Source organism: Longimonas sp., from assembly GCF_040409695.1.
Taxonomy (GTDB): domain Bacteria; phylum Bacteroidota; class Rhodothermia; order Rhodothermales; family Salinibacteraceae; genus Longimonas.
On the sequence record NZ_JARWGJ010000063.1, the window covers coordinates 1 to 43,733 of the forward strand.

Below are 43,733 nucleotides of genomic sequence, written 5' to 3' on the forward strand. Positions count from 1 at the left end.
GGTTTATTCTGCTTAGAAGGCACAAGATTGCACCCCACGAGCACTCGTTCGCTCCGCTCACAGCGCCACGTCGCTGGCGCTCCTCGCAATGACATACTCTAAGATTCTTATATGGGCCTACTTAATCTGGGCTCCGGTCAACCCTGCTGAGCTGGGAAAGTCGAGAACCATATCCCCGGTGCAAACCAGGTCCCAGACAAGCTCTCGGGGAAAGACCTTGTCTGAGGCTTTATCCGAACAAAGAGTGCCCAAGATAGCGTCCCTCCCCTCCACAAACAAAGGCTTTGTTGCGCTCACTGCTGTGCCCGCGCCTATCTGACCGCCTCAGAGGAGACCTCTAAAGGAGATGTGGAGTGCTCATCCGATACAGGTTGAGGCTCGTCATTTGCCAGGGCCACATACCGGCCCATGAACGTGAACGCACATTCGCCGGCCGCTTCGATCTTACACTTCAGGTCGAGGCGAGCACGTCCCCAGCGATCGAGCATGTCTTGAAAGCGATCGAGAGCATCTTCGTCGGGACGTTCACAGACGACCGAGATGTTCTCGCAGACTGGTTTCAGGTACTCGATGTCGCTCTCCTGAATGATCACCTCAACCTGCTGCTTCATGTTGTCGACGAGCTGATGCATCATGGCCCATCCAGTCAGAGTGGCCAGCATGCTCAGGCTTCCGCCGAAAGCTGTGCCCATGTGGTTAGCATTCGGCTTGAGCGGGGCCGATGCGCACAGGCGCCCGTCTTCTTCGGGCTTGAGAGAGAAATGCAGGTGCTCCGTAATCGGCATCTCCTGCACAATGAGCTGCTCCAGGTGCTCCAGCGCCTGTTCAGTCATAGAGGTACGCAACATAGTGTGGTGCGGGGGTCGTTAGCTTGCGTGATACAATATCCAGACATATAGTTACAACAGAACAGCTATACGCCTCAGTTGATCACACGTTCTTTGTACGAAAAAAGAAATGAGATGTTGTAGCATCAGTCTAATTTGTAACAAGACCAGATGCGCGTACGCCGAAAACAGTGGCGCATTCCGTGTAAGGAGCTATGTTGCAATACATGAAACACATGAACCATGCCGTAGCAGCGTGGCTTGTTAGACTGTGCGGTAGTAAACAACCTTATCCATTTTCTTCTTATACATCCCCTTTCTGGGGGCGCAGCAGCACCTCTTCCATGACGGTGCGATCAGAGAGTTTATACGCCTGCACGACTGTTTCAGCAATGTCAGAAGCAGGCATCAGGCGCTCCGCCTCGATGTCGGCACCGTCCCAGGTAGGAGTGAGCGTAGCTCCAGGAATGACTGTCGTAACGCGAATCCCCTCGTTCTTGGTCTCTTCGCGAACAACGCGCGCCAGTCCGCGCAGTCCGTGCTTTCCTGCACAGTAGCCGGCATTGCCTGGATAAGCTTGAATAGAGGCAACAGACGCAGTATAGAAAACGTGTCCGGCACCTGCGTCGCGCATGAGTGGGAGGAATGCCTTCGTCACCACAAAAGCGGATGTCAGGTTCACGTCGATCTGCGCACGAAAGCCGTCGGCTGTCAGTTCGTCGAGTGGAGCGTAGGTGAATGCCCCTGCGTTGTTGATAAGTACGTCGGGAGCCCCCCACATGTCGACTACGCGCTCAGCCATTATGGAGACGGCGTCGTCGTTGGTCACGTCAGCAGGGCAGACCATTGTGGATGCGCCACGCTCCTGGCAGGCATCGGCTACGGCTTCGAGCTTGTCGACTGTACGCGCAACCAGCGCGACCTTGGCATTGTCGTACGCATCCGAAAAGGCAAGCGCAATAGCACGCCCGATACCCTGGCTGGCTCCTGTAATAACGACAGTCATGCAGGTAGAAGGGAAGTTGCGAGAGATAATTCGTGTGAGGCAGCGTACTGAGAGGCCAACCGGCCTTGATCAACGTGCATCGGTGTTCGGGGCAGAACGTTATGTCACCAGAAGTTTAACAGGGGTTGTTACTGTGTTAGTCGCGTATGAGCCGCATGAGTTCATCGCGCGTGCTGTGGTTGCGGAAAGCACCGCTTACGGCGCTGGTCTTGGTTGAGGAGTTCTGCTTCTCCACGCCCCGCATCATCATGCACAGGTGTTGCGCTTCAATGACCACAGCGGTACCCTTCGGCTGAAGAACCTCATCGATAGCGTCACGAATCTGCAGCGTAAGGCGTTCCTGCACCTGCAAGCGTCGCGCAAAGACCTCTACCGTACGCGGAATCTTGCTGAGCCCGACAATATGCCCATCGGGGATGTATGCCACGTGGGCCTTTCCGAAGAAAGGAAGCATGTGGTGCTCACAAAGCGAGTAGAGTTCAATGTCTTTTACGAGGATGATCTCGTTGTAAGACTCCTCAAACATGGCCTGACGTAAGATCGCCTTTGGATCTTGCGCGTAGCCCTGCATCAGAAACTGATACGCTTTGGCAACCCGCTCGGGAGTCTTGACAAGTCCCTCACGGTCTGCGTCTTCGCCCAGTTGTTCGATGATGTTCTCTATGTTATCGGCGACGGACTGCGTGGTTTGCGCGTCGTACAGGTCGCGGCGCTCATAATGGGTGGGGTAGTCGGAATCAGGCGCCCCGTTCTCAGCAAAGGTGTCGGAAAGTATCTTCTTTTCAGCCATGGGTAAACAGCAAAACAGACAAAAAAAGCGACGGCAGGAAGCCTATTCCCCGCGATATTCAGCGTAGTTGCGCGGCGTTTCGTACAGGCGCACGCAGTGCAGCCGTCCGCTCGGCAGAGCGTCGGCAAGCTCATTCCAGATGGCGATTACGAAGTTTTCAGTCGACGGAATGACACCATCCATAAAGTCGACATCGAGGTTAAGGTTTTTGTGGTCCACCTTATCGACCACCCGTTCGTGAATGATGGACTTCAGTACGCCCAGATCAATCAGGTATCCTGTTTCCGGGTCCGGTTCGCCAGCAACCGTCACTTCCAGTTCGTAGTTGTGACCGTGCCAGTTCGGGTGGTTACACGGGCCATACATCTCTTCATTCCACGCCTCTGACTTATCGGGGTTGTGGAGGCGATGCGCAGCATTAAAGTGTGTTTTTCGCGTTACATAGACCGTAGGCATAAACCCCAGTGAACTATAGTGAAACAGAGATTCGGTAAACGTGAAAGGAGGCAACCCGTGTATTACACAGACGCATGGATGCGCTACAGGTTGGGAAGCCCTGCCAAACTTTGTTCTGACAAAAAGCATTCAGGACCCAATCAGACCGGATAAGAAAGAGCATGTTCATCGGGCCACCGAAGCGTTACAGTTCTTCATGGCGATGTGCTCGTTGACTGGCGCGCAAGAGGTAGCGTAGATATTATCACAGATCCGTTATTTTTGGCGCGTGCGTGTCGGCGAGCTGTGTTGTACCGTACAGAACAGACATTCTATGCGATAGGTTGTGCGACATGCTAAATGATCGAATGTACAGGCCCGGCGTGCCCGTAACTGCGTAAGGACGGCGTTGCGTAAGGGCGGTGCGCCTTGCATCCAATAGCCTTTAATCCAGAGAGAGACATCGTATGAGCGACGAGCCAACCATCTTCCAGAAAATTATAGAGGGCGAGGTACCTGCAGACATCGTCTATGAGGACGAGCAATGCATCGCCTTCTACGATGTAAACCCGCAGGCGCCGACGCACATTCTCGTGATTCCGCGCAAGCCCATACCTACTATTGACGATGTTGAGCCAGACGATGAGGCGCTCATTGGGCATCTGTTTCGCGTGGCAAGCAAGGTCGCACACGATGAGGGACTTGATAACGGATATCGCACCGTTATAAACTGCGGCGACGACGGACAGCAGACTGTCTATCACCTGCATGTACATGTGCTCGGGGGGCGTGAGCTTCAGTGGCCTCCCGGATGATTCGGTGGGTTCTTTTGTATCAAGCGTTTTAAGTGTGTGCCACACGTCGCAATTTGCATTGTAAACGGACCGCAAACGGACCGCAAACGAACTGTTGAGCGTCGTGCTCCAGCGCTACAGGCCTTGTGGCCTCGTAGCAGAGGGCACGGCGGTATTCCTCCCAACCAAGATACCCAAGTATCCGTGATCACCTTAGGAGTAACCGGTGGCATCGGTAGTGGAAAGACCACCGTCTGCCAAATGCTCGACGACCTTGGCGCCCGCGTTTTCTATGCGGATGAGGTGGCCAAGTCCATCATGCGAGAAGACGCCGATGCCCGAGCGCTAATTCGAGATACGTTTGGCAGCACCAGCTACGATGAGCAGGGACAGCTGAACCGTTCGTATCTGGCTGCACAGGTGTTCAGCGACCCCGATAAGCTGGAGAAGCTAAACGCTATCGTGCACCCGCTGGTATTTGACGCCTTTGAGGAGGCCAAAGAACAGGCGCGTGCCGATGATGTAGAGCTGCTTGTGCACGAAGCTGCGCTCCTCTTCGAAGCCGGTGCCGATGCTCACGTAGACCATACAGTCGTGGTCGCCGCGCCCAGTGAACTGCGCATCGCGCGCGTCGTTAACCGCGACGAGACCACCGAGCAGGCTGTTCGCGATCGCATGCAGCACCAGCTGCCGCAAGACGAGCTATGCGAACGTGCCGATTTTGTAATTCAAAACAACGCGGACCGAGAAGCCCTCAAGGCTCAAGTCGTGGATCTTCATAAGCGACTGACCACCGAAGTTGCGGCATAGTAGCGAAAGCACATGGTGGCGTTCCGTTTGGGCGGTGGGGTACGGCCAGCCGGCAATAGATTACCAGCCCCACTTCTTTAGCGCCGAAACTTTCCGTGAATTGGATAGTGCAGGAATCCCTTTCGGCTTTTGGGCATTGACTTTAGATAGCAAGCAGATGTATGCTGTGCGTCATAAATAATCGGGTCTATAGCTCAGTTGGTTAGAGCGCTACGTTGACATCGTAGAGGTCAGTGGTTCGAATCCACTTAGACCCACCGTCTCTCATCTGTATACTACTGTATACCGCGAGCCATCTGGGAAAACGCGTGCCCTTGCGTCACAAAGGGGCGTCGGCATTCCCTGAATGTGCTCGTTGTCCTTCAAGCGCTTTGTCCCTCATAGGCGGAGCGCTTTTCTTGTATCCCCCTGAATCTGTTCGCTCTTATGGCTGACATCTCTACCGATCGAGACACCATCACCATCACGCTGCCCGACGGGTCGACACGTACGTACGATTCAGGTGTTACGGGGCGTGAGATTGCGGAAAGCATAGGGGCGGGGCTTGCCCGTGCGGCACTGGCGATTACGGTAAACGGTGAGGTGCAAGACTTGAGCCAGCCCATTACGAGGTCTGCCGAGATTGCTATCCTGACCTGGGACGACGATCAGGGCAAAGAAACGTTCTGGCATTCCTCGGCGCACCTCATGGCCGAGGCGCTTCAGGAGCTGTACCCGGGCGTAAAGTTCACGATTGGTCCGCCCATTGAGCGTGGCTTTTACTACGACGTAGACCTGGGCGACGAAACCCTGTCGGCCGACGACCTGGAGGCGGTTGAGGCGAAGATGAAAGAACTTGCTAAGCGTGATGCCACGTATGAGCGCCGCGAAGTGTCTAAGGAGGAAGCGCTTAGTTATTATGAGGAGCAGGGCAATGAGTACAAGGTAGAGCTCATTGAAGAGCTCAATGATGGCGAGATCACGTTTTACGAGCAGGGCAACTTCACCGACCTGTGCCGCGGGCCGCATATTCCTTCTACAGGGCGGATCAAGTACCCTAAGCTGCTTTCCGTGGCTGGAGCGTACTGGCGAGGCGACGAGTCGAACCCACAGCTCACGCGCATCTACGGCATCAGCTTCCCCAAGAAAAAGATGCTTGATGCGTTTCTGGAGCAGCGCCGTCTGGCCAAAGAACGCGACCACCGTAAGCTTGGCAGAGAGCTCGGACTGTTCACCTTCAACGCAGATGTGGTCGGTCCCGGGCTGCCGATGTGGCTACCTAAGGGAGCCACGCTTCGTGAGACGCTCTCCAACCTGCTGAAAGACGAACAGCTGAAGCGGGGATATGAGCCGGTTGTGTCGCCGCATATCGGACGACTGAAGCTCTACCGTACGAGCGGGCACTACCCGTACTACAAAGAGAGCCAGTTCCCGCCGATGATCTTCAACGAAGAGGGCGACGAAGAAGACGGCTACCTGCTTAAGCCGATGAACTGTCCGCACCATGTCATGATGTACAAGCATGATATGCACTCGTATCGCGACTTGCCGGTGCGATTCGCGGAGTTTGGCACGGTATACCGCAACGAACAGAGCGGCGAGCTCGGGGGACTCACGCGCGTGCGCGGCTTCACGCAAGACGATGCGCACATCTTCTGTACGCCCGACCAGGTAAAGGCGGAGTTCAAAGATGTGATCGACCTTACGCTCAAGGTGCTCGGAGCGCTCGACTTTACCGAGTTTACCGCGCAGATTTCACTGCGTGACTCCGAGAATACCGATAAGTATGTAGGCGATGATGCGCTTTGGTCGCAAGCCGAACAGGCGATTCGTGAGGCGGCTGAAGAGATGAACCTTGACACAATTGAAAAAACCGGCGAGGCCGCATTCTACGGCCCCAAGCTTGACTTCATGGTAGAAGACGCCCTTGGGCGTGAATGGCAGCTGGGTACAATTCAGGTTGACTACAACCTGCCAGAGCGGTTCGACCTTACCTACGTCGACGCCAACGACGAGCGTAAGCGGCCGGTCATGATTCACCGTGCCCCGTTTGGGTCGTTAGAGCGCTTCATTGGCGTGTTGATCGAACACTGTGGCGGCAACTTCCCCGCGTGGCTTGCACCGGTACAAGCCGTGATCATCCCCGTGGGAGCCGACTTCAACGACTATGCCCACCAGGTAGCAGCACAACTTCGGGAGGCCGACCTGCGCGTCGACGTTGACGACAGCGACGATACCGTCGGGTACAAAATCCGCGAAGCCGAAACGCAGAAAATTCCATATATGCTTGTTGTCGGAGGGCGCGAAGAAGAAGCGGGAACGGTTGCCGTGCGTGCCCACGGCGATGGGCAGCAAGAGGTTATCTCTGTAGATGCGTTCATCGAGCAGATGGATGCTGAAATGCGGGCGGCATGGTCGTGAAGTAGGTATGAGGTCGCGTTGTTAGAGGGGGTGAAAAGCACACCTGGTAAAAACCGATACATGGAAGCTGCAACGGAACCCACCGTCGCTACGGTGCGTGCAGATATATCACCGAATCGTACTTATATTCCTCAACAAACCTCCTGATTTACTATCGCTAAAGCTGATAAAGTTCGCGTAAACGGAGAGATCCGCGCCGGCACTGTACGCGTCGTTGAACCAGAAGGCGATCACGAGATCATGGATCTCGAAGACGCCCTGGATCGCGCCCGCGACCATGACCTTGATCTCGTTGAAATTGCTCCGGATGCCGAGCCGCCCGTATGCAAGATCATTGACTACGGCAAGTACCGCTACAAGCAGCAGAAGCAAGAGAAGCGGCAGCGGAAGCGGTCGAAGTCGATGCAGATGAAGGAGCTTCGGTTCCGACCACGCACCGACGATCACGATTATGAGTTCAAAAAGAACCACGCCCGTGATTTCCTGAACGATGGTAACAAGGTAAAGGCGTACGTGCAGTTTCGAGGCCGAGACATTATCTACAAGGATCAGGGAATGGATCTGCTTCGTCGTCTCATTGAAGATGTGCAAGACCTGGCACGGATCGATCAGGCGCCCCAGATGGAAGGGCGGCGTATGACCACGATACTCGCGCCTCACAAGAAGAAAAAGTAAGGCGTTTTCCCACACGGGGTTCACGTACAGCCCTCCTGTACACAGGCACCCACGCCGTAGCGCCACGGAATTGTGCCCTAACATACGGCATAGTCTGCACGATCGGCGTGATGCACGCGCTGGATGTGGAGACTCCATCATTTTTGCGGAGGCCCAACCCAAATGAGCACCCTGGCGTGGAACGCACGTCGGGGTGTCTCCATTGATGCATGTCCGTTCTGTGCGGGGCTTGTATCTCCGCCATGCGGCGATCTACATCACACGCCCTCTTTGGAATCGATAGTTTTGATATTATGCCTAAGATGAAATCGCACAGCGGCGCACGCAAGCGCTTCAAGAAAACTGGCAGCGGCAAAGTAAAGCGCAAGAAAGCAGGCCGCCGCCACATCCTGACGAAGAAGTCGCCGAAGACCAAGCGTCAGCTGCGTAAAGACACGACCGTCGACGAAACGCAGGAGAAGCGCATCAAGCAGATGATTAACTCGTAACCGGAGCACGCTGCACTGCGCAGCTGCTCACCGCAACAGACACTCCGCCTGATGAGCGTTTGCAGTCAGGTATGCCTCGTGGACTCCGTGAGGTGCAGGTCCTGTCGTTGTTTCTACCTTCTATCCGTTAACGACCTTCCACCATGCCACGCGCAACAAACAAGCCGCAGACCCGGCGCCGTCGCAAGAAAATTTTGAATATGGCCAAAGGCTACTGGGGCCGTCGGAGCAAAACATACAGCTCCGCCAAGCACTCGGTAGAAAAGGCACTGCAGTATGCCTATCGCGATCGTCGGCAGCGCAAGCGTAACTTCCGCAAGCTCTGGATTACGCGCATCAATGCCGCTGCCCGTAAGCAGGGCGTAAGCTACTCGCGGTTCATGGGGGCTTATCGCAAAGCCGATCTCGATATGAACCGTAAGGTGCTTGCCGACTTGGCCGTGCACGATCCCGAGGCCTTTTCGCAGGTTGTTGATCATGTGATGGAGCAGGCGTAACTGCTGAAAGGGCACTGCCCGTAGCCCTTGTGCTCCATAGCATGACCAAAATCCCGCCGCTGCTGCTCTCAGCAGGCCTGGCGGGATTTTCTATGTTGCCGTGTTTGTCCTTTCGGGATCTCCAAACAGAGCCGCACGGCGTACCCTCCTTAATGCTCCTGCCCAACGCTGCTCGTGCAGGTAGCATCCGCGTAGACCTACTCTTGTTGTTCCGTTTCTCATGGCCGACCCGATTGCTGCCCTCCGCGCTGAGCTTGAAGCTGAAACTATTACCAGCGAGGAGGAAGCCGAAGCCTTCCGCATCAAGTACTTAGGGCGCAACCAGGGGCGCATCCCCGACCTGTTTGGTCAGATTGGCGAGCAGCCTCCCGAGGAGCGCCCCGACTTTGGGCGGCGCCTCAACGCGCTTAAGACGGATGCGCAGGCGAAGCTCGACGCGGCGCATGAACGCTTGGCCCAAGAAGCCTCAGGCGACACCGGCACCGATCTTGATCTTACGCTGCCCGGTCGCCGTCAGCACCAGGGCTCGCTGCATCCGCTTACGCAGACGCTTGAAGAGATCCTCCATATTCTGGAGCGGATGGGCTTTGCTACCTACGAGGGGCCCGAGGTCGAAACCGACTGGCATAACTTCGCCGCGCTTAACTTCCCGCCCGACCACCCGGCGCGCGACATGCAAGACACCTTCTTCGTGAAGGATGCTCCGGTCGATACCCCCACGTTGCTGCGGACGCACACCTCGCCTGGTCAGATTCGTGTGTTGCAGGCCACTGAGCCGCCGGTGCGCGTTATGGTGCCCGGCCGCGTCTATCGCAACGAGGCGATTTCGTACAAGTCGTTCTGCCTGTTCCATCAGGTTGAGCTGCTCTATGTGGATGCGAACGTCTCAATGGCCGACCTGAAGCAGGTGCTCTATCAGCTGGCCCAGGCGCTCTTTGGCGCCGACGTACGCCTGCGCTTCCGTCCGAGCTACTTCCCATTCACCGAGCCCAGTGCCGAGGTCGATATCTGGTGGGCCGACCCCAGCCATGAGGAGGGCGGGCGCTGGCTTGAGATCCTTGGCTGTGGTATGGTGCACCCCAATGTGCTGCGTGCCGTTGACGTTGACCCCGAGCAGTATAGCGGCTATGCCGTCGGGATGGGCGTAGAACGCATGACAATGCTTAAGCATGGGATCGACGACATCCGGGTGTTCTATGAGAACGATCTGCGCTTCCTGCAGCAGTTTTAGTATGCCAGCAGCCCGCGCTTCGCATCCCCCCTGACTCTTTTTCCGCACAACGCTTTCTCGCTTCATGGATTGCTCCATTCAGTGGCTGCGCTCGTACGCCGCTCCGCAAGCCGACGCCCATGCCATTGCCGACCTGCTCACCATGGCTGGGCTTGAGGTAGACGGCATCACGCATCACGGACAGCCGCTCGACGGGGTCGTGGTTGGCCTCATTGAGGCGGTGCGCTCACATCCGAATGCCGACCGGCTGGTGCTCTGCGATGTGAACATGGGCGCCGAAGAGCCGGTGCAGATCGTCTGTGGTGCCCCCAATGTGGAAACCGGCCAGCGCGTGCCGGTGGCGCCCACAGGCACTACCCTGGAGCTACCTGCTGAAAAGGGAAGCGACGAACGCCAGTCCATTACGCTCGACGCCCGAAAGATCCGCGGCCAGCAGTCCAACGGCATGATCTGCTCCGCGCACGAGCTGGGGCTGACCAGCGACGCAGCCGGTATCATGGTGTTGGATGACGATGCGCCTGTCGGAATGCCGTTCGTGGACTATCTGCGTGCGCACAAGGCAACGCCTACCGACACGGTGCTCGACATTGACCTGACCCCCAACCGGTCCGACGCGGCCAGTCATCTGGGCATCGCCCGCGACTTGTCGGCGCTAACCGGTGCCCCGCTGCACCGGCCGGCTGTGGAGATGCCCGAAGAGGGTGGCGCCGTTTCCGAGCGGTTCAGCGTGTCGATCGGCGACGCTGAAGCATGCCCGCGCTACGTTGCGCTGTGCGTAGAGGACGTTACAGTAGGTCCGTCGCCGCTCTGGCTGCAGCAGCGCCTGGAGCGCATCGGGCTTCGCCCGCGCAACGTAATCGTAGACATCACGAACTTCGTGCTGCACGAGTGCGGCCAGCCGCTCCATGCGTTCGATGCCGACACGCTACGTGGCAACACCATCCACGTAGACACCGCCGATGCCGAAACCACATTCACCACGCTCGACGACCAGGAGCGCACCTGTGCGGCAGGAACGCTCTTCATTCGGGATGCGGAGCGTCCGGTAGCTATCGCCGGCGTTATGGGCGGGGCCGACACCGAAGTGACCGAAGAGACGACCACGGTGCTTATTGAGAGCGCGTACTTCGATCCCTCGCAGATTCGCCGCACGGCCAAAGCGCTGGCGCTGCAGACCGACTCGTCGTATCGCTTTGAGCGCGGGGTAGACCGCGACGGACAGGTATGGGCGGCGGCTCGCGCTGCAGAGCTCATGGTGCGGCTTGCCGGCGGCACACGCGTTAGCGGCATGATCGACGCGCATCCGCGTCTGCCTGAGCCGCGCACGGCTACGTTGCGTCCGGAGCGGGCCAACGCGCTGCTGGGCACCGCCCTTACGCGTGATGACATGCGCCGTCGTCTCGAATCAATCGGCATTTCGGTAGATGCGAAGGGCAATGCGCTTCGGTGCACGCTTCCCACGTGGCGCCCAGATCTTACGATAGAGGAAGACCTGATCGAAGAGATTGCGCGCCTGCATGGCTACGACCGCATCCCGCGTCCTGAACACATCCAGATACCTGCTACGGTTGCAGAAGACAGCGCCGAGCGAACCCGTCGCACGGAGGTCCGCCGCCTGCTGCGTGGATACGGGTTCCGCGAGATCTACACCAACAGCATGCTCCCGCTCGATGTAGCCGAGCAGTTCAACCCTGGCGACACGCCCGTCGTTGAGACACGCAACCCCATCTCGCGAGAGATGGCTGCGCTGCGTCCGCGGCTACTTCCCGGCGCGCTCAGCGTGCTTCAGCACAACCGCAACCACGGGCAAGACGCCATACGCCTGTTTGAGCTTGGCCGTGTGATGCGCCGCGCTACAGCCGACGAAACCCCGATGGTGCCTGGCGTGCGTGAGCACGAGTCGCTGCTGATTGCCGCGACCGGAGCGCAGGCTCCGCTGCACTGGGATCGCGCCACGCGCAACACCGATGTGTACGATCTGAAAGGCACCGTAGCCGATCTGCTCGACGCGCTCAACGTTCCGGCTGTGCAGTTCGCGCCGGCTACAGACACGCCAAGCTACGTAGCTTACGCGCTTGACATTGCTGCTGACGGCGCTCCGCTGGGCACGCTCGCCTGCATCCACCCCGACACCGCCGACCACTACGACCTGGCCGATGCGGTGCTGGTGGCTGAACTGCAGTGGCCTGCGGTTGTGCGTGCGCTTGCCGAGCGCACAGGCTACACGCCGATGCCCCGTGTACCCGTGGTAGAGCGCGACCTCGCAGTGCTGGTAGATGCCGACGCTTCCGTTGGGCCTCTCCTTGATACGGCCCGTGAAGCGGGTGCACCCCTCGTGAAGCATGTCGACCTGTTCGACCTGTACCAGGGAGAAGGAATTCCGGACGACAAGCAGAGTGTGGCCCTGTCGATGCAGCTGGCATCGGACCGGACGCTCACCGACGCCGAAATTGACACGTGCATGCGCCGCATTCGGGAGGCGCTTAGCAACGAGCATGGCGCTACGTTACGGGAGCAATAAAAGCGTCGGCACATCCACGAGCGCCGGGCGTACTCTTCGTGGTTCGTGCTATTACCACTATTACCCAATTATGTCGCACGAGGCAATAGCTCCGCGCATGTAGACGTTACTTGCACATGCGATGATCATTTGCTATGGTAGAAAGATAAGAAAATAATATAGCGTACTTCTTTGCTAAGTGCATCCTATCTTTATGGCTGCCAACGCTGACTCATCTGAACAGAACGACGCGTGGCCTGCCGATTCCGCGGCGATGCTGAATGAGCTGTCGGATGCGGTGCGCCCCTCCGTAGAGATGCTTGTTGCCCAGATAGATGCGGCCACCGAGCATATCGCGGCGCTTGAATCCGAAAACGAAGAGCTCCGCACCCGGGTACAGGCGCTTGAAGATAAAATTGCTGAACAGCCCGATGTGCCCGCCAACAGCCTTGTGTTTGCGCTGGAAGATGCCGATGCCGACGCACTGAAGCAGGAGCTGGAACGCTACATTCAGACGATAGACACGCTGCTGGACGATCTTCCGCCTCCGCCCGATTCAGATGTCGGCGACACGTCTCTTGCATAGCCCCCTCTGGTTATGGCTACCAACGATATGAAACCGATTCGCGTGCACATCTTGGGCCGAGAGTATGCCCTGCGGGTGCGAGAGGGCGAAGAAGAAACGACCCGTAACCTGGCTTCTCAGGTAAACGCCCGTATGAAGGCGTTCCAGAAAGAGCATCCGGAGCAGGCGGAGTTTACAACGTCGGTTATCACCGCTCTTGCCATGGCCGAGGAGCTAAACGATCTCCGGGCGGCACTCGCAGAGCGTGAGCGCGAACTTGAGCAGCAAGAGCAAGCCCACGCACGTGAGCGAGAAGTGCATGCACAGAACGAAGAAGCACTCGTTCAAGCAATCACACAGCTCTCAGAGCGTCTGGCTGATGCGCTGCCTACAGAGGTAGAGGCGCCCGATTCTGAGCCTGCAATGCAGGAAAAAAGCAAAAGAGAGGGGGCATACGGCCTAACAGATGAAGATGGAAAAGCCGGTGTCGATGATACGGAAGACCCCGGCACAACATCTTCCGATGGGAGCGAGCATGAAACCGAAAGCTCTAATGATGACCAATCCACGGAAGGTCGTGAAGCGGCTACGCCACCGCCTACCAGAGAAGGCTACGAGAGTAGTTTTTCGCCGATGTCTGACGGTCACATAGACGCTGACACGCCTCATCCTGAACCAGCTATCGAGCCGGATAGCGATTCCTCGGAATCTGCAGACCGCGACGAGTCACGCAGATAGAATTACATTGCAAGCGTTACATGCTGCTCTTGCAACATAGCACACGAAGGGTCGCCCGAAAAATCTGCGCACGTTGCTCTCGTCGACGAGCGAACCAGAACGGCACCACGTCGCGTGCTTCGAGCGTCCTCAGATGCGACTCATTACCACACTGTCAACTCTTAACGAGGCGCTAAAAGCATCATAATGGAGCAGCCTCCGTTTCTGTGGTGTTCGTCAGTTTCGTTCCTTTGACGTCAACGCGTCTCTTATGACCAAAACGCTCGATACGGCGCCCCCACAAGATCCTGTCATTGCCAATGCTTCGCCCGAGGCACGAAAGAAGGCGCGCACCCACATCGTAGTGCGTGGCGCGCGACAGCACAACCTGAAAGACATCGACCTGGATGTGCCGCGCGAAACCCTTACAGTGATTACGGGGCCGTCGGGATCCGGGAAATCGAGCCTTGCCTTCGATACGATCTACGCCGAGGGCCAGCGGCGTTACGTAGAGAGCCTTAGCGCCTACGCCCGGCAGTTCCTGGAGCGCATGGATAAGCCCGATGCCGATCTGATTACAGGGCTTGCGCCGGCTATTGCGATTGAGCAGAAAACCACGGCGAACAACCCCCGCTCCACTGTTGCTACCCAGACCGAGGTGTATGATCATCTGCGGCTGTTGTACGCGCGCATCGGCACGACCATTTCGCCGGTGAGCGGGCGGCCCGTCACCAAAGATACGCCGCGGAGTGTGGCGCTTTCGATCGAAGAGGAGCTGGACGATGGCGTGCGCTACTACCTGTGCTGTCCGGTGCCCGACCGCAACCGTGCGCTGCGCGACGAGCTCAAGAGCCTGCGCGAGCGCGGGTTCTTCCGCATTTTGCTGTTGCCTACCGAAAAACAGGCCAAGCGTGGCAAGCGCCCCGATGTGCTCGATCTCAATGAAACGCCCCCAAGCAAGGTCAACAACTACGGCAGCAAGCGGCTGCTGGTGCTCATCGACCGGCTTAAGGTGAAGCAGGGCGACGCCGCTACCCGCACCCGGGTGGCCGAATCGGTCGAGCAGGCCTTCAATGTAGGCGAAGGGCGCTGTGTCGTGCAGGTGGCCCGCCGCCGTAGCGACGACGCCAGCGGGCCGGCTCCGCAGCTCCATTTCAGTGCCCGCTTCGAGCGTGATGGCATGGAGTTCGAAGAGCCTACACCGCTCATGTTTAGCTTTAACAGTCCGGTGGGGGCGTGCCCGGAGTGCCAGGGATTCGGACGCGTGCCCGGACTCGACCCGGATCTGATTGTGCCCAACAAAGGGCTCTCGATTCGCGAAGGCGCGCTGGCGCCGTTCCGCACCGATAAGTGGAGCAAGCACTTCCGTAAGCTCATTCGGGTGGCCGCCGAAACAGGGATCGATATCGACTGTCCGTACCGCGAGCTCGACGACTGGGAGCTCGACATTATCTGGGAGGGCAAAGACCAGTACATCGGACTGAACGGCTTTTTTGAGTTTCTGGACGAGCGCTCGTATAAGACGCACTACCGCATCTTTCGAGCGCGCTTCCGGGGCTACTCTACGTGTCCGGAGTGCAACGGCTACCGCCTGCGCGAGGATGCGTACTACGTCAAGATCAACGACCGGCACATCGGAGAGGTATGTGCCATGACGACCCGCGAGGCGCTCGACTTCTTTCAAGATATCGAACTCTCGGACTACGAAGAAGAGGTCGCTGGGCGCGTGCTCGAAGAGCTGCGCACCCGCACGGAATACCTAGTCGATGTAGGGCTTGACTACCTCACGTTCGACCGGCTGGCCCAGACGCTCAGCGGGGGCGAAAGCCAGCGCATCAACCTGTCAACCTCGCTTGGGTCCTCGCTTGTGGGCTCGCTCTACGTGCTCGACGAACCGACCATCGGGCTGCACCCGCGTGATAACGACCGGCTTGTGGGCATCTTGCAGCGCCTGCGCGACCTGGGCAACACTGTGCTGGTAGTTGAGCACGACCCGGTTACGATGGAGGCAGCTGATCATCTCATTGACATGGGGCCGGCCTCTGGACAGTTTGGCGGCGAGGTGGTGTTTCAGGGGACGTACGACGAGGTGCTCGACGATGCAGACTCGCTTACTGGCAAGTATCTAAGCGGGCGCACGGCCATCCCGGTGCCTGAAGAACGGCGCACGCCCGAATCCGACCGAAAACTGGTTGTGACGAACGCGCGGCAGCACAACCTGAACCACATCGATGTTGAGATTCCGCTCGATAGCATTGTGTGCGTGACGGGCGTGTCGGGCTCGGGTAAGTCGACGCTCATACAGCAGACGCTCTACGAGGGACTGCACCGCCTCAAGGGAGGGAGCGGCGATGGTACGGTCGGCGCGCACGACGACATTCGTGGCCATACGTTTGTCGATGGCGTTGAGATGGTCGACCAGCAGCCCATCGGGCGCACCCCACGGTCGAATCCAGCCACGTATACGAAAGCATTCGACGGCATCCGTAAGCTGTTTTCCGAAACGCGGCAGGCGCAGATTCACGGCTATGAGCCGGGCTTCTTCAGCTTTAACGTAGCGGGTGGACGCTGTGAGGCATGCAAGGGCGAGGGCGTCGTTAAGGTGGAGATGCAGTTTCTGGCCGATATCTACCTGGAGTGTGAGGCGTGTAACGGACGGCGCTACAAGCAGGAGGTGCTGAACGTGACGTACAACGGCAAGAACATCGCCGAGGTGCTGGAAATGACCGTCGACGAGGCCGCCGACTTCTTTGAAGGCGAGCGGGCAGTGACGAACAAGCTGGAGGTGCTGCAAGACATCGGGCTCGGCTATCTGTCGCTCGGGCAGCCCTCCACCACGCTCTCCGGCGGCGAGGCGCAGCGCATCAAGCTGGCCTCGCACCTGAGTGGGCGTCATACCGATCGCATGCTCTATATCTTCGATGAGCCCACGACCGGACTCCACTTTGACGACATCCGCAAGCTCCTAAACGCCTTCGACCAGCTGGTTGAGCACGGGCATTCGGTGGTCATTGTAGAGCACAATCTGGATGTCATCAAGTACGCTGATCACATCATTGACCTGGGTCCCGATGGGGGCACAGGCGGCGGCGAAGTTGTCGTAACCGGCACGCCCGAAGATGTCGCCGCGCATCCCACCAGCCATACCGGGCGGTTTCTAAAGACAGCTTTGTAGAGCCCCTGTGCTCCGAGAAACTCGGCGAGTGAGATTGGCTTCTGCCTTAGACCTGCAAGCATGGGCCAGGAGGGAGGCGGGGAGGCGGGCTGTGGATCGCTGTGTTGGGTGGCGGCGGGCTGTGGATCGCTGTGTTGGGTGGCGGCATTGAACGGGTGATAATCCGTTTGCATCCCTCTACACACAGCACGCGTGCTCATGAACACAGCCTCGCACGGGCCCTCGGCGTCCGACCTGGCGTCGCTTCTCGGGACTGACATTGACAATCTTTCGCTGTATCACCGCGCGCTTACGCACCGGTCGTGCCTGCGTGAGGCAGACAACCCGTTTGATGTATCGAACGAGCGGTTGGAGTACGTGGGCGATGCGTTCTTAGATCTGCTGGTTGGTGTGGCACTCTATACGCACTTTCCGGACGAGGATGAGGGGTTCCTTTCGCGGATGCGTGCACGTCTGGTAAGCGGCCGCTCACTCGCCCAAGCTGCGCGCCGGTGCAATCTGGGGAGCTACTTGCTGCTGAGTCGCAACGCCGAGCGCAACAACGGACGATCTAACCCGAGCATTTTGGCCGATGCCTTTGAAGCAATCACGGGCGCGCTCTACCTGGATCGGGGCCACGAGGCTGCGGCCCGGTTTGCCCGTTACTACCTGTTGGATGCGGTCGACCTCGACGCGCTTGTGCACAAGAATCGCAACTACAAGAGCCTGCTGCAAGAGCATCTGCAGGGCGAAGGGCGCCCGCTGCCCACGTACACGGTTGTTGACCGCACCGGGCCTGATCACAACTACACGTTTACTGTCGAGGCCCTTGTCGAAGGGGAGGTCCTCGGGCGGGGCACCGCACCGGCCAAGAAAGAAGCCGAGCAGCGTGCGGCCCGTGAAGCAGTTCAAGCACTTAAAAACGAGTAGTATACCCGTAACGATGTTGGTGGGTCGTAAACGATCAACTGCGCTGTACGTCCATTCATAGCAACTTACTATACAGCCTCTACCCACCAACACTGCTCGCTTATGTCATGCACAATAGGCGTTCCGCGCCCGTTTGCCGACAATGAAACCCGTGCGGCTCTTACTCCGCAGGTTGTGGAGCAGTTGATAGATGCGCACGGGGTAGAGGTGACCGTGGCATCGGGACTGGGCGCGCATGCGCACTATTCCGATGATGCATACGCATCGGCCGGTGCCACGATTGGCGACGACGACAAGGCGTTTGCCGCTGATCTCGTGCTGGTGCTGTCTCCTCCCCCTCCTGAACGCCGCCGCCGTATCGGCAGCGACCAGACCATTCTTGGGTTACTGCAGCCCCTCGATAGCCCTGAGGCACTGGGTGATATCGCCGACCAGGGGGCTACTGCGCTGCCCATGGAGCTGGTGCCTCGCATCTCGCGGGCCCAGTCGATGGATGTGCTCTCTGCGATGAGCTCGTTGGCGGGCTACCGGGCCACGCTGGAAGCTGCACTGCGCCTTCCCAAGTTCTTCCCCCTCATGAGCACCGCGGCTGGCACTATTCGTCCGGCCAGTGTGCTGGTAGTCGGGGCCGGCGTGGCCGGACTACAGGCTATTGCCACGGCAAAGCGCCTGGGTGCTAAAGTGCGAGGCTACGACATTCGCGACGCCACGCGCGAGGAAATCGAAAGCCTTGGCGCCTCATTCGTAAATCTGGAGCTCGACACGTCGCTCTCTGAAGGAGACGATGGCTACGCGAAGGAGCTTGAACAGGCCAAGCAAGAACGGCAGCCTGAACTACTACGTCCACACATCGCCAAGTCGGACGTTGTGATTACGACTGCGCTTATTCCGGGACGCCCCGCCCCGCTCGTGATCAACGAAGCAGCCGTAGAAGACATGGCGCCCGGGTCCGTTATCGTGGACCTGGCCGCCCCAAACGGAGGCAACTGCGCGCTCACCGAGCCCGGCACTACGATTACCGAGCATAACGTGCACATCATGGGTCCAACCAATCTACCGGCTACGATGCCCGTGCATGCCAGCGACCTGTTTGCAAACACCGTGCGATCTCTGCTCGACTACCTGCTCGACGACGAAGGCGGCCTTGCCCTCAACTTCGACGACGAAGTGACCGATGCAATGTGTGCTGTACACCAGGGCACGATCCGAAACGAGCGCGTGCGCACCATGCTTTCCGATTTGCCTGATGCCTGACGTCTTGCTGCCCCCCTGTTAATGCGCTGTTAATGTCCTGCTGATGCTTCGCTAATTCCACATCCGCTATGATAGAAAACCTGATCATCTTCGTGCTGGCCGCTCTGCTTGGTACTGAAGTGCTGACTAAGGTACCGCAGACCCTTCACACACCGCTTATGTCGGGGGCCAACGCCATCAGCGGGATCACCATTGTAGGGGCCATCATTGCGGCTGGAATGAGCGATGCATGGTGGGCTACTGCGCTCGGCTTCGGCGCTCTGGTCGTAGCCACAATCAACGTAGTCGGAGGCTTTCTCGTCACCGACCGCATGCTACGCATGTTTGGTCGCAAGAAAACGCCCCCCTCTTCCGCCGATGCCTCCGCGTCCTCATAACGCCCCTGCCTGAAAATGCCTATTCTTGAACTTGCGTACTTGCTTTCGGCTGTGCTGTTTGTGCTTGGACTGAAGCGCATGCAGACGCCGCCCACGGCCCGCAGCGGAAACGCGCTGGCCGCACTGGGCATGTTCACCGCGGTGGTGGCCACGCTCTTCATTCACGATATTCTGTCGTGGCCGCTTCTGCTGGCCGGTGTCGTGATCGGGGGCGCTATCGGAGCGCTCCTTGCGTTCCGCACGCCCATGACCTCGATGCCTGAACTGGTGGCGGTGTTTAACGGATTCGGAGGGGCAGCTTCCGCATTTGTGGCAGGCGCTGAGCTTGCCCAGTACCTGCAAGGGAGCCGTCTGGTGGATACGAGCGCCTACTCGCCTACGCTGGCGCTGGTCATCGGGCTGAGTCTGCTTATCGGCATGGTCACGTTCACCGGCAGTCTGGTTGCCTTTGGGAAACTGCAGGGCATTCTGTCGGGCAATCCCATTACCTTTCCGGGCGTCCAATTCGTGACCGCACTGCTCTTGCTGGGCGGCATTGCCGGTGTTGCCTTCCTGCTTATCGGGGCGCCTGACCTTGCCACCGACCCCGACATTACGCTGTACGCAGGTATCGGAATCGCTGTAGCGGCGGCTCTCATGGGGCTTTTCCTCGTCTTTCCGATTGGAGGGGCTGATATGCCCGTGGTGGTGGCGCTGCTCAACTCGTACTCCGGACTCGCAGCTGCCGCTACCGGGTTCGTTCTCGATAACACCGCGCTCATTGTAAGCGGCACGCTGGTAGGCGCTGCCGGGTTCATGCTCACCATGCAGATGTGCGATGCAATGAACCGTTCCCTGGCTAACGTTATGCTGGGTGGATTCGGGGGTGATGGCGCCACGAGCGATGCGCTCGACATTCCCGAAGGCAAGAGCGTGCAAGAGACAAGTCCGCAAGATCTGGCGATTCTTGCCACCTATGCCGAGCGCGTCATCATCGTGCCAGGCTACGGACTCGCTGTGGCGCAGGCCCAGCATGCCGTACGTGAACTGGCCGACCGGCTTCAGGCAAAGGGCGTAGACGTGCGCTACGCAATTCATCCGGTTGCAGGGCGCATGCCGGGCCACATGAATGTGCTGCTGGCTGAAGCGGATGTGCCGTACGAACAGCTTTACGAGATGGACGAGATCAACAGCGCGTTCTCCTCAACCGATGTAGCGCTCGTCATCGGCGCCAACGACGTGGTGAACCCGGCAGCGCGCGAGGCGTCGGGCAGCCCGATCGCTGGGATGCCGATCCTGAACGTAGACGAGGCCGAGACGGTCGTCGTCATCAAACGCAGCCTGAGTCCCGGCTACTCAGGTGTGCCCAATAGCCTGTTCTATCAGGACAACACCCGTATGCTCTTTGCGGATGCGAAAGAAGCCGTTGGTGAGACAACGGAAGCGGTGAAGGGGCTGTAGTAAGGAGCGCGTAAGGAGCGGTCGTGCGCTGTTAACGATGACAATAGCAGACGTTAGCGGCCCCATCTGTTCTGCGTAGCGTCTGTCTGCCAACCGAGGAGGCTCTTGCCTGGCTCACCATGGCGACACGTTGAAGAGGGGAAAGGACCGTACGAAACCGACCCACTCTTCAAGCCTCAATCACCCTACTGCTGCTCTATTGCATCGGCGTCGGCGTACTGATCATATCAGGCAGGTCGTTGGCATTGTCGTTTTTGGAGCGGACGCAGGCAGCGATGAGATTCGCCTTCGAGAAGTCGCCGCCGGTGAACCAGCGCAGGATGCCCTCGCGCCCAAGCAACTCGCGCTGGATGGCATCCAGTGACTGCCCTTCGCGGTGATACCGGCGTTTGACCTGTCCGCAGAGCGCTTCGAGGTAGCGTGCCTTCTGCTTGAGGGCTGTGGCGCCTGCATCCACCACGCCACGATGCCCGCAGAAGAGGACGTCAGCGGGAAGCTGGGCCATGGCGTGCAGCGATTGGGCGAGAGCGTATACGTCTTCGTCGAAGCGCAAATACGCGACGCGAGGCGATAGGAAGAGGTCAGCGGTGAAGAGCCAGCGGCGTTCGGGCACGTGCAGGCACACCATGTCGTCGGAGTGGCCGGGCGCCGGGTGGGCGTGCAGCGTAGCTCCTATCGACAGAGGAAGCTGCTCGGGAAGGGGCTCTGCGTTAAGTAGAGGAGGTGTGCCCCACACGACACGGCGATACCACTCAATCGAAAAACCCTCCTGTAGCCGTTTCAAGCTGGTTTCGGGAGCATACACCGGCACATCCAGAAGCTCTTGGATACGTGCTGCATTTCCGGCATGGTCTTCATGGTGGTGCGTGCAGACGACACGCTCAATGCCATGCGCTTCGTGCTCGTCTTCCACGAAGCGGCGCACGGCCTTCCATTGATTGGGCGGGCCAGTGTCAATCAACGTGTGTCCAATGCGGTAACACACGCTGCTTGTATTGAGCCCGATTGGCCAGCGCCCGGACTTCAGTCCAGCCACGTCGTCGTGCGAGATGCGGGTACTGCTCATGTTTGAAAACGGGTAGGCGTCTAAAGTACAGATAGTGGGCATACCTGAAAGGGAGAAGCGAAGCGTATGCTCAGGATGCCCTTATGCCAGGAATCGGTACGAACCAGCGGGTATGCAGTTCACAGACGGGCGTTACGTAGCAGTTCGTGCAGAGCATGGGCAAGCGCGCCGGATGCCCCCTCGTTGGTATCTGGCCCCGAAAGCAAGGCCAGCGTTTCAGGCTGCAACGCACGTGCCACGGTAGCCCCTAACTGCCCTGGGGATTCGGGCGGAACGATGAAGCCGGTGCGCCCCTCGTCGATAGCATTGGGCAGGTTGCCGACATCGGTAACGACAACGGGTCGGTCGAAGTGGGCTGCTACGCGCACAACGCCGCTCTGGGTGGCGTGGCGGTACGGCTGCACGACCAGGTCGGCTGCCGCAAAGTAGCGGGCCACTTCGCGTTCTGGAATGTAGCGGTCATCCCACCGCACCTGGTCTGGCTGTGGGAGCGCGTCGATCTGAGCCTGGTATGGGGCGGGGGCATCATATGCTTCGCCTGCTACACAGAGCCAGGCATCGGGGTGAACAGCCTGTACGTCGGGCCAGGCATCGAGTAAAAGGTCAAGTCCTTTGTATTGGCGTACAAACCCGAAGAAAAGGACGATGGGCCCTTCAGCAGGTAAGTTAAGCTGAGCACGGGCAGTAGCGCGGTCAGGTGCGGGGCCAAATCGGGTATAGGTAGGGTGGTCAACTTGAAGGACGGGAAGGTCGTGCGCAAGTGCGTGTACATCGCGTGCTACCGTGTCCGAGAGCGCAATGGCACCGTCTATCTGGTGAAGAAACCCTTTGCTGAGCCACCTGTCGCCCACATGGCGCTCATGCGGAAGGGCGTTATGCACTACGGCTACGACAGGGCGCCCAGCGCTACGCATCCGCCAGGCCAACCAGCTAAAGGGGGGCGCCATGAACGGCATCCAGTACTGGATGACGGCGCCTCCGAAGGGACCGTTTTGCATCCACCGGGCGGTGCGGTGCCACGAAAGTGGGTTTAGCGTATCGATGCGACGATGGGGGATGGGAAGGTCGGGTGGGGGTGGTGTATCGGTAACGGTCTGTGTGCGACCGGGAAAGAGCCATTCAGGATACTGGCGCTGGAAGGTGCACAGTACAGGGGGATACCCCATCTCTTTTAAGGACCGGGCGGTGCACTCGGTAAAGTGCGCAATGCCCCCACGATAGGGATAAGCCGGTCCGATGTGGACGATAGGGGCGTAGGGGGGCGAGAGCACAGGGGACATCGCATTGGGGAAGACAGCAGAACATGCAGGGCACAGGTGCCCCATAAGGGTGCACAGAGCCAATCATGAGAATCCGAGTACAAACCGTAACATTGTATAGCGTACAAGAAACGGGTAGGTAGCCTGTGCGTGTCGTATCTACTAATTGCAATGTACCGTGTTTTTTATCATAGCTGACTTTAAAGATATGCACCGACTTTTATCGTATAGCGTCGTCGTTCTCCTCGGGCTGGCCCTGGTAGGATGCGGAAACGCCTCTTCTGAAGTCACTCCTGAGAATGATGCGGCGTCTGAAGGGGATGTCGTAGGCGAGGTCGTAATGGAGCGGGTGGAGAGCGAAGAGGAAACGTTTCAGGTCGTGCAACTGGCCGACAATCTGGAGCATCCGTGGGCGGTTGCGTTCTTGCCAGAGGGCGATATGCTGGTTACAGAGCGCCCCGGACGCCTGAACCGGGTGTCGCTGGACGGCACGGTTACGCCGATTACCGGGCTTCCTGAAATCCGTTCGGTAAACCAGGGCGGAATGCTTGACGTGGTGCTCCATCCGGAATACGAAGAGAACGGGTGGGCGTATTTCACCTACTCATCGCCGCAGGGCGACGAAGTGACGTCGACCACGGTAGCACGCGCTCAGGTTGAGGGCGATGCGCTTGCGAACTTCGAGGTGCTGTACACGCAGGAGCCTGCACACGAGCCCGGGCGCCATTACGGGTCGCGTATCCTCTTCTTGGATGATGGGACCATGCTCGTGACGATTGGCGACCGCGGACTGCGCGATCCGGCACAGGATACGCAGGACGACTCAGGGGCTACGCTGCGCTTAAATGACGACGGCAGTATCCCTGCTGACAACCCGTTTGTGGGAGACGATAGCGTACGCGACTCCCACTTCTCGTACGGCCATCGCAATCAGCAAGGCATTGACCTGCATCCGGAGACACGCGTGCCGTGGTCGCATGAGCACGGGCCCCGGGGCGGCGATGAGTTGAATATCGTACAGGCTGGCAAGAACTACGGCTGGCCCGAAGCCACATATGGCACCGAGTACCGTGACGATTCGCCCATCGGCATCGATCCGGATGAGACCGACGAATTTGTCCATCCAGTCATTCACTGGACGCCCTCCATTGCGCCTTCAGGCATGGCGTTTTACACCGGTGACGTGTTTGCAGGCTGGGAGAACAACATCTTTGTCGGAGCACTGGCGCATCAGCATGTGCGCCGCGTCGTGCTCGATGGCGACGAGGTTGTGCATCAGGAGGAACTGCTCCGTAACGAGCTGGGCCGCATCCGCGATGTGCGCGTTGGCCCCGATGGGTTTATCTACCTGCTGACCGATGAGTCGAACGGAGAGCTGCTTCGCCTCGAACCGGTATCGTGAACCGGTATCGTGGGTTGAGCCGCGGGCTTAGCTGGCACAGGCCGCTATCTGCAACAGAGCGGTACATGGTTCAGCAAAGAAGGGCCAGAAGGATGCATACGCACGCATCCCCCTGGCCCTTTTCTGTTGCAGCGTGCAGCGGCGGGGCCTACCAGAAGGCAATAACCATGACGACGGTAACTACAACGATCGCAACCGACTGCCAGCGATAGTCCTTGTACCAGGGCATGGGCTCTTCGGGCTCAAGGCTCCGGTTCGACCAGGTGAGGCCGTCTACCTTCTTGGCTTCGGGCTGCTCGTCGAATGCGATGGCTACTCCTGTGGCAAGCAGCAGGCAAAGCACGGTGAGGATGCCCGCGATGATTGTGAAGTGAATATTGATGATGTCGTTGACCCAGAAAAGAAAGATTGCGAGTGAGAGGGCATGGCCGCCTACCAGTGTGACGAAGGCACTGTGCCCCCCCATGCGATCCCAGAACACGCCCAGCAGAAAGACAGCAACAACGGGTGGCACGAGGAAAGAGAGCATCTGCTGGATGTAGTTCCAGAGGCCCTCGAAGTTCAGAATCATCGGCGCCCAGAGCGCAGCTGCAACCATCAAGACAATCGTAATCCAGCGTCCGAGTGTGCCGACCTGCTCGGCAGTCAGGTCGGGCTTGTTGGGCTTTACGAAGTCAACGGTGATCAGCGTGGAGGCGGCGTTCAGGGTCGAGTCGATGGTCGACATGATGGCTGCGATGAGACCAGCCAGCACGAGTCCGACAACGCCAACGGGAAGCAGCTCGGTAACGAGCGTAGGGAAGACGAGGTCAGCTTCGGGAAGGTCGGGGTAGAGCGTGAGCGCCCAGGCGCCGGGCAGCACCATGATGAAGAGCGGTGCCAGCTTGAGGAGTCCGCCCAAGAGGGCGCCCCAGCGAGCCTGTTTGAGGTCTTTCGCGCCCAGGACGCGCTGCACGATATACTGATTCAGCCCCCAGTAGTAGAATCCGAGAACCGGTACGCCAATAAGCGTACCCAGCCAGGGCAGCCGGCCTTCGGGGTTATCGACTGGATGGATCATGGAAAGATGGCCATCAGGGAGGGCCGCCGTGGCCTGGGCCCACGAGAAGTCGAACTGCGCAAACGTGAGTACGGCGATAATGCAAGATCCTACAAAAAGAATGACGGCCTGGATTACGTCGGTATATACGACTGCAGCAAGTCCGCCTGCTGCGGTGTAGAGTCCGGCAACGAGCGCGAGCCCGAAGGCTGTCCATAGAAACGGCAGTTCAGGAAAGAACATCTGAAGCACCAGCGTGCCGGCATAGATGCCCCCCGCGGCATCAATCAGGATGCTGGTAACCACGGTGAGCCCGGAGAAGTACTTTCGCGAGCGCACGTCGAAGCGCTTTTCCAGATACTCTGGAATGGTGGTGAGGCGCGATCGGATAAAGAACGGGATGAAGAAGAACGCCATGAACACGAGCACGAGCCCGGCCATCCACTCATAGTTTGAGACAGCGATGCCGGTGCTGTAGGCATCCCCTGCCAGTCCAATCAGCGTCGTGCTGGAGATGTTGGAGGCAAAGAGCGACAGCCCGATGGTGCCCCACATAAGCGAGCGCCCGGCGAGAAAAAGGTCTTCGCCGGTGTCGATGCGCTTGGCGATGTAGTAGCCGATTCCGAACACGATAATAAAGTAGCCCCCGATAATGAACAGGTCGAGGGTGCTAATCGGGAAATCAGTCATGCGGGATAAAGTTGGTTCGCACCGGTATGATGGATTCAACGCGCTACCTGGACGCGAAGTCCAGGAACGCACAAGAGGAAGCGTTGCAGTCTACCGAACAGAACGGTAGTGGTCAAGCCCGCTCATCTATTGTGGTAGGTGTGGAGAGCAGAGAACATCGCCTCGCTCTATCGAGCCCGTTAAAAAGGCCCGACCGTACAGGCGGTCGGGCCTTTTTATGCACGCTCGAAGGCATGCTGACAGAGAATGCACTGCCTTCGGGTGGGGGAAGCGCGCTACACAGCGCCGTACCCGTTACAGCCGGTAGGTGAGCGAGGCCGTAATGCGGCGCGGCAGGATGGGCCGTGCGTTGAAGAACGGCGACTCGCTTGGATCGACACCGGCAGGCAGGCGGGGGTCGCCCTCAGTGAGTCCCCGGCTGTTGAGTGCGTTGAAGGCACGCAGGCCAAAGCGGAGCGACTGCGAGTCCGCGAAGCCGACCGTGTAGCCAAGGCCAGCATTGACGATCGTGTAGCCTTCAAGCTCCTGGAAGTTGCCTTCATCGGCGAAGCGCTTACCCGTGTATTTGGCGCTCACACTTGCGTCGAAGCCTGCACGGTCATAGACGAGCTCGCCCTGCGTCATGAACTTGGGCTGACGCTGGATCCAGTTGCCCGTGTTATCACCAAAGTCGGTGAACTCGTGGTCCTGCACGGTCACCATGCCGTTAATCTGGAAGCCTTCTGCGAAGGGGGGTACGATGGCCCCTGTAAGCTCGACGCCGAGCGTACGGCTTCCGCCAATCTGTTCTGGCACGATCTCAACGACGCCGGTGTTGGGGTTGAGGCGTGGATCTGCCGAGAAGCGATTGTTGAGCTCGGTGTAGTAGAAGGCCAGCGTTCCTGATACGTTCGGAGAGCCCGCCTTTACGCCGAACTCTCCCTGCCAGAACTCTTCGTTATCCAGATCGCCAATCTCGGCATCTGGGGCAACGAGCGGAGCCAGCGAGGCAAGCTCGGGAAAAAAGTATCCGCGCGAGCCTACGCCGTACAGATTGAAGACATCGCTCAGGGCATAGTTCAGCCCGAGCGAGAAGGCCGCGTCGGTTGAGCGAACAGATCGGCGGGTGAACTGGCTGTTGCCCCACTGGAAACCCTGCACGGCAAGCGCATCGCCAAACGCACCATCGGCGCCAACCGCTTCGCTTCCCTCAGAAACGATCTCGGCCTGACGCAGCTCGTACCGTGCGCCGATGTCGATGCGCAGGTCGTCGCCAACGGTGATCTCGTTACCGGCGTAGACAGCAGCCTTGTTGCTCGCGAACTCGTTGTTTACGTACACGCTGGCTGCGTTGCTAAGGCCGTTCTGGGTGACACGCGTTTCCTCGCCGGTCGCCGTATCCTCAATGAAGAGGTCGATAAGGCGAGGCTGATCCGCAAACTCGCTCAGCACGCTGCTGTGCGTATCCCGCTGGGTGACCTCGGTACGCGAGAGGAACCCACCCACGGTTACGTTCTGCGTTGTGTTGCCTGAACTGAACGTACGCGAGAGCTGCACATCGGTCGAGAAGTCGGTGTACGGACGGTCCCAGTTCCAGGCGCCCTGGTCGATCACGAAATTCGGGCTGCCAGGCGTGCCGGGGTTGAACGACTCGGTGCTGTTTGCATAGCGCCAAACTGCTTGCTGTGTGGGAGCCGTAATAAACTGATCGGCATACTCAAACGGATCCTGGAAGGCCGGAAACGGAATGAAGATGTTGAACTGGTGCTGCATGTCTGTCCACCGCACGCGGCTTTCCAGGTCGTATCCGTCGCCCAGCTCTTGAACGAATTCAAACGTGACCGATGCACCGTTCGTAACGATGCCACGGTCCATCTGGGACTGAAAGACGCCATCGGGTGAGCGGAAGCTGAAGTCGGCAGCGCCGCGTGCATTCACTGTGGTGATCTCACGCCCGTCGTTGCCCGCTGCAGCTTCGCCTGTATCACGGTCGTGCGGGAAGGGGAGAAAGAACTGGCTACTGTCGTCGATGTACTTCGCGTAGATGCGGATGTAGCCGTTGTCTTGCAAGTAAGTGAGATTGCCCTTCAACTGCAGACCTTGCGTAGGCAGTCCCGAAACGACGGGGCCTTCGTCGTAGCGGTAGAAGCCGCCAATGTTATAGCGCAGGTTTTCGCCCAGCGGACCGTTTGTGTTGAAGTCGAGGCGATAGAGATTGTCCTGGCCAACCTGTGTGCGAAGCGTGGTCTCCTGCGTACTGCCGCCCGTTTTGCTGATGTAGTTAATCAAGCCAGCGGGTGAGCCCACTCCGAAGAGCGCGGCGCTTCCGCCACGCACAAATTCAAGCTGCTGTACGTTCAGGTCGTTGCGGAAGTAGATATCCTGCGAGCTGGTTGTGGTACGCGTCTCGGAGATGACGGGCATGCCATCTTCCTGAATCGGGTTGTACTTGAACTGCCCTGGCGCAGGCAATCCACGAACAAACACGTTGGCTGCGACCTCACCGCCGCCGCCCTCGGTATGTACGCCGGGTACGGAGCGAAGAATATCGGCCTGGCTATTCGGCTCGATGCGTTGAATGTCATCGCCCTGAATGACGGAGATTGAGCTGGTGGTTTCGCGCTGGGTGCGTTCCTGTCGGGTACCGGTTACGACGGCGCCCTCCATCTGCATCACATCCTCGCGAAGCTCGAAGTTCTGCTCAACAGTCTCGTCGGCAGCAACGGTCACTTCGGCCTGTGCTGGCGCAAACCCGACAAACGTGGCCCGTACGGTGTATGTGCCCGGATCGATGCCTTCAAGGCGGTAGGCCCCATCGGCGTCGGTAGTTGTGCCACGTGGAGTGCCACGAAGCACGACCTGCACGCCGGGCAGAGGCGAGCCATCGGTCTCCGTTACGGTACCTTCAATCGCGCCTGTCTGCTGTTGTGGGGCAGAGGCCCGCACCGGCGCCGCGCGTTCCGACTGAGGAACGATAGCATACGAGCGTTCGCCTACTTGCTCGTACGATAGTTCATGCGGGTGGAGCAGGCGATCGAGCTGTCCGGTGAGCCGGGCCGGAAGCGCTTTTCGGCTACGCACGCGAAAATCGTCGAGTGCTTCATGTTGATAGAGAAAGGTCACGTTGTGCTCTTCTGCTACGCGTGAAAGCGCTTCCTCGAGCGATATAAAGACAGGGTCCTCATCTGCAGCAACAGCCGACTGGTCGGCGAGTACGGTGGGGGACTGCGCACCGGCGAGCGGAGCGCTCCATCCCAGCATCAACAGAATGGTGAAGGCGATAAGAGATCGCAGGGGTATCGTAGTGGATGGCCTCATGGTAGAACCTCGTAGGCGTTTGCGAGAAACAAAGTGAGTGAACACGTTGGTGAACAGACCACTACAGAATGTATCTGAGGCCGGAGTAGCTATCGGGTCGGACAAACTACCGGATGGTGATGCGCTGCGCATCGCGCTCTATGGGGCGATCGAGGATGCCACGAAGGCCCTCAATAAGCACGTCCAGGTCGTTTTCAACAGCGCCTGATATCTTCATATCGCGCACTGAAGATTCGGTTACCGCAACAGAATATCCGTAGGTGCGCTCGATGCGCGCCGCGATGGCGCTTACCGGCGTGTCATCAAAGACGATTGTGTCGGTCGTCCATGACTGATAAGCCTGCGGATTTGTCTTTTGCGTCTGCTGGATGCCGTCGGAGCGGTTGAACGTAACCCAGTCGCCAGGAACGAGCGTGTGCGCAGCACTCGTATCGGTATGCGACGCCACCGAAACAGCTCCGGTGGCAAGCACGACATCCGTGTGCGCGTTCCAGTGGGTTACGGTAAACGTGGTGCCGGTAACACGGACGGTGCCATCGGGGGTGTGTACTTCGACGGGAGGTTGGGCATCGTTGCGAGATGCAACCTCAAAGCGCGCTTCCCCGCGCAGCGTAAGCTGGTGCGGCTGGTCATCTTGATAAGTGAGCGCGGAGTTGCCGCTCAACGTAGCGACGACCTCGTTGCTCACGTTGACTGTTGCGCGTTCGCCATACGCAGTCTGCACCGTGTGCTCTGTCTCTTGAGAGGCAGGCCATATGGTACCCGGCTGCTGGACCAGCACAATGCCGACAGCGAAAAGAACGACCAGGGCCGTAGCGCCCCATGTCCAGGCATGTCGCTGCGATGATGGACGCTTCGTGCGCCGGGGGCGACGGTTGGGAGCACGCGTCGGTGCCGTACGGGCATCCGTACTGGCATCTGCCATGGAAGCGCCGGTGCGTGCCTGTTCAAGTCGTTCCCAGGCGGCGTCGACGAGCTCGGGGTCTTGCATCGTGTCGCTAAACTCCACAGCCTGCACCGAGCGTTTCGCTTCGCGAACGGCCCGAGCGTGCGCGTCGCTCTGCTGCGCCCAGGCGCGCCATTGAGCGTCATCCTCGGCATTGTGCAACATCTCGGGGTGCGCCCATCGCTGAAACGACGGCTCGCCGAGCAGATGTTCGACAAGTGCCTCGTGGCGGTCGCTCATATAAAGGAGGATGGTAGCTAATACGGGAAACACAGAAGCATTCCTGCTATGTGTGTGCTCTGTTCACTGTGTAAGAGACACCAAAAGGGCAGGTGTACGCTTCTGAATTGAAACGAAAATGTAACAAGGTGGCCACCGTAAAGAATTGGCTTTATTGCTCTGGGCCTGCCTACCATAGGCACTTTGTTGGACACGGTTAGGGCCTCAATCATGACGCGTCGACAGTCTTGATATGTTTACGAATATGTGAAAGTGCTTCTGACACGTAGTTTCGAGCTGTTTGGTGAGTGATAGCCATAACATCAGCAATTTCGGGATGCGTAAGTCCGTGGTTAAATCGGAGGTAAAGGGCTTCTCGTCGCCGTTCTGAGAGGGTTTGTATGGCTTTTTGCACGTTGGCTTGCTGCTCAGCTTTGTGCTCGTGAGCCGTAAGCAGTTCCTCCTTAGAAAGGATAAAGGCGTCGAAGTGAGGTGCAAGTGATTCGCGCTGGGAATGACGGTCGCGCTCAGACTGTATGCGCTTTAGAAGACGCCGCCGGAATGCCGAAAGGAGATAACTGCGCGGATGATTGATCTCAGACAGTTGCGTGTCGCTCCGCCAAAGCGATAGAAAGACGTCTTGGATAGCATCTTCAATCCATTGATGCTGATGAACCAGGCGCATCCCGTAGTTACGCAAGTCGCTGTAGTGCATGCGAAACAGCCCCTCAAAAGAGGATGCTTGTGCATCAGGCGAACTGGATGCGTTGGGAGCGAAAGGAGACACTTTGAGTTGGTGCAGCCGGTCGATAAAGCATAGAGTAGACAGGTGCCAGCGGATGCCAGCTATGTCGATACAACACAGATCTGGTGTTAACGTTCATTTAACAAAAGGAGACCCTTCGTCTATCTTGCCGCTAAGCGTAGTTGTTGCCACATCTTTGCGAGAACAGCTTTTAGGGCCATCAGGCTCACCTGATTGTACGGGTGTTCTCCCTAAAATAGACGTTCAGTGGCGCTGAGTCGGTACTTTGTAACGATATCTGAGACGGCGTTACGCTGGCGCTTAGCACGTGTCTTCCAGGTGCAGTTCAGGAAATGCAATCACTTCTCTCAAAGCCCGGTCTCTGGTGGGGGACCGGGCTTTTTTATATCTGGTCTCTAAGGTAGCTACAGAAAAATAGCGACGGAAGAAGCAGGTGCTCGAAAAGATGCGGTGTAGGTGCGCAGCCTGCGTAGAGCTTTCAGACGCTGCCTAATCCGCATGAGGCGAAAACGTACCACCCGTACGCACGGAAAGGGCAGCCCTCATATGGTGAGGACTGCCCTACGGGCTTCGCCAGCCTTTGAGAGGCCAGCGGAGATGCGTGCTGTACAGTGGCGCCTGAAATCAGGGAGCAGACTGCACGCTCTCGAATACTGCATTTCAGAGCGCAGCCGTACGTCGTTACGAAGCAGCGGAGCACCTCTCCGTGGGTGCCCACCGACTCGTTTGCCTGTCAGACCCTAACTGTACGATGTTTACAATCGTTTTCTGCGGTTGCCGCGGTTGCGATGTCGACGGCGGCGCGCCTTCTTCTCCTTCAACCGCTTCTCTTCAGACGGTTTCAAGTACGACATATTCTGCCGATACTCCCGAAGCACACGGCTCCGGTTTACCTGGCGGCGAAACCGCTTAAGTGCACGATCAATCGACTCGTTATTCCGAACTTTTACACCTACAGCCAAAGTAGATCCCTCGTTATTGTAATCTGTTTCATTATGCGACGCTTGATTGGGTGCACGGACCTGTTTAGCCCGGGCATTCATTCGTTACGAGAGTCGTATATCGGTGTTTCTGCATTTGCGTTCTGTCCTCTTTCCCTATCTCTGCATTCATCATGGCTTCTTCCCCCTCGCTGGTTCTGGCCACACGCAATCCCGGTAAGGTCGCGGAGTTTCGCACGCTGCTCGACGATCTGCCGCTTACCTTACATACGCTCGACGAGTGGCCCAGCGCGCCTCATGTTGATGAAGACGCTCCGACCCTGAAAGGCAACGCACGCAAGAAAGCAAAATCGATACATGCCTATACCAGGCAGCCCGCCATAGCCGATGATACCGGACTTGAAGTAGACGCGCTTGACGGGCGTCCGGGTGTGCACACGGCTCGTTATGCCGGGCCGGATGCCACCGACGCGGATAACATCGCTCATCTGCTCGATAATCTCGCGGGCGCAACGACGCGGGGCGCTCAGTTTCGCACCGTCATTTCTATCGTAACAGCGGCGGCGACGACATCTGTGGAGGGGATCTGCCGGGGCACCATTGCCCACGAACCGCGTGGACAGGCAGGGTTTGGGTATGATCCGGTGTTTATCCCCGAAGGGCATACAAAGACCTTCGCTGAGATGACGGCCGAAGAGAAAAATGCAGTGAGCCACCGGCGGCGTGCACTCGACGCGCTACGCTCGGTGCTCGACCGCCGGTTTGACAAGCTGTTTGCCTAACAAGAAGCAGAGTTGTGTAGAGCTGTACAGCAGCCCCTGCGTCGACCATTCACATTCATCCATAGCCCGGTTTTCTCACGTTTATGATTGCACTTGTACAGCGCGTTTCCGAATCGTCGGTCACGGTAGAGGGCGACACGGTTGGCGCCATCGACTCTGGGCTGCTCATCCTGTTGGGCGTGCACCAGAACGACACGGAAACGCAGGCTGATGCGCTTGCCCACCAGTGCGCGCATCTGCGTATTTTTCCAGACACGGAAGGACGAATGAACCATTCGCTCCTGGATACGGAAGGCGAAGCGCTTGTTGTGCCGCAGTTTACGCTCTGTGGCGACACGAGCCAGGGGCACCGCCCGTCGTTCACGGATGCAGCCCCGCCCGACCGTGCCAGGGCGCTCTACAAGCGGTTTGTGCGTGAGCTTGAGGCTACGCTGAAGCGTCCGGTTCCTACGGGCGTATTCGGCGCTATGATGGACGTCCATCTCGTTAACGATGGACCCGTCACGTTCTGGCTCGACCAGCCGGGCCCTACTGGCGCGTAGTTGCCCACAACCGGTAACTCCTGTGGATAGGCTGCATGTGTGCATGCAGGTCGCTACACAGTTCGGTCGCTACACAGTGTGGCGGCAGCTATAGCTCGGGAGGACGTTCTACCGTGATTGTTGCGGACGTTCGCGACAGACTGCCAAAGATACCTGTACCGCCCTCGATGCGGTCAATCACATTCGGAATTTCCCCAGGCGACAGGCCGCCCTGCTGTGCATCTTGCGTGCGCACCAGATCGTAATAATTCTCATCAGGGGCGTTGATGGCGACGTCGTTCTGGCCGTAGAAGGCAAACCCGATCCACGGCACATCGAGCGTGATGGTGCCGTCGTCGTTACGGGTAAACGTGCGTTCGTTGATGAGCGGAGAAGCACCCCGCCTGAACTCGGCAATGTTATCTTCGTCAGGGTCGTACACGTCGGCATAGAACGGCGTAAGTTCTTGTGCGAGCTCGTCATCACTGCGCTGATCGAAGTCCAGCAGCGACGTTATAGAGAATGCGTAGACGTTCTGCCGCTCTGTGGCCTGGGTAGGACGAATCGTGAACTGCGGCTGCTCGGGGCCCTGGTACACGACGTCAGTGTTTTCGATGCGAATCACCTCGATTGTGTCTGGAACGGTCGTTTCAGCACGCACCTGCTGGTCATCTGTTGTCGTTACGTCGAGCCGATAGCGCGCCCGGGGTATTACGGGCGGCGGATCGTCGACGGAGCGGTAGAGGCCTGGGGTGGTTTCTTCATAGGGATACGTGGCGGTGGCGGTGCCATCGGAAGCGAGCTGCTGAATCACGACGTTAGCGCCGCGAACGGCAGCCTCTTCCGGGTCGAAGCGGTCGGTGGCGGCAACGGACTGCATGAGCCGCACGGGAGGGAGGGGCTCTTCAGCGATTAGATAGGCCTCCACAACGACCTCAGACTCAGGGTCGGTCGCAACCGTGTCGCATCCCCCCAGCCCAATACCGAGGGAGAGACAGATGCACGCAATAGCCAGCCAGTGAAGCGGAGCGGTATGCATGAGAGTTAAAACGTGAGGGTGAGAGCAACGTTAGGCAGCGGCACGGGAATCTGCGGGATGGTATTGCGGGTGACAGAGCCGTCGTCTTCGAACTCAAACAGATAAAACCAGATATTCTCGCGGCCATAGGCATTGATAAGCTGGAACTGCAGCTCCATGTCGGCGAGTCCGAAAAAGCGTCCGGTGCGCTGCACGCCGAGGTCGAGGCGGTGATACGCAGGCAGCCGGTCGTTATTGAAAGGGCTAACCAGTACGTCGCGTGTCGAGACGTCGGACTGCAGCGGGTCGTCTTGCAGGCTGTATCGAAACTGGGGATTGGTATAAGGCTGTCCGGTGGCGTAGTTGAAGGTCGCCGTGGCGCGCCAGCGGTCTGACAAGTTGTAATTGAGCACCACATCCAGGTCGTGCGTGCGGTCGAACTTCGGCACGTAGAAGTTCGGCTGTCCTTGCGGGTTCACGTTTACGTCGGGAAACTGCCGTTCGGTGCGGCTCAGCGTGTAGGCGACGAAGCCCGTAACGGGACCTTCGTTGCGGCGGATGATCCATTCGTTGCCGTAGGCGATGCCGCGTCCAAACCGAAACGTTTCGTTGTAAGGGAGGCCCGACAGGTCGGGAAGAAACGGATCTTGTTCGAACAGGTCGCGCATGGTGCGAATGTAAGCCTCCGATTCGACCTCCCAGCCACCATCCCACTGCGTCTGTACGCCTACGGCCCACTGGTCGCCAAACGCCGGCGGCACGCCGTCGTCGGTCATGAGCCACGAGTCGAAGCCCGTAAAGAGCTCGCTCGATTCGAGCGTCAGGAACTGATAGTAGCGTCCGTAAGCCGCCTGCAAGCGCAGGCTGGGGTTGAGGTCGTAGGCTACCGAGAGACGAGGCTCCAGGCGCCAGAAGTTGCCCTGGTCGAAGTACGTGCCGCGCAGCCCGCCGCGAATGCGCCATGCATCAGTTGGGCGGTAGGTGTCTTGCACGAAGAGCGCGAGGTATCCGCTTTCGATGTTGCGCTGAAACGACTCGATGCCGTCGAACGTGTTGCGCAGGTCAAACGAGAGCGCCCCGCCCCACAGTCCGGCTTTAATCTCATGTTCGGGGGTTGGGGTGTACTCAAAATCAGCTTTCAGGGAGACATCGGTGACCTCGTTGGACTGTGTGAACTGGGTACCTGCAATGTTGGCGACGGGGGTGCTGCGGTAGCGCGAAGCGGTACCTGTAACCGAGGTGAAGAGCCTCGAAGAGACCAGGCGCGTCCAGTTTGCGCTTGCCGTGCGGTTGCCGTACGAGATGTCAAACTGTCCGTCGTCGAGAAACTCCAGGTCGAGCTGGTCCTGGCCGCCGTACACCGAAAGCGAGAGGCGGTCGTCGTCAGTGAGCGTATAGTTGATCTTGGCGTTGATGTCGTAGAAGTAGAAGCGGTCGGGGATGCCCTCAACATCAGCACCGCGCAGCACGGCCAGTAGCGGCTCAAGCGTAGAGCGCCGCACCGCCACCATGTACGACCCGGCGGCGCTGTCGGTCTCTTCGTCTACGCCGTACGGTCCTTCAACATAGGCGCGGGAGGCCAGGAGACCCACGCTGAGCCCGCCCCGGGTTTCGCGGCGGTTGCCATCCTTATTGTAGATATCTACGACACTGCCGATGCGCCCGCCGTACTCTGCCGGGAAAGCCCCCTTGTAGAGCTGTACATCTTTGATCGCGTCGGGGTTGAAGGTCGAGAAAAACCCGAAGAAATGCGACGGATTGTAGACAGTGGTCTGGTCCAGCAGAATCAATGTCTGGTCGGGACTCCCACCGCGGATGTAGAGTCCACTCGAAAAGTCGCTGGCGGCTTTAATGCCGGGCAGGTACTGCAGCGAGCGAAACACGTCGGGCTCAAGCACGGCGGGCAGCTCGCGAATCAGGTCGGTAGAGAGCCGCTCTACCCCGATGGTACGGTCGGCCTCTTCGGTATCGCCTTCGACGATCACCTGGTCGAGCGCCACGTCGTCGGGCAGCAGCTCCAGGTCGAGGCGCCGCTCTTCGCCTGCTTCGAGCGTAACCGTTTCCTCGGTGCTTCGGTAGCCGATGTACGAGGCCCGCACGGTATACGTGCCGGGCGCCAGGTTGCCAATCGTATAATACCCGGCGTTGTTAGTGGCTGCGCCGCGCTCGGCCTCACGCACCAGCACGTTTGCACCCAGCAGGGTTTCGCCGGTTGTGGCGTCGCGCACGTATCCGTTCAGCGCAGCAGAAGGGGCCTCAGAGGCTTGGGCATGGGCGCCAGCAGCACCAGCAGCAAGAATGAGGAGCACGCCGGCCAGGACGCAGGTGTATAAAAGAAGCGAAGACAGCAAACGCATCACAGAAAGAGCCAGGGTACAATAGCAGTAAAAGCAGGCCGCCCAGCCTATGAGAGCGACGATATACAGAGTGCAACGCAGCGCGTGCACAGAAGCAGCGCGTGCATCAGTATGACTGTGAAAAACAGCAACCTTGCGTACGCCGTTGACGAAACTATTCAGCGAGTTGTTACACGGCAATCGTAAAGATGCGAACAGTCCGATAGCGCCTGCGCAGGCCCATCTGTTTTAGATGGATTGTGATACCAGTATGGCGGTATATTGCTTCATCTTATCCTATAGGTTCAGTGGTGTGACGCGTTGCTTTACGGATGCCTTGTTATTTCTTTAAACTTTTTGCGATATTGTGCGGTGCGATGCATTGCGATGCGTCGCGGCACATTGTGAGGCGCTATTATTACGTGCACCGTTTACTGCCAACCGCTTTGTACGGAAAGATGACCCGTACCCATTTGCTCTTATCATGAAAGCCAGGTCCCTATGTTGATTCCAAGTATGATCCTTAAGCAGCTATACACCTTTGGCAGCCTCGAAAATACCGACCAGGGGGTTCAGTTTGCTATCAAGAACCGCCTGAAAGACGCAACCCTTACACAGCTCAAAGGCGTCAAGATTGACGGGGAGCCGGTAGCGCTTTCAGACATACGCTTGCATCTCGGTGACGGGACGACGCTGGCCGCCCCCGATCTTGAGAAGGGCACCACGATCGACTTTCCGCTCCGCCGCACGCTCAGTGTGGTGTGTGATACAGAGGCGCTGGGTGTAGGAAAGCATAGCATTTCCATCGCGTTCAAAAGCAAGCCATTCGGATCGCTCGACTTCACGGTCGAAGACGCAATTACCGCCAATGAAGAGACGCTGCCCCGTATCCCACGGAATAAAGACGATGATTACAGTGAGGCGGCAATCGAAGAACGACAGGCGTTTCTCCGCTCCTTTACAGAAACGAACCCCACACACAGTTTTGAGCACTCGTTCGACCCCCACCTTACACAAGGAAATATTGAGCACTTTGTAGGGGTGTCGCAGGTGCCGCTGGGCATTGCCGGACCGCTGCAGGTGAACGGGGAGCATGCGCAGGGCGAATTCCTGATACCCATGGCCACCTCTGAAGGCACGCTGGTTGCTTCGTACAACCGGGGCATCAAGGTGGTAAATATGAGTGGCGGCGTGAAAGCCACCGTTGTCAACGATTGCATGCAGCGGGCACCGGTTTTTGTGTTTTCGGATGCGCGGGAAGCGCGCGAGTTTAGAGACTGGGTCGACAACCACATGGACGATGTGCGGCGCGAAGCCGAGTCTACCTCCAGCGTGGCCAAGCTGCTCTATATTGACACCTACCTGTCGAATAACTTTGCGTACCTGCGTTTCAACTATCGCACCGGCGATGCAGCCGGACAGAACATGGTGGGGCGTGCCACCTTCACGGCCTGCGGGTGGATTCTGGATAACTATCCTGATCCGATTGAGCATTTCTACCTTGAGTCCAATTTTGCTACCGACAAGAAGGCCTCACAGGTGAACGTGATGCGTACGCGCGGCAAGCGTGTTACCGCCGAAGCGACCATCGACCGGTCGGTGCTGGAGCAGCATATGCGGGTCGACCCGGAGAGCCTGCACTACCATTGGAACGTGTCAACGGTCGGCGCCTTCCTCTCGGGGGCGAACAACAACGGTGCGCACTCGCCGAATGCCATTACGGCGATGTTCATCGCTACCGGGCAGGATGTTGCCAACGTGTCGGAGTCTTCGGCTGGCGTGCTCTACACCGATGTGACCGACGAGGGCGATCTGAAAATCTCGCTCACGATCCCCTCGCTCATTGTAGCTACCTACGGAGGCGGTACGGGGCTGCCCACGCAGCGCGAATGCCTGGAGATGCTCGGTTGTTACGGAAAGGGAAAAGTGCGTAAGTTTGCAGAAATTGTTGCGGGGGTCGCGCTGGCAGGCGAACTGTCGTTGGGCGCGGCAATTTCATCGTCAGACTGGGTGTCCAGTCACGAATCGTACGGACGAAATCGATAGCCGTGTCGCGTAAGACCTTATACCGGCACGTCAGACGCCGCCTTCTGCATCCCTCAAAACCCATATGGCATTTCAACAGATAGATGTCTACCTGCCCGATACGCAGGAGACTCTCGGAAAACTGGGCGCCGATGTGCCCATTGTAGATCGCCACACGGTTACGCTTGCCGATGGACGTGTGCTGGAGCGTCTGATTGTCGATGGCACGCTCACCGAGGCGGCGCTGGAACGCCTGCAGAAGCAGATGGGCCACACCAAGGACTACCGCATCGTGGTGTCGCCTATCGAGGCGACGCTGCCACGTCCAGATGAAGACGAAGAGCGTAAGTCGACGAACGGCTCCGATCGCATCAGTCGCGAGGAGCTGTATCAGGATATGAGCGACTCGGTGAAGATGCGTGGTGTCTACTTTGCTCTTGTGGCGCTTTCGGTGGTGGTAGCAGCCGGGGGGATGATGCGCGACAATACCGCTGTCGTTATCGGGGCCATGGTAATCGCACCGCTCATCGGGCCCAACATTGCACTCGGGCTCGGCACCACGCTGGCAGACCGGTCGCTCATCGTGAAAAGTCTGAAGACCAACCTGAGTGGATTGCTTGCCGGACTCAGTCTGGCGTTCGGTATGGGGCTGGTTTTGCCGGTCGACCCGGGCCAGTCTGAGATTGCGCTGCGCACGGCGATCGGGCTGCCCGACGTTGCACTGGCCGTGGCTGCTGGTATAGCAGGTGCGCTGGCGGTAACGCGTGGACTGTCTACTGCGATTGTCGGGGTGATGGTTGCTGTGGCTCTGGTGCCACCTCTGGTGGCTGTGGGGCTGCTGGCCGGGAGCGGCGAGCACGACCTGGCCTACCAGGCGGCGCTGCTGCTGGTTACCAATGTGGCGGGGGTGAACCTGGCCTCGGTGCTCACCTTCCTGGTGATGGGCGTACGCCCGATGACGTGGTACAAGACCGAGCAAGCCAAGAAAGCCACCCGCTGGGCACTGGTGCTATGGACGCTCGTTCTGGCCGTGCTGGCTACTGCCATCTGGCTGGCTGCATAATCGCATGGTGCTTCCCCATCTTCTGTAAGCTGCCTATGACCGATACGCTGCTCCCCGATGCCATCGCTTCGGCGCTCACCACCGAACGCTTTGGCCGGTCGCTGCGCTATCACCATGCTGTAGGGTCTACCAATGCTTTGGCGGCCGAATGGGCCCAAGAGGGCGCTCCTGAAGGGGCAGTTGTGCTAGCTGAGCAGCAGACGGCAGGCCGCGGACGCCACGGGCGCTCGTGGGTGGCACCGCCGCACCAGGCGCTCACCGGGTCGGTCGTGCTGCGCCCGGAACTGCCTACGGAGTTGCTTTCGCTCATCCCGCTCGCTGCCAGTCTGGCGGTCGCGGATGTGCTGGGTACCTATCCACTCGCCGATCCGCCACAGATCAAGTGGCCCAATGATGTGCTCATTGGTGGACGCAAGTGCTGCGGGATGCTGCTGGAGACGTCGATGCGAGCAACAGCGAAGGCATCCCCCCGGCGCTCTCCTGTCGTGTTGGGCATCGGACTGAACGTGAATCAGACCGAGCTGCCTTCCGGCGCAGAGGCCACATCCCTCCGTATGCAGGTGGGCCGCTCTGTGCCCCGTGCGCCGCTCTGGGCTGCGCTCATGAAGCAGCTGGAAGCGCGGTACGATGCCCTGCACGACCCCGATGCCCGCACGGCGCTGCGCACGGCATATACCGAACAAATGCTGCATTACGGCAAAACCATTACGGTGCGTGTGCCGGGGGCCGAACGTACAGCCACGGGCACGGTTGTAGGCATCGACCCATCGGGGGCGCTTCGCCTTCGCACGCCTCGCGGTGTGCAGGCCTTTCATGCAGGCGAGGTAACCACCCGGACGGCGTGATGTGCGCCTTCAGCAGAACCTACGTAATCATGACCCCATCTTGATGGCTACATCCTGGCTTATTCTTGATATCGGAAACAGCGCTGTAAAGTGGGGGCAATTTGCCAATGGGGTTCTTCGGGATACAGGGCGCCTGGAGCTCGATCGAAGTGATTTCGCGCATCCCGCTGCCTGGCAGGCCGCACTGAAAGACGTGCTTCCAGATGCGGGAGTACGCGCCGGAATCGTATCGGTCGTTCCCGACGCGAACGCGCCCGCACAGGCTGCTGTAACGGCCTCCACAGGAGCGCCTGCACGTGTGCTACAGACCGAAGGCTGGCTGCCGTTTACGCTTGCCTACAAAACACCGCAGACGCTCGGCACCGATCGGCTGGCAGCCGCTGCAGCAGCCTGGCTCGACTACGGCATGGCCACCGAGGCCAATCCGGCACGCAGCGTGCTCGCGGTTGACGCCGGCACGGCCCTCACCATCGAGGTGGTTCGTCACGACGCAACGTACCTGGGCGGGGTGATCGCACCGGGACCGCGCCTGCTGCGTGATGCACTGGCCACAGGCGGTGCACAGCTCCCTGCTATTGACCTGAACGTGCCCGCGCATCCTACCGGCACCTCTACCGAGCACGCGCTGCAGAGCGGTATCATGCACGGTTTTGCCGGAATGGCCGAAGGCCTGGTAGCCCGCCTGGAGGCAACGCTACCTGACACGCCTCGAATTCTGCTGACAGGCGGAGCCGCTTCGCTGCTTCAGGATACGCTCCCCCGCATCGACGCGCATGTTCCCCATCTGGTGCTACGCGGCGCGTACCGGCTGCTTGTAAACCGCATGGAGGAAGACCTTGCGCAATCGGGGTAGGGCCAGATGAAAGGCACGGTAGCGGCCGGGCACGGTAGCGGCTGGGCAAGGCAGAGCAGTGCCGAAGAGCGGGGTGCGGAGCGCGGCCGGCGGCGCCTAACGGTTATGCGAGTGCGGCCTCTGTCAGGACGACAGTAGCCACGATGAGGAAGAGCACCCCCATGCCCTTCTCCAACACATCGTCAGGAATTTTTGCGGTAGCACGGGGACCCAGCTGTCCACCAATAAGCACGCCGGGCACGGTAAACAGCAGGATGCGCAGGACCTGGTTGACCGCTTCGGCATCGGCGGTGGCGAGCTGCACAGCGTGGGTAACGGAGGCAGCAAGGGCAGTAATAGCCACCACGAACACGCTTGTGGCAATAGCGACGGTGCTCGGAATGCGGCAGCGTTGCAAGAGCAGGTAGCCGTTCAGTTCGCCGAGTCCGGTTGAGAGCATTCCAATAAACGTACCGCCAATGCCGCCAGTGAGCAGCCCCTCGGTGCGGTTGAAGACGGTGTAGCAGTGCTGCGTGCCGTTGGTCGTCACGAGGCAGCGCTCGGCGTGTTCTTTGGGTTGTTGCGCCCGCGCATCCAGCTGCTGCTCCAGGTCGTCGTCGGGGGTGCGCAGAAAGCTCATCGCTACAATGACGAGGCCCATACCCAGGATCGCCTTCAGGATGTCGGCAGGCACAAAGTGGGCCACCCACACGCCAAAGAGCGCCGCAGGCACAGTAACGAGAAGCAGGTCACGGCCCATTTTGTAGTCGATGGCGCCGCGCGTGTGGTAGGCATAGAGTCCGCTGCTAAAGCCAAACACTTCGGTGATGAGTCCAACGCCAATGGCCGTAACCGGGTCGAGCCCAAGCACGATCATGAAGAAGGGAGAGAAGAAGGTGGCGCCTTCGACGCCCGATCCCATCGCAATGGTGGCAATGAGGATAGCCACAGGAAGCATGAACCAAAACTCGAACAGCATAGCATGGAGCGGGAAAGCGGTCGGTGTGCGAGTTAGGAGTCAGCGTGGCGCTTCCAACAGGTAGTAAAGCAGGTTGTCGGTGAACGCCGGATCGCGCGTCATGGCGATGTGGTCAGCAAACAGAAAGGTGACCTGCGACCACTGGATGGGCGAATTGAGCGTGGGCTGCCAGGTCCCATTCACCCGCTCGTCCATGAGTGCACTGGAGCGCAGTACGGTGCCATCGCCCGGAGCTTCGCCTGCATCAGAGAGCGTGCCGGTGGTGCGGTCCACCGACAGGCGGGATAGCGTAGGCTCGGCATCACCGGCAATGAGGGCGATTTCGGTGGTGGGCGGCGGCGTGGCTGGGATGTCGAGCGCTGCGGTGAACTGCCGGGCGCGTTCCAGGCTCTTCCGCTGGTGGTCGAGCGCAATACGGCGGCGCTCGCGGGTGTCCTCTACGTCCGGCAGGAGCTGCTGGAGCACCGCATCTTGCTCGGGATCCGCCAGGCCCCACCCCATCCGCTGCCAGAAGTCCGGGGCAAACAGCGAGTCAATCGTTACGCTGGGATCCTCGGCATCCACCAAGGCGCCATGACGTCCTCGCGGCAGCAACTGATACCCGGCGGGCATGGTGCCGAGGATCGCAGGAGCGTAGTCCGGTGTGAGGCGTGAGGTGCGTTTCCCCTCCACCATCTGGCGCAGCGCTTTGGCGGAGCCGGCGTTGGGCGTGCCCACGAGCACCGCGCGGGAGACGTGCTCGGCCCCAGCCCAGGTGATCTCGGGGGCGGAACCGTCTTCGGGCAGGTCCTGGTTGCCGTAGCGCAGGTAGTAGCGC

The 43,733-nt window shown here is 58.9% G+C and carries 36 protein-coding genes, 1 tRNA gene and 1 pseudogene; 23 read left to right on the forward strand and 15 right to left on the reverse strand.

Going from position 1 to position 43,733, the window contains the following annotated elements; genetic code table 11:
- Positions 1 to 311 precede the first annotated feature (311 nt).
- From PPP56_RS03710 to PPP56_RS03725, 4 genes are all read right to left on the reverse strand, one after another.
- Positions 312 to 848 carry a YiiD C-terminal domain-containing protein gene (locus tag PPP56_RS03710; RefSeq protein WP_353562689.1) on the reverse strand — a complete coding sequence of 179 codons (537 nt, stop codon included), beginning with the start codon at positions 846 to 848 and terminating at the stop codon, positions 312 to 314.
- A 283-nt stretch (positions 849 to 1,131) separates the two neighbouring features.
- Positions 1,132 to 1,833, reverse strand: coding sequence for an SDR family oxidoreductase (locus tag PPP56_RS03715; protein ID WP_353562690.1), 702 nt, complete (start codon positions 1,831 to 1,833; stop codon positions 1,132 to 1,134).
- Positions 1,834 to 1,969: 136 nt separating this feature from the next.
- Entirely contained in the window at positions 1,970 to 2,623 is a 654-nt protein-coding gene (folE, locus tag PPP56_RS03720) for a GTP cyclohydrolase I FolE (RefSeq protein WP_353562691.1), read from the reverse strand.
- A gap of 42 nt (positions 2,624 to 2,665) precedes the next feature.
- On the reverse strand, positions 2,666 to 3,079 hold the full coding sequence (locus PPP56_RS03725; RefSeq protein ID WP_353562692.1) for a 6-pyruvoyl trahydropterin synthase family protein: 414 nt from the start codon (positions 3,077 to 3,079) through the stop codon (positions 2,666 to 2,668).
- A gap of 446 nt (positions 3,080 to 3,525) precedes the next feature.
- On the opposite strand from PPP56_RS03725, the gene PPP56_RS03730 reads away from it, so the two are divergent.
- The 16 genes from PPP56_RS03730 (at position 3,526) to PPP56_RS03805 (ending at position 20,890) form a co-directional block, all read left to right on the forward strand.
- The gene (locus tag PPP56_RS03730; RefSeq protein ID WP_353562693.1) at positions 3,526 to 3,873 is read left to right on the forward strand and encodes a histidine triad nucleotide-binding protein; all 348 of its coding nucleotides are present in this window, start codon (positions 3,526 to 3,528) and stop codon (positions 3,871 to 3,873) included.
- A 183-nt stretch (positions 3,874 to 4,056) separates the two neighbouring features.
- On the forward strand, positions 4,057 to 4,662 hold the full coding sequence (gene coaE / locus PPP56_RS03735; RefSeq protein WP_353562694.1) for a dephospho-CoA kinase: 606 nt from the start codon (positions 4,057 to 4,059) through the stop codon (positions 4,660 to 4,662).
- A gap of 183 nt (positions 4,663 to 4,845) precedes the next feature.
- A tRNA-Val gene (locus PPP56_RS03740) sits at positions 4,846 to 4,919 on the forward strand.
- A 169-nt stretch (positions 4,920 to 5,088) separates the two neighbouring features.
- Complete coding sequence (gene thrS / locus PPP56_RS03745) at positions 5,089 to 7,062, forward strand: threonine--tRNA ligase (RefSeq protein WP_353562695.1); 1,974 nt, start codon at positions 5,089 to 5,091, stop codon at positions 7,060 to 7,062.
- Between the two features lie 153 nt (positions 7,063 to 7,215).
- On the forward strand, positions 7,216 to 7,737 hold the full coding sequence (gene infC, locus PPP56_RS03750) for a translation initiation factor IF-3 (protein ID WP_353562723.1): 522 nt from the start codon (positions 7,216 to 7,218) through the stop codon (positions 7,735 to 7,737).
- 293 nt (positions 7,738 to 8,030) lie between these two features.
- Complete coding sequence (gene rpmI / locus PPP56_RS03755) at positions 8,031 to 8,225, forward strand: 50S ribosomal protein L35 (protein WP_353562696.1); 195 nt, start codon at positions 8,031 to 8,033, stop codon at positions 8,223 to 8,225.
- Between the two features lie 143 nt (positions 8,226 to 8,368).
- Complete coding sequence (gene rplT / locus PPP56_RS03760; RefSeq protein WP_353562697.1) at positions 8,369 to 8,722, forward strand: 50S ribosomal protein L20; 354 nt, start codon at positions 8,369 to 8,371, stop codon at positions 8,720 to 8,722.
- Positions 8,723 to 8,942: 220 nt separating this feature from the next.
- On the forward strand, positions 8,943 to 9,953 hold the full coding sequence (pheS, locus tag PPP56_RS03765) for a phenylalanine--tRNA ligase subunit alpha (RefSeq protein ID WP_353562698.1): 1,011 nt from the start codon (positions 8,943 to 8,945) through the stop codon (positions 9,951 to 9,953).
- Positions 9,954 to 10,017: 64 nt separating this feature from the next.
- The gene (pheT, locus tag PPP56_RS03770; protein WP_353562699.1) at positions 10,018 to 12,474 is read left to right on the forward strand and encodes a phenylalanine--tRNA ligase subunit beta; all 2,457 of its coding nucleotides are present in this window, start codon (positions 10,018 to 10,020) and stop codon (positions 12,472 to 12,474) included.
- 193 nt (positions 12,475 to 12,667) lie between these two features.
- On the forward strand, positions 12,668 to 13,039 hold the full coding sequence (locus PPP56_RS03775; protein ID WP_353562700.1) for a hypothetical protein: 372 nt from the start codon (positions 12,668 to 12,670) through the stop codon (positions 13,037 to 13,039).
- 12 nt (positions 13,040 to 13,051) lie between these two features.
- The gene (locus PPP56_RS03780; RefSeq protein ID WP_353562701.1) at positions 13,052 to 13,756 is read left to right on the forward strand and encodes a cell division protein ZapA; all 705 of its coding nucleotides are present in this window, start codon (positions 13,052 to 13,054) and stop codon (positions 13,754 to 13,756) included.
- Between the two features lie 250 nt (positions 13,757 to 14,006).
- Entirely contained in the window at positions 14,007 to 16,910 is a 2,904-nt protein-coding gene (uvrA, locus tag PPP56_RS03785) for an excinuclease ABC subunit UvrA (RefSeq protein WP_353562702.1), read from the forward strand.
- A gap of 198 nt (positions 16,911 to 17,108) precedes the next feature.
- Positions 17,109 to 17,819 (forward strand): ribonuclease III, encoded by a 711-nt coding sequence (rnc, locus tag PPP56_RS03790; protein ID WP_353562703.1) that lies wholly within the window; start codon positions 17,109 to 17,111, stop codon positions 17,817 to 17,819.
- A gap of 102 nt (positions 17,820 to 17,921) precedes the next feature.
- Positions 17,922 to 19,073, forward strand: coding sequence for a Re/Si-specific NAD(P)(+) transhydrogenase subunit alpha (locus tag PPP56_RS03795; protein WP_353562704.1), 1,152 nt, complete (start codon positions 17,922 to 17,924; stop codon positions 19,071 to 19,073).
- A gap of 68 nt (positions 19,074 to 19,141) precedes the next feature.
- Positions 19,142 to 19,450 carry an NAD(P) transhydrogenase subunit alpha part 2 gene (locus PPP56_RS03800; RefSeq protein WP_353562705.1) on the forward strand — a complete coding sequence of 103 codons (309 nt, stop codon included), beginning with the start codon at positions 19,142 to 19,144 and terminating at the stop codon, positions 19,448 to 19,450.
- Positions 19,451 to 19,459: 9 nt separating this feature from the next.
- Positions 19,460 to 20,890, forward strand: coding sequence for an NAD(P)(+) transhydrogenase (Re/Si-specific) subunit beta (locus PPP56_RS03805; RefSeq protein ID WP_353562724.1), 1,431 nt, complete (start codon positions 19,460 to 19,462; stop codon positions 20,888 to 20,890).
- 196 nt (positions 20,891 to 21,086) lie between these two features.
- On the opposite strand, the gene PPP56_RS03810 is transcribed toward PPP56_RS03805, so the two are convergent.
- The gene (locus PPP56_RS03810; RefSeq protein WP_353562706.1) at positions 21,087 to 21,956 is read right to left on the reverse strand and encodes an MBL fold metallo-hydrolase; all 870 of its coding nucleotides are present in this window, start codon (positions 21,954 to 21,956) and stop codon (positions 21,087 to 21,089) included.
- A 119-nt stretch (positions 21,957 to 22,075) separates the two neighbouring features.
- Complete coding sequence (locus PPP56_RS03815; RefSeq protein WP_353562707.1) at positions 22,076 to 23,236, reverse strand: glycosyltransferase; 1,161 nt, start codon at positions 23,234 to 23,236, stop codon at positions 22,076 to 22,078.
- Between the two features lie 187 nt (positions 23,237 to 23,423).
- Between PPP56_RS03815 and PPP56_RS03820 the strand changes: the two genes are divergently transcribed.
- On the forward strand, positions 23,424 to 24,617 hold the full coding sequence (locus tag PPP56_RS03820) for a PQQ-dependent sugar dehydrogenase (protein ID WP_353562708.1): 1,194 nt from the start codon (positions 23,424 to 23,426) through the stop codon (positions 24,615 to 24,617).
- 148 nt (positions 24,618 to 24,765) lie between these two features.
- On the opposite strand, the gene PPP56_RS03825 is transcribed toward PPP56_RS03820, so the two are convergent.
- From PPP56_RS03825 to rpsU, 5 genes are all read right to left on the reverse strand, one after another.
- Positions 24,766 to 26,346, reverse strand: a complete 1,581-nt coding sequence (locus PPP56_RS03825; protein WP_353562709.1) for a sodium:solute symporter — start codon at positions 26,344 to 26,346, stop codon at positions 24,766 to 24,768.
- A gap of 294 nt (positions 26,347 to 26,640) precedes the next feature.
- On the reverse strand, positions 26,641 to 29,643 hold the full coding sequence (locus tag PPP56_RS03830) for a TonB-dependent receptor (protein ID WP_353562710.1): 3,003 nt from the start codon (positions 29,641 to 29,643) through the stop codon (positions 26,641 to 26,643).
- Positions 29,644 to 29,749: 106 nt separating this feature from the next.
- Positions 29,750 to 30,829 (reverse strand): FecR family protein, encoded by a 1,080-nt coding sequence (locus PPP56_RS03835; RefSeq protein ID WP_353562711.1) that lies wholly within the window; start codon positions 30,827 to 30,829, stop codon positions 29,750 to 29,752.
- A 208-nt stretch (positions 30,830 to 31,037) separates the two neighbouring features.
- Entirely contained in the window at positions 31,038 to 31,595 is a 558-nt protein-coding gene (locus tag PPP56_RS03840; RefSeq protein ID WP_353562712.1) for an RNA polymerase sigma factor, read from the reverse strand.
- Between the two features lie 734 nt (positions 31,596 to 32,329).
- Positions 32,330 to 32,536: a 30S ribosomal protein S21 gene (gene rpsU / locus PPP56_RS03845; RefSeq protein ID WP_353562713.1), complete on the reverse strand. Its 207-nt coding sequence runs from the start codon at positions 32,534 to 32,536 to the stop codon at positions 32,330 to 32,332.
- A gap of 152 nt (positions 32,537 to 32,688) precedes the next feature.
- Here rpsU and rdgB point away from each other — a divergent pair, with 152 nt between their 5' ends.
- Positions 32,689 to 33,297: an RdgB/HAM1 family non-canonical purine NTP pyrophosphatase gene (gene rdgB, locus PPP56_RS03850; protein WP_353562714.1), complete on the forward strand. Its 609-nt coding sequence runs from the start codon at positions 32,689 to 32,691 to the stop codon at positions 33,295 to 33,297.
- 83 nt (positions 33,298 to 33,380) lie between these two features.
- On the forward strand, positions 33,381 to 33,839 hold the full coding sequence (dtd, locus tag PPP56_RS03855; protein WP_353562715.1) for a D-aminoacyl-tRNA deacylase: 459 nt from the start codon (positions 33,381 to 33,383) through the stop codon (positions 33,837 to 33,839).
- 88 nt (positions 33,840 to 33,927) lie between these two features.
- On the opposite strand, the gene PPP56_RS03860 is transcribed toward dtd, so the two are convergent.
- Together PPP56_RS03860 and PPP56_RS03865 are read right to left on the reverse strand one after the other, a co-directional pair.
- The gene (locus tag PPP56_RS03860; protein WP_353562716.1) at positions 33,928 to 34,857 is read right to left on the reverse strand and encodes a DUF4249 family protein; all 930 of its coding nucleotides are present in this window, start codon (positions 34,855 to 34,857) and stop codon (positions 33,928 to 33,930) included.
- 5 nt (positions 34,858 to 34,862) lie between these two features.
- Positions 34,863 to 37,193, reverse strand: a complete 2,331-nt coding sequence (locus PPP56_RS03865; protein ID WP_353562717.1) for a TonB-dependent receptor — start codon at positions 37,191 to 37,193, stop codon at positions 34,863 to 34,865.
- Positions 37,194 to 37,673: 480 nt separating this feature from the next.
- Between PPP56_RS03865 and PPP56_RS03870 the strand changes: the two genes are divergently transcribed.
- The 4 genes from PPP56_RS03870 (at position 37,674) to PPP56_RS03885 (ending at position 41,958) form a co-directional block, all read left to right on the forward strand.
- Positions 37,674 to 39,218, forward strand: a complete 1,545-nt coding sequence (locus PPP56_RS03870) for a hydroxymethylglutaryl-CoA reductase (RefSeq protein ID WP_353562718.1) — start codon at positions 37,674 to 37,676, stop codon at positions 39,216 to 39,218.
- Positions 39,219 to 39,282: 64 nt separating this feature from the next.
- Complete coding sequence (locus tag PPP56_RS03875; RefSeq protein ID WP_353562719.1) at positions 39,283 to 40,260, forward strand: TIGR00341 family protein; 978 nt, start codon at positions 39,283 to 39,285, stop codon at positions 40,258 to 40,260.
- A gap of 35 nt (positions 40,261 to 40,295) precedes the next feature.
- Positions 40,296 to 41,105, forward strand: a complete 810-nt coding sequence (locus PPP56_RS03880) for a biotin--[acetyl-CoA-carboxylase] ligase (protein ID WP_353562720.1) — start codon at positions 40,296 to 40,298, stop codon at positions 41,103 to 41,105.
- Between the two features lie 43 nt (positions 41,106 to 41,148).
- Entirely contained in the window at positions 41,149 to 41,958 is an 810-nt protein-coding gene (locus PPP56_RS03885; RefSeq protein ID WP_353562721.1) for a type III pantothenate kinase, read from the forward strand.
- Between the two features lie 103 nt (positions 41,959 to 42,061).
- Here the strand turns inward: PPP56_RS03885 and PPP56_RS03890 are convergent, their stop codons facing one another.
- Complete coding sequence (locus PPP56_RS03890) at positions 42,062 to 42,916, reverse strand: sulfite exporter TauE/SafE family protein (RefSeq protein WP_353562722.1); 855 nt, start codon at positions 42,914 to 42,916, stop codon at positions 42,062 to 42,064.
- 39 nt (positions 42,917 to 42,955) lie between these two features.
- Positions 42,956 to 43,733 (reverse strand): annotated as a pseudogene (locus PPP56_RS03895) (hypothetical protein); the annotation flags it as partial.

Excerpts from the sequence above, each read along its gene's own strand:
- PPP56_RS03710 (WP_353562689.1), bottom strand. The coding sequence starts at position 848 with ATGTTGCGTACCTCTATGACTGAACAGGCGCTGGAGCACCTGGAGCAG.
- PPP56_RS03715 (WP_353562690.1), bottom strand. The coding sequence starts at position 1,833 with ATGACTGTCGTTATTACAGGAGCCAGCCAGGGTATCGGGCGTGCTATT.
- folE (WP_353562691.1), bottom strand. The coding sequence starts at position 2,623 with ATGGCTGAAAAGAAGATACTTTCCGACACCTTTGCTGAGAACGGGGCG.
- PPP56_RS03725 (WP_353562692.1), bottom strand. The coding sequence starts at position 3,079 with ATGCCTACGGTCTATGTAACGCGAAAAACACACTTTAATGCTGCGCAT.
- PPP56_RS03730 (WP_353562693.1), top strand. The coding sequence starts at position 3,526 with ATGAGCGACGAGCCAACCATCTTCCAGAAAATTATAGAGGGCGAGGTA.
- thrS (WP_353562695.1), top strand. The coding sequence starts at position 5,089 with ATGGCTGACATCTCTACCGATCGAGACACCATCACCATCACGCTGCCC.
- rpmI (WP_353562696.1), top strand. The coding sequence starts at position 8,031 with ATGCCTAAGATGAAATCGCACAGCGGCGCACGCAAGCGCTTCAAGAAA.
- rplT (WP_353562697.1), top strand. The coding sequence starts at position 8,369 with ATGCCACGCGCAACAAACAAGCCGCAGACCCGGCGCCGTCGCAAGAAA.
- pheS (WP_353562698.1), top strand. The coding sequence starts at position 8,943 with ATGGCCGACCCGATTGCTGCCCTCCGCGCTGAGCTTGAAGCTGAAACT.
- pheT (WP_353562699.1), top strand. The coding sequence starts at position 10,018 with ATGGATTGCTCCATTCAGTGGCTGCGCTCGTACGCCGCTCCGCAAGCC.
- PPP56_RS03775 (WP_353562700.1), top strand. The coding sequence starts at position 12,668 with ATGGCTGCCAACGCTGACTCATCTGAACAGAACGACGCGTGGCCTGCC.
- PPP56_RS03780 (WP_353562701.1), top strand. The coding sequence starts at position 13,052 with ATGGCTACCAACGATATGAAACCGATTCGCGTGCACATCTTGGGCCGA.
- uvrA (WP_353562702.1), top strand. The coding sequence starts at position 14,007 with ATGACCAAAACGCTCGATACGGCGCCCCCACAAGATCCTGTCATTGCC.
- rnc (WP_353562703.1), top strand. The coding sequence starts at position 17,109 with ATGAACACAGCCTCGCACGGGCCCTCGGCGTCCGACCTGGCGTCGCTT.
- PPP56_RS03795 (WP_353562704.1), top strand. The coding sequence starts at position 17,922 with ATGTCATGCACAATAGGCGTTCCGCGCCCGTTTGCCGACAATGAAACC.
- PPP56_RS03800 (WP_353562705.1), top strand. The coding sequence starts at position 19,142 with ATGATAGAAAACCTGATCATCTTCGTGCTGGCCGCTCTGCTTGGTACT.
- PPP56_RS03810 (WP_353562706.1), bottom strand. The coding sequence starts at position 21,956 with ATGAGCAGTACCCGCATCTCGCACGACGACGTGGCTGGACTGAAGTCC.
- PPP56_RS03815 (WP_353562707.1), bottom strand. The coding sequence starts at position 23,236 with ATGTCCCCTGTGCTCTCGCCCCCCTACGCCCCTATCGTCCACATCGGA.
- PPP56_RS03820 (WP_353562708.1), top strand. The coding sequence starts at position 23,424 with ATGCACCGACTTTTATCGTATAGCGTCGTCGTTCTCCTCGGGCTGGCC.
- PPP56_RS03825 (WP_353562709.1), bottom strand. The coding sequence starts at position 26,346 with ATGACTGATTTCCCGATTAGCACCCTCGACCTGTTCATTATCGGGGGC.
- PPP56_RS03830 (WP_353562710.1), bottom strand. The coding sequence starts at position 29,643 with ATGAGGCCATCCACTACGATACCCCTGCGATCTCTTATCGCCTTCACC.
- PPP56_RS03835 (WP_353562711.1), bottom strand. The coding sequence starts at position 30,829 with ATGAGCGACCGCCACGAGGCACTTGTCGAACATCTGCTCGGCGAGCCG.
- rdgB (WP_353562714.1), top strand. The coding sequence starts at position 32,689 with ATGGCTTCTTCCCCCTCGCTGGTTCTGGCCACACGCAATCCCGGTAAG.
- dtd (WP_353562715.1), top strand. The coding sequence starts at position 33,381 with ATGATTGCACTTGTACAGCGCGTTTCCGAATCGTCGGTCACGGTAGAG.
- PPP56_RS03860 (WP_353562716.1), bottom strand. The coding sequence starts at position 34,857 with ATGCATACCGCTCCGCTTCACTGGCTGGCTATTGCGTGCATCTGTCTC.
- PPP56_RS03865 (WP_353562717.1), bottom strand. The coding sequence starts at position 37,193 with ATGCGTTTGCTGTCTTCGCTTCTTTTATACACCTGCGTCCTGGCCGGC.
- PPP56_RS03870 (WP_353562718.1), top strand. The coding sequence starts at position 37,674 with ATGTTGATTCCAAGTATGATCCTTAAGCAGCTATACACCTTTGGCAGC.
- PPP56_RS03875 (WP_353562719.1), top strand. The coding sequence starts at position 39,283 with ATGGCATTTCAACAGATAGATGTCTACCTGCCCGATACGCAGGAGACT.
- PPP56_RS03880 (WP_353562720.1), top strand. The coding sequence starts at position 40,296 with ATGACCGATACGCTGCTCCCCGATGCCATCGCTTCGGCGCTCACCACC.
- PPP56_RS03885 (WP_353562721.1), top strand. The coding sequence starts at position 41,149 with ATGGCTACATCCTGGCTTATTCTTGATATCGGAAACAGCGCTGTAAAG.
- PPP56_RS03890 (WP_353562722.1), bottom strand. The coding sequence starts at position 42,916 with ATGCTGTTCGAGTTTTGGTTCATGCTTCCTGTGGCTATCCTCATTGCC.